This window comes from Tenacibaculum retecalamus (assembly GCF_027941755.1).
Taxonomy (GTDB): Bacteria; Bacteroidota; Bacteroidia; order Flavobacteriales; family Flavobacteriaceae; genus Polaribacter; species Polaribacter haliotis_B.
Genome location: NZ_CP115916.1, coordinates 1,881,714 through 1,939,384 on the forward strand (window position 1 = coordinate 1,881,714; position 57,671 = coordinate 1,939,384).

General features: G+C 30.0%; 63 protein-coding genes and 4 pseudogenes (2 of these 67 cut by a window edge). 40 read left to right on the forward strand and 27 right to left on the reverse strand.

What is annotated here, in order from left to right; genetic code table 11:
- From PG912_RS08865 to PG912_RS08975, 24 genes and pseudogenes are all read left to right on the forward strand, one after another.
- Positions 1-275 carry the 3' portion of a TolC family protein gene (locus tag PG912_RS08865; protein ID WP_275687257.1) on the forward strand. Its footprint begins 2,062 nt before the window's first position, so the window shows 275 of its 2,337 coding nt (coding positions 2,063-2,337); its start codon lies beyond the left edge, outside the window; its stop codon occupies positions 273-275.
- Positions 276-280: 5 nt separating this feature from the next.
- Complete coding sequence (locus PG912_RS08870) at positions 281-1,372, forward strand: efflux RND transporter periplasmic adaptor subunit (protein ID WP_275687258.1); 1,092 nt, start codon at positions 281-283, stop codon at positions 1,370-1,372.
- A gap of 20 nt (positions 1,373-1,392) precedes the next feature.
- Positions 1,393-4,503: an efflux RND transporter permease subunit gene (locus PG912_RS08875; RefSeq protein ID WP_275687259.1), complete on the forward strand. Its 3,111-nt coding sequence runs from the start codon at positions 1,393-1,395 to the stop codon at positions 4,501-4,503.
- A 1-nt stretch (position 4,504) separates the two neighbouring features.
- Complete coding sequence (locus PG912_RS08880) at positions 4,505-5,173, forward strand: ion channel (RefSeq protein WP_275687260.1); 669 nt, start codon at positions 4,505-4,507, stop codon at positions 5,171-5,173.
- Positions 5,170-5,610 carry a phosphate-starvation-inducible PsiE family protein gene (locus PG912_RS08885; protein WP_275687261.1) on the forward strand — a complete coding sequence of 147 codons (441 nt, stop codon included), beginning with the start codon at positions 5,170-5,172 and terminating at the stop codon, positions 5,608-5,610. The genes PG912_RS08880 and PG912_RS08885 overlap by 4 nt, the downstream gene beginning before the upstream one ends.
- A 380-nt stretch (positions 5,611-5,990) precedes the next feature.
- Positions 5,991-6,398, forward strand: a complete 408-nt coding sequence (locus PG912_RS08890) for a Crp/Fnr family transcriptional regulator (protein WP_275687262.1) — start codon at positions 5,991-5,993, stop codon at positions 6,396-6,398.
- Positions 6,379-6,573, forward strand: a complete 195-nt coding sequence (locus PG912_RS08895) for a cyclic nucleotide-binding domain-containing protein (protein WP_275687263.1) — start codon at positions 6,379-6,381, stop codon at positions 6,571-6,573. Before PG912_RS08890 ends, PG912_RS08895 begins: the two co-directional genes overlap by 20 nt.
- Positions 6,574-6,648: 75 nt before the next feature.
- Positions 6,649-7,449, forward strand: coding sequence for a type 1 glutamine amidotransferase domain-containing protein (locus tag PG912_RS08900; RefSeq protein ID WP_275687264.1), 801 nt, complete (start codon positions 6,649-6,651; stop codon positions 7,447-7,449).
- Between the two features lie 752 nt (positions 7,450-8,201).
- Positions 8,202-8,909, forward strand: coding sequence for a hypothetical protein (locus PG912_RS08905; protein ID WP_275687265.1), 708 nt, complete (start codon positions 8,202-8,204; stop codon positions 8,907-8,909).
- Between the two features lie 167 nt (positions 8,910-9,076).
- Complete coding sequence (locus tag PG912_RS08910; protein ID WP_275687266.1) at positions 9,077-9,700, forward strand: hypothetical protein; 624 nt, start codon at positions 9,077-9,079, stop codon at positions 9,698-9,700.
- 21 nt (positions 9,701-9,721) lie between these two features.
- Positions 9,722-10,348, forward strand: coding sequence for a hypothetical protein (locus PG912_RS08915; protein ID WP_275687267.1), 627 nt, complete (start codon positions 9,722-9,724; stop codon positions 10,346-10,348).
- A 526-nt stretch (positions 10,349-10,874) separates the two neighbouring features.
- A complete protein-coding gene (locus PG912_RS08920) occupies positions 10,875-11,081 on the forward strand; it encodes a hypothetical protein (RefSeq protein ID WP_275687268.1) in 207 nt (68 codons plus the stop codon).
- The gene (locus tag PG912_RS08925; protein WP_275687269.1) at positions 11,078-11,413 is read left to right on the forward strand and encodes a hypothetical protein; all 336 of its coding nucleotides are present in this window, start codon (positions 11,078-11,080) and stop codon (positions 11,411-11,413) included. Before PG912_RS08920 ends, PG912_RS08925 begins: the two co-directional genes overlap by 4 nt.
- A gap of 185 nt (positions 11,414-11,598) precedes the next feature.
- A pseudogene (locus PG912_RS13810) lies at positions 11,599-11,694 on the forward strand (hypothetical protein); the annotation flags it as partial.
- Positions 11,687-12,073 (forward strand): helix-turn-helix domain-containing protein, encoded by a 387-nt coding sequence (locus PG912_RS08930; protein ID WP_275687270.1) that lies wholly within the window; start codon positions 11,687-11,689, stop codon positions 12,071-12,073. The pseudogene PG912_RS13810 and the gene PG912_RS08930, both read left to right, overlap by 8 nt.
- Before the next feature lie 27 nt (positions 12,074-12,100).
- On the forward strand, positions 12,101-12,880 hold the full coding sequence (locus tag PG912_RS08935) for an IS3 family transposase (RefSeq protein WP_275689034.1): 780 nt from the start codon (positions 12,101-12,103) through the stop codon (positions 12,878-12,880).
- Between the two features lie 404 nt (positions 12,881-13,284).
- Positions 13,285-14,097, forward strand: coding sequence for a helix-turn-helix domain-containing protein (locus PG912_RS08940; RefSeq protein ID WP_275687271.1), 813 nt, complete (start codon positions 13,285-13,287; stop codon positions 14,095-14,097).
- Positions 14,098-14,401: 304 nt separating this feature from the next.
- A complete protein-coding gene (locus tag PG912_RS08945) occupies positions 14,402-15,025 on the forward strand; it encodes a hypothetical protein (RefSeq protein ID WP_275687272.1) in 624 nt (207 codons plus the stop codon).
- A gap of 214 nt (positions 15,026-15,239) precedes the next feature.
- The gene (locus PG912_RS08950; RefSeq protein ID WP_275687218.1) at positions 15,240-16,244 is read left to right on the forward strand and encodes an IS30 family transposase; all 1,005 of its coding nucleotides are present in this window, start codon (positions 15,240-15,242) and stop codon (positions 16,242-16,244) included.
- A 100-nt stretch (positions 16,245-16,344) separates the two neighbouring features.
- Positions 16,345-16,737: a transposase gene (locus tag PG912_RS08955; RefSeq protein ID WP_275687221.1), complete on the forward strand. Its 393-nt coding sequence runs from the start codon at positions 16,345-16,347 to the stop codon at positions 16,735-16,737.
- A 14-nt stretch (positions 16,738-16,751) separates the two neighbouring features.
- Positions 16,752-17,600, forward strand: coding sequence for an IS3 family transposase (locus tag PG912_RS08960; protein WP_275689033.1), 849 nt, complete (start codon positions 16,752-16,754; stop codon positions 17,598-17,600).
- 95 nt (positions 17,601-17,695) lie between these two features.
- On the forward strand, positions 17,696-18,700 hold the full coding sequence (locus PG912_RS08965) for an IS30 family transposase (protein ID WP_275687218.1): 1,005 nt from the start codon (positions 17,696-17,698) through the stop codon (positions 18,698-18,700).
- A gap of 296 nt (positions 18,701-18,996) precedes the next feature.
- The gene (locus PG912_RS08970) at positions 18,997-19,242 is read left to right on the forward strand and encodes a hypothetical protein (RefSeq protein WP_275687273.1); all 246 of its coding nucleotides are present in this window, start codon (positions 18,997-18,999) and stop codon (positions 19,240-19,242) included.
- 27 nt (positions 19,243-19,269) lie between these two features.
- Positions 19,270-20,049: an IS3 family transposase gene (locus tag PG912_RS08975; protein WP_275689035.1), complete on the forward strand. Its 780-nt coding sequence runs from the start codon at positions 19,270-19,272 to the stop codon at positions 20,047-20,049.
- Positions 20,050-20,481: 432 nt separating this feature from the next.
- Here the strand turns inward: PG912_RS08975 and arsC are convergent, their stop codons facing one another.
- Together arsC and prfB are read right to left on the reverse strand one after the other, a co-directional pair.
- Entirely contained in the window at positions 20,482-20,823 is a 342-nt protein-coding gene (arsC, locus tag PG912_RS08980; RefSeq protein ID WP_275687274.1) for an arsenate reductase (glutaredoxin), read from the reverse strand.
- Positions 20,824-20,910: 87 nt separating this feature from the next.
- Positions 20,911-22,005 carry a peptide chain release factor 2 gene (gene prfB, locus PG912_RS08985; RefSeq protein WP_275687275.1) on the reverse strand — a complete coding sequence of 365 codons (1,095 nt, stop codon included), beginning with the start codon at positions 22,003-22,005 and terminating at the stop codon, positions 20,911-20,913.
- A gap of 34 nt (positions 22,006-22,039) precedes the next feature.
- Here prfB and PG912_RS08990 point away from each other — a divergent pair, with 34 nt between their 5' ends.
- On the forward strand, positions 22,040-23,059 hold the full coding sequence (locus PG912_RS08990; protein WP_275687276.1) for a threonine aldolase family protein: 1,020 nt from the start codon (positions 22,040-22,042) through the stop codon (positions 23,057-23,059).
- A 41-nt stretch (positions 23,060-23,100) separates the two neighbouring features.
- Here PG912_RS08990 and PG912_RS08995 read toward each other — a convergent pair whose 3' ends face one another.
- Both PG912_RS08995 and PG912_RS09000 read right to left on the reverse strand, forming a co-directional pair.
- Positions 23,101-23,709, reverse strand: a complete 609-nt coding sequence (locus tag PG912_RS08995; protein WP_275687277.1) for a hypothetical protein — start codon at positions 23,707-23,709, stop codon at positions 23,101-23,103.
- A 3-nt stretch (positions 23,710-23,712) separates the two neighbouring features.
- Positions 23,713-24,207, reverse strand: coding sequence for an RNA polymerase sigma factor (locus tag PG912_RS09000; protein ID WP_260586508.1), 495 nt, complete (start codon positions 24,205-24,207; stop codon positions 23,713-23,715).
- A gap of 153 nt (positions 24,208-24,360) precedes the next feature.
- Here PG912_RS09000 and PG912_RS09005 point away from each other — a divergent pair, with 153 nt between their 5' ends.
- The 7 genes from PG912_RS09005 to PG912_RS09035 are packed head-to-tail and all read left to right on the forward strand — an operon-like array spanning position 24,361 to position 28,148.
- Positions 24,361-24,777, forward strand: coding sequence for a DUF2141 domain-containing protein (locus PG912_RS09005; protein WP_275687278.1), 417 nt, complete (start codon positions 24,361-24,363; stop codon positions 24,775-24,777).
- A 13-nt stretch (positions 24,778-24,790) separates the two neighbouring features.
- Positions 24,791-26,146 carry a 2TM domain-containing protein gene (locus tag PG912_RS09010; protein ID WP_275687279.1) on the forward strand — a complete coding sequence of 452 codons (1,356 nt, stop codon included), beginning with the start codon at positions 24,791-24,793 and terminating at the stop codon, positions 26,144-26,146.
- 1 nt (position 26,147) lies between these two features.
- Positions 26,148-26,435, forward strand: a complete 288-nt coding sequence (locus PG912_RS09015; RefSeq protein ID WP_275687280.1) for a 2TM domain-containing protein — start codon at positions 26,148-26,150, stop codon at positions 26,433-26,435.
- Position 26,436: 1 nt separating this feature from the next.
- Positions 26,437-26,757 (forward strand): 2TM domain-containing protein, encoded by a 321-nt coding sequence (locus PG912_RS09020; protein ID WP_275687281.1) that lies wholly within the window; start codon positions 26,437-26,439, stop codon positions 26,755-26,757.
- A gap of 2 nt (positions 26,758-26,759) precedes the next feature.
- Complete coding sequence (locus PG912_RS09025; protein ID WP_275687282.1) at positions 26,760-27,074, forward strand: 2TM domain-containing protein; 315 nt, start codon at positions 26,760-26,762, stop codon at positions 27,072-27,074.
- A complete protein-coding gene (locus PG912_RS09030; protein WP_275687283.1) occupies positions 27,061-27,387 on the forward strand; it encodes a 2TM domain-containing protein in 327 nt (108 codons plus the stop codon). Before PG912_RS09025 ends, PG912_RS09030 begins: the two co-directional genes overlap by 14 nt.
- Positions 27,388-27,392: 5 nt before the next feature.
- Positions 27,393-28,148 (forward strand): LytR/AlgR family response regulator transcription factor, encoded by a 756-nt coding sequence (locus tag PG912_RS09035; protein ID WP_275687284.1) that lies wholly within the window; start codon positions 27,393-27,395, stop codon positions 28,146-28,148.
- Positions 28,149-28,155: 7 nt separating this feature from the next.
- Here the strand turns inward: PG912_RS09035 and PG912_RS09040 are convergent, their stop codons facing one another.
- From PG912_RS09040 to PG912_RS09135, 20 genes and pseudogenes are all read right to left on the reverse strand, one after another.
- Positions 28,156-29,148 (reverse strand): formimidoylglutamase, encoded by a 993-nt coding sequence (locus PG912_RS09040; protein ID WP_275687285.1) that lies wholly within the window; start codon positions 29,146-29,148, stop codon positions 28,156-28,158.
- A 1-nt stretch (position 29,149) separates the two neighbouring features.
- Positions 29,150-30,382 carry an imidazolonepropionase gene (hutI, locus tag PG912_RS09045; protein ID WP_275687286.1) on the reverse strand — a complete coding sequence of 411 codons (1,233 nt, stop codon included), beginning with the start codon at positions 30,380-30,382 and terminating at the stop codon, positions 29,150-29,152.
- Between the two features lie 121 nt (positions 30,383-30,503).
- Positions 30,504-31,459: pseudogene (locus PG912_RS09050) on the reverse strand (glycosyltransferase).
- A gap of 264 nt (positions 31,460-31,723) precedes the next feature.
- The gene (locus PG912_RS09055) at positions 31,724-32,530 is read right to left on the reverse strand and encodes an enoyl-ACP reductase FabI (protein WP_275687287.1); all 807 of its coding nucleotides are present in this window, start codon (positions 32,528-32,530) and stop codon (positions 31,724-31,726) included.
- Positions 32,531-32,579: 49 nt separating this feature from the next.
- Positions 32,580-34,232 carry a DNA repair protein RecN gene (gene recN, locus PG912_RS09060; RefSeq protein ID WP_275687288.1) on the reverse strand — a complete coding sequence of 551 codons (1,653 nt, stop codon included), beginning with the start codon at positions 34,230-34,232 and terminating at the stop codon, positions 32,580-32,582.
- Positions 34,233-34,473: 241 nt separating this feature from the next.
- A complete protein-coding gene (porD, locus tag PG912_RS09065; RefSeq protein ID WP_260586520.1) occupies positions 34,474-35,364 on the reverse strand; it encodes a type IX secretion system protein PorD in 891 nt (296 codons plus the stop codon).
- A 130-nt stretch (positions 35,365-35,494) separates the two neighbouring features.
- Entirely contained in the window at positions 35,495-36,703 is a 1,209-nt protein-coding gene (gene coaBC, locus PG912_RS09070) for a bifunctional phosphopantothenoylcysteine decarboxylase/phosphopantothenate--cysteine ligase CoaBC (RefSeq protein ID WP_275687289.1), read from the reverse strand.
- A gap of 1 nt (position 36,704) precedes the next feature.
- The gene (locus tag PG912_RS09075) at positions 36,705-37,025 is read right to left on the reverse strand and encodes a DNA-directed RNA polymerase subunit omega (RefSeq protein WP_260586522.1); all 321 of its coding nucleotides are present in this window, start codon (positions 37,023-37,025) and stop codon (positions 36,705-36,707) included.
- Positions 37,026-37,028: 3 nt separating this feature from the next.
- Positions 37,029-37,841 carry an outer membrane protein assembly factor BamD gene (locus PG912_RS09080; RefSeq protein WP_275687290.1) on the reverse strand — a complete coding sequence of 271 codons (813 nt, stop codon included), beginning with the start codon at positions 37,839-37,841 and terminating at the stop codon, positions 37,029-37,031.
- A 131-nt stretch (positions 37,842-37,972) separates the two neighbouring features.
- Positions 37,973-38,488, reverse strand: a complete 516-nt coding sequence (locus tag PG912_RS09085) for a ferritin (protein ID WP_260586524.1) — start codon at positions 38,486-38,488, stop codon at positions 37,973-37,975.
- Between the two features lie 131 nt (positions 38,489-38,619).
- Positions 38,620-39,495 carry a 4-hydroxy-tetrahydrodipicolinate synthase gene (gene dapA / locus PG912_RS09090; RefSeq protein ID WP_275687291.1) on the reverse strand — a complete coding sequence of 292 codons (876 nt, stop codon included), beginning with the start codon at positions 39,493-39,495 and terminating at the stop codon, positions 38,620-38,622.
- Positions 39,495-40,007 (reverse strand): DUF6913 domain-containing protein, encoded by a 513-nt coding sequence (locus tag PG912_RS09095; protein ID WP_275687292.1) that lies wholly within the window; start codon positions 40,005-40,007, stop codon positions 39,495-39,497. Before PG912_RS09095 ends, dapA begins: the two co-directional genes overlap by 1 nt.
- Positions 40,008-40,035: 28 nt before the next feature.
- A complete protein-coding gene (locus tag PG912_RS09100) occupies positions 40,036-41,112 on the reverse strand; it encodes an esterase-like activity of phytase family protein (RefSeq protein ID WP_275687293.1) in 1,077 nt (358 codons plus the stop codon).
- A 2-nt stretch (positions 41,113-41,114) separates the two neighbouring features.
- A complete protein-coding gene (locus tag PG912_RS09105) occupies positions 41,115-41,783 on the reverse strand; it encodes a lysoplasmalogenase (protein WP_275687294.1) in 669 nt (222 codons plus the stop codon).
- 180 nt (positions 41,784-41,963) lie between these two features.
- On the reverse strand, positions 41,964-42,620 hold the full coding sequence (locus PG912_RS09110; RefSeq protein WP_275687295.1) for a lysoplasmalogenase: 657 nt from the start codon (positions 42,618-42,620) through the stop codon (positions 41,964-41,966).
- 45 nt (positions 42,621-42,665) lie between these two features.
- Positions 42,666-44,662: pseudogene (ligA, locus tag PG912_RS09115) on the reverse strand (NAD-dependent DNA ligase LigA).
- A 24-nt stretch (positions 44,663-44,686) separates the two neighbouring features.
- Positions 44,687-45,250 carry a hypothetical protein gene (locus PG912_RS09120; RefSeq protein WP_275687296.1) on the reverse strand — a complete coding sequence of 188 codons (564 nt, stop codon included), beginning with the start codon at positions 45,248-45,250 and terminating at the stop codon, positions 44,687-44,689.
- A gap of 394 nt (positions 45,251-45,644) precedes the next feature.
- A complete protein-coding gene (locus PG912_RS09125; RefSeq protein ID WP_275687297.1) occupies positions 45,645-46,019 on the reverse strand; it encodes a hypothetical protein in 375 nt (124 codons plus the stop codon).
- Between the two features lie 96 nt (positions 46,020-46,115).
- Positions 46,116-47,558 (reverse strand): glyceraldehyde-3-phosphate dehydrogenase, encoded by a 1,443-nt coding sequence (locus PG912_RS09130; RefSeq protein WP_260586533.1) that lies wholly within the window; start codon positions 47,556-47,558, stop codon positions 46,116-46,118.
- A gap of 135 nt (positions 47,559-47,693) precedes the next feature.
- A complete protein-coding gene (locus PG912_RS09135) occupies positions 47,694-49,073 on the reverse strand; it encodes a trypsin-like peptidase domain-containing protein (protein ID WP_275687298.1) in 1,380 nt (459 codons plus the stop codon).
- Between the two features lie 133 nt (positions 49,074-49,206).
- Here PG912_RS09135 and dapF point away from each other — a divergent pair, with 133 nt between their 5' ends.
- The 4 genes and pseudogenes from dapF to PG912_RS09155 all read left to right on the forward strand — a co-directional run bounded on the left by dapF (position 49,207) and on the right by PG912_RS09155 (position 52,309).
- Positions 49,207-49,977: a diaminopimelate epimerase gene (gene dapF, locus PG912_RS09140; protein WP_275687299.1), complete on the forward strand. Its 771-nt coding sequence runs from the start codon at positions 49,207-49,209 to the stop codon at positions 49,975-49,977.
- Complete coding sequence (locus PG912_RS09145; RefSeq protein WP_275687300.1) at positions 49,977-50,501, forward strand: GNAT family N-acetyltransferase; 525 nt, start codon at positions 49,977-49,979, stop codon at positions 50,499-50,501. The genes dapF and PG912_RS09145 overlap by 1 nt, the downstream gene beginning before the upstream one ends.
- Positions 50,494-51,522: an endolytic transglycosylase MltG gene (gene mltG / locus PG912_RS09150; protein ID WP_275687301.1), complete on the forward strand. Its 1,029-nt coding sequence runs from the start codon at positions 50,494-50,496 to the stop codon at positions 51,520-51,522. Before PG912_RS09145 ends, mltG begins: the two co-directional genes overlap by 8 nt.
- Positions 51,523-51,719: 197 nt before the next feature.
- Positions 51,720-52,309, forward strand: a pseudogene (locus PG912_RS09155) (peptidoglycan-binding protein LysM).
- Between the two features lie 54 nt (positions 52,310-52,363).
- Here PG912_RS09155 and PG912_RS09160 read toward each other — a convergent pair.
- Genes PG912_RS09160 through dnaA form a run of 3 tightly spaced genes read right to left on the reverse strand, consistent with a single transcriptional unit; the run spans position 52,364 to position 54,954 of the window.
- Positions 52,364-53,071 (reverse strand): SAM-dependent methyltransferase, encoded by a 708-nt coding sequence (locus tag PG912_RS09160; RefSeq protein ID WP_275687302.1) that lies wholly within the window; start codon positions 53,069-53,071, stop codon positions 52,364-52,366.
- Positions 53,072-53,527: a low molecular weight protein-tyrosine-phosphatase gene (locus tag PG912_RS09165; protein WP_275687303.1), complete on the reverse strand. Its 456-nt coding sequence runs from the start codon at positions 53,525-53,527 to the stop codon at positions 53,072-53,074.
- Between the two features lie 2 nt (positions 53,528-53,529).
- Entirely contained in the window at positions 53,530-54,954 is a 1,425-nt protein-coding gene (dnaA, locus tag PG912_RS09170) for a chromosomal replication initiator protein DnaA (RefSeq protein ID WP_275687304.1), read from the reverse strand.
- Between the two features lie 174 nt (positions 54,955-55,128).
- Between dnaA and PG912_RS09175 the strand changes: the two genes are divergently transcribed.
- From PG912_RS09175 to secA, 4 genes are all read left to right on the forward strand, one after another.
- A complete protein-coding gene (locus tag PG912_RS09175) occupies positions 55,129-55,536 on the forward strand; it encodes an acyl-CoA thioesterase (RefSeq protein WP_275687305.1) in 408 nt (135 codons plus the stop codon).
- A 15-nt stretch (positions 55,537-55,551) separates the two neighbouring features.
- Positions 55,552-56,124, forward strand: coding sequence for a cob(I)yrinic acid a,c-diamide adenosyltransferase (locus PG912_RS09180; RefSeq protein ID WP_260586542.1), 573 nt, complete (start codon positions 55,552-55,554; stop codon positions 56,122-56,124).
- Between the two features lie 100 nt (positions 56,125-56,224).
- Positions 56,225-56,446: a DUF2795 domain-containing protein gene (locus tag PG912_RS09185; protein WP_028889331.1), complete on the forward strand. Its 222-nt coding sequence runs from the start codon at positions 56,225-56,227 to the stop codon at positions 56,444-56,446.
- Between the two features lie 127 nt (positions 56,447-56,573).
- Positions 56,574-57,671, forward strand: the 5' portion of a protein-coding gene (gene secA / locus PG912_RS09190) for a preprotein translocase subunit SecA (protein ID WP_275687306.1). The gene runs 2,253 nt beyond the window's last position; the window shows 1,098 of its 3,351 coding nt (coding positions 1-1,098); it begins with the start codon at positions 56,574-56,576; its stop codon lies off the right edge, out of view.

Consider the following 57,671-nt stretch of genomic DNA (forward strand, 5'->3'; position numbering starts at 1 on the left):
TTGAAATTTCTAAAGTTGCAGAAGAAACCGCAAAAGAGAGTTTAGAGTTAACTCAAAATGCTTATAAAAATGGTGCAGTTCCAGTGATACAACTTATTGATGCACAAACAAATTATTTACAATCCCAATTAGCAAGTACAACTGCAAATTATAATTATTTAATTGCATCTATGCAATTAGAACGTGCTATTGGGTACTTTTTCTTAATGCATTCTGAAATAGAAAATCAAGATTTTATACAAAGAGCCAATCAATTTATACTAAACAAAAACTAATCACAATGAAACTTACAATAAACAATATATGTATGCTAATTGTACTTATTATTTTAAGTGCTTGTAAAGATAAAGTAGAAGAAAAAGAAGTTGTTTTACGTCCAGTGAAATACGAAGTCGTAGGTACTTCAAATGGACAAAGCGTGAGAACTTTTAGTGGTACAGTAAAAGCAGGTGACGAAATTGAATTGAGTTTTAGAGCCAACGGAATTATTACAGAACTGAACGCTAAAGTAGGACAACAGGTTAAAAAAGGTGATTTAATTGCCAAGTTAGATAATGTACAAGCAAACCTTGCATACGAGCAAGCAAAATCTGCTGTAAGAGCTGCTCAATCTGCTATGAATACTTCAAAATCAAATTTAGATAGAGTAAAATCTTTATATGAAAAAGGAAGCAATTCATTAAGCGATTATGAAAATGCTAAAAACTCATATCAATCTGCTTTAGACCAATTTGAATCTGCAAAAAGAAATAGAAGTATTCAAAGTTCACAAATTGGTTATGGAATTATTAAAGCCCCAAAAAACGGTGTCATTGCTTCAAAAAGTGCCAGTTTAAATGAAAATGCCAGTGCAGGAAAAACTATTGCAATTTTAAACGCAGGAAAAGGTATCAACGTAATGGTTGGTTTACCAGAGAATGTAATTAATAAAGTAAAGTTGAATATGGAAACGACACTTAATTTTTCAGCAATTGAAGGAAAAACTTTTAAAGGAACTATTATTGAGGTTGCACCAATACTAGATGTTAATTCTGCAACCTATCCTGTTAAAATAGACATTATAAAACCTACAGATGCGATAAAACCAGGAATGGCAGCCAACATCACTTTTAATTTTGATGATGCAACAAAAACTACAGACAACACATTGGTAGTTCCTGTAAAAGCAGTTGGTGAAGATGGCAATGGAAAATTTGTGTTTCTTATAATTTCTGATGATGGCAAGATTGGTCAAGTAAAAAAACAAGTTATTGAAATAGGAGCATTGACTTCATTAGGGTTTAAAATTTTAGGTGGACTAAAATCTGGTGATAAAATAGCAACAGCTGGTTTGCAAAGTTTATTAGATGGTCAAAAAGTAAAATTACAATAACAGTATAAATTATAACTATTATGAATTTTGCTAAATTTTCAATAGAAAAAAATAGAGTTGTTTTAAGTATTCTTGGTGTTGTTCTTATAATGGGAATGCTGTTTTATGCATCACTTTCACGAGATAGTATGCCACCTTACACCATTCGTGTTGCTACGGTTGTTTCCTCTTTTCCTGGTGCAGGACCAGAACGTATAGAGGAATTGGTAACAGATAAGATTGAAAAACTCGCACAAGAACTACCAGAATTAAAAAAAGTAACCAGTACGTCTCGTACAGGGCTTTCGGTTGTGAACGTTGAATTAAAAATGGATGTTAAGCCCGAAGAGCTACAACCAGTTTGGGATAGATTACGACGTAAATTAAGTTCACTTCAAGGACTGCCAAGCAATGTACATCCACAATTAAAAGATGATGGTATTGGTGAAGTTTTTGGAATTGTTGCTGGAATAACAAGTGATGGATTTTCGTATAAAGAAGTAAAAGAATATGCAGATGATTTACGTGACGAGCTTATTAGGTTAGATGATGCAGCTAAGGTTGAAATAAATGGTGCACAAGAAGAACGTGTATTTGTAAAATTTGACAATTCAAAATTGAAAACCTACGGATTTACTTCCAACACTTTAAAAAACTTAATTCAAAGCACTAATATTTTAAATTCAGGAGGAGAAATAAATATAGAAGAAGAACGTATTATTTTAGAACCTACAGGGAATTTTAATTCTCTCGATGACATAAAAGGAATGCTTATTCCTGTTGGTCAAAATGGAGAAGTCGTCGCTTTAGAAGATATGACTATTATTGAGAAAGGCTATATTTATCCGCCAAAACAAATTGTAAGAATTAGCGGAAAAGAAGCTATTTCTTTACACGTTTCTTTAAAAAAAGGGAGAAATGTAATTAAATTAGGAGAAGAAATGGATGCAGTTTTAACTGCATTTAATGAAAAACTTCCTGTTGGACTTTCTGTATCAAGATTAGCCTCAATTGACCAATACATCAGTACCAAGATAAGTGGTTTTATGAGTAACCTTTTACAAGCAATAGCTATTGTATTGGCTGTAATGCTTATCTTTTTAGGATTTAGAACTGGTCTTGTAATTGCAAGTTTAATTCCAATTGTAACCATTACGACACTTATGGTAATGGGACTTATCGACATTGGTTTAAATCAAATTTCATTAGCAGCGTTAATTATGGCATTGGGAATGATGGTTGATAATGCTATTGTGGTTGCTGAAACCATAATGGTAAAAATGGAAAACGGTATTCCAGTAAAAAAAGCAGCCATTGAAGCAAGTTCAGAATTATTTATGCCCTTATTGATTTCAACCTTAACAACTTCGGCTGCGTTTTTGGCTTTCTTTATGGCAGAATCTGTAATGGGAGATATTATGGATTCAATTTTCGTTGTGATTACAATTGCTTTATTATCATCGTGGTTAATTTCTTTGAGTGTCATCACTTTATTCTGTGTATTTTTCTTAAAAGTTGAGAAAAAGGAAGATAAGAAATTAGGGTTTTTAGATAGAGCGATATTTGCAATGAAAGAAAAATACAAAGACCTTATTCTTTGGGCATTGTCGTGGAAAAAAACAGTATTGTTTGGCATTGTAGCCTTATTCTTTTTATCCATTTTCGGATTCAAATATTTAGATGTTTTATTCTTTCCTGATAGTGATAGAAATATGGTTACCATTGATGTCAACTTACCACAAGGAACTAAAATTGAAAGTACTACTGCAACCGTTTTGGCTATTGAGAAATTTATACACGACAGCTTAAAAATAAATGAAACTAGAACCGATGGAATTGTAGATTGGTCAGCATATATTGGTAAAGGACCTTCAACTTACGATTTAGGTTACAATGCAGATGAAGCAAATTCAAATTATGCACATATTTTGGTAAACACTACCAACTTTTTAGTGAATAATGAAATGATTAATAAGTTAGATGCGTTTTGTTTTAACACGTTTCCAAATGCAGATATTAAAGTCGGATTGTTAGGTGCTGGAGGTGGCGGAACACCTATTGAGGTAAAAGTGTCTGGAGATAATCCTGATAAATTAGCCATTATTTCAGAATCTATAAAAGCAAAGTTATTCGGTATTTCTGGAACAAAAAACATTAAAGATGATTGGGGATCAAAAGGAAAAAAGTTTGTTATTGATATTAATAAAAATAATGCACAAGCAGCAGGAATTACTAATCAAGACATAGCAACATCATTACAAACAGTTTTAGATGGTTTTCAGGCAGGTGAGTTTCGTGAAGGCGATAAATCAATTCCTATTGTAATGTTGAGTAATGCAAGCAAAGAACAATCATTAGCATCGTTAGAGTCACTAAATATTTATGGACAAAATTCTGGTAAAAGTGTGCCTTTATTACAAGTTGCTAAAATTATTCCACAGTGGCAATATGCTAAAATAAAGCGTTTAAATTTAACCAGAACTATCAATATTCAAAGTCAGTTAACAGAAAACGGAAACGCTAATGATATAAGCTTGATTTTAACGCCTTGGTTAGAAGAACAAAAAGAAAATTGGGGAGATGGTTATACCTATTCATTAGGTGGTGATGCTGAAAGTAGTGCAGAAAATATGGGAGCAGTTGCAAAGTATTTACCGCTTTCAGGCTTTATAATTGTTATGTTACTAATCATTCAGTTTAATTCCTTTAGAAAAATGACAATGATTGTTTTAACCATTCCATTAGGCGTAATTGGTATGGTATTTGGCTTACTGATTTTTGGAGTGCCATTTGGTTTTATGGCCTTTTTAGGCGTTATTTCTCTAGCAGGAATTGTCATTAACAATGCCATTGTATTGGTAGATAGAATTGAAGTAGAAGAAAATGAGTTAAAGCGAACACCACAAGATGCTATTATTTCTGCTTGTTTACAACGATTTAGACCTATTATATTGGCGACATTTACAACAGTTTTAGGGTTAATTCCTTTATATCTTGGAGGCGGAGCAATGTGGGAACCAATGGCTGTAACAATTATGATAGGTTTACTATTTGGAACTGTTATTACTTTATTATTTATTCCATCCTTTTATAGTGTTTTATATAAAATCAACTATAAGGATTATCAATTCAACAATGACCTTTTAAAATAGTATGTTACAAAAATTATATTCAAATCGTTTTGAGATTTTCCTTTTTAGTCAACTAGCCATTTTATTTGGTTCACTAATAGTGCCTTCAATTTTGTTTGAAAGTGTGTTGTCGCCAATCTTATTTTTGGTCAATTTAATAGCTGGTATTATTCTAATTTCTGAAAAGAAAAAACTAATGTGGTTTTTAGTGATATTATTACTGATTTCTACATTTATTTTTGGTTCTAACTTGTTTGAAAACAGAAATGAAAAACTTTTGAATTTCGTTAAAATGGCTTCCTATTTTTTATTTTATGTTATTGTTGCGTTCGAAATTATAAAGCAAGTATGGAAGGCTAAAGTTATTAATCGAAATGTAATTTTTGGCCTCATCAGTGGCTATATAACATTGGGGTTAATAGGCTTTTTTATTTGTATAAGTATCGAAATGGCACATCCTAATTCATTTAGTGGATTATTAAACGAAATATCTTTAACGGAAAATTTAATGTATTACAGTTATATCACATTATTAACCATAGGATATGGAGATATTCTTCCTGTAACACCGTTAGCACAAAAATCAGCTATCCTTATTGGTTTGGTTGGTCAAATTTATTTAGTGGTAATTACAGCTATTGTTGTTGGAAAGTATATTAATCAATCATCCAGTAAAACAAATAAGTTATGAATAATAAAATATTAAATTTAGTAGAAAAAATAGAACGAGTAATCATAATAACATTGCTGTTTTCTTTGTTATTAGTTGTATTGTACACAACAGTGGTGTTTTTAGGGATGTTGTTTAGTGGAATAGCTTTAGGAATTCAAAATTCATTTACTATAGATAATAATATATTAACACATTTGCATAAAGTATTTGGTGGTTTTTTATCGGTGCTTATTGGTATTGAGCTTTTACATACTATAAAAATGTATTTAAAAGAAGATATTGTACACGTTGAGATTGTTTTATTAGTAGCTCTAATAGGTGTTTCAAGACACGTTATAGATTTAGACTTTACGCATTTAGAACCATTAACAATATTTGGTATTAGCTCACTAATTATTGTGTTGTCTGGTGGATATTTCTTAATAAAAAAGGGAATGAGAATTAAAAAGAAATAAAGTACTGAATATCACAGAGAAAACAGAACGAATAATATTTATGGTTTAGTTATTATAGTATAGCCTACGCTTAAGCCATACACATTTGCAATTCGCTACAGCCAACAGCAAAAGCCAAAATTGCAAAAGAGTATGTCTTGCCAACGCTAACAGCAGAACGGAAAAATAAAGTACGAAAACACAACAACGTGTATAAAACATAGCTAATAAGTGCTTTCCGAGAGGTTTGTGTTTATTTGTGAAGACCGCCAAATTTTTAAATTTGGCTTTTAGAATAAAAAGTTAAAAACAAAATATAAATATTTGGCTTGTGCTAAACTGAAAATGTAGTACTTTTAATCACGCTACATTCCATACACAAACCGTTGTGAGTAATTTAAATGAACATCGAAAACTCAATAATATCAGAAATTTTTAAAGACATCTCTTTTTCAAAAAAAGAAGAAAATCTTATTGAAAATAAACTTAAAAAACTCAATTTAAAAAAAGGAGTTACAATATTAAAAGCAGACGATAAAGTTATCAGTCAGTATTATGTTTACAATGGATGTTTAAGAACTTACTATATTGATAAATCTGGTAAAGAACATACTTTGCAATTTGCCATTAATGATTGGTGGATAAGTGATTATACAGCTTTCTTCACAACAACCAAAGCAGTAATGTATATTGAAACTATTGAGGAAGCAACGATATATCAAATTTCAAAAAAAAGTATGGAAGATTTATTCATAGAAATTCCACAATTAGAAACTTTTTTAGAAAAAAATGGAAAAAGCTTTTGCTAGTTTTCAAAAGAGAATATTAGCAAGTTTAGCCCAATCAGCTAAAGAAAGATACGTTTCGTTTATAAGCACTTACCCAAATATTGAACAAAGTGTAAAAAACTACCATATAGCTTCTTATTTAGGAATTACTACCGAAACCTTAAGTAGAGTTAGAAAAGAAATATCACTTAATTGATTTTATTGACATACATCAATTTTCAGTACTTAATTTGATTATAATTTTGTCCCTTTCAAACTAAACCATTTTCAAATGAAAAGATTAACAACAATTGTAATCACTTTAGTTTTATTTTCATCTTGCGGTAAGAGCGTAAAAGAAAGTAATTCTATAGAACAAAAATTAAGTACTAACATAGAAAAAAGCAAAACAATGAAAAAAGTATTATTTGTATTAACAAGTCACGAAGATTTAGGTAATACTGGCGAAAAAACAGGTTTTTGGATTGAAGAATTTGCAGCACCTTATTACTTATTAAAAGACAAGGGAATTAAAATTACTTTAGCATCTCCAAAAGGAGGACAACCTCCAATTGACCCCAAAAGTGCTTCTCCAGATTTTCAAACTCCAGCAACAGTAAGATTTAATGAAGATAAAGAAACCCAAGAAGTCTTGTCTAAAACAATAAAATTAGAAACTGTAAATCAAGCAGATTATGACGCAGTATTTTATCCTGGTGGACATGAATCTTTATGGGATTTAGCTGAAGACAAAAACTCAATTGCATTAATAGAAAGTTTTTATAAAAACAATAAACCCGTTGCTGCTGTTTGTCACGCTCCAGCAATTTTTAAGCATACAAAAAATACAGACGGAACATCTTTGGTTAATGGCAAAAAAGTAACTGGATTTACAAACGGTGAAGAAGAAGCTGTTCAACTAACTTCTGTTGTTCCATTTTTAGTAGAAGATATGCTAAAAAGTAATGGTGGAATTTACTCTAAAAAAGCAGATTGGAATCCTTATGCAGTTGAAGATGGTTTATTAATAACTGGACAAAATCCTGCATCTTCCGAGTTAGTTGCTGAACTTTTATTAGAAAAGTTGAAGTAAAAACTCCTCACAACAACGTGTATAAGTAATAGCGATTGAATTATAAATTCAGTCGCTATTACTTTTTATTTTGTAAATTACTTTCTGAAAAGTAGTGCCATAAATTCGCTACTACTCATACACAAAGACGTTGGCAACAAGCTGAACCAAACTAACCGCAGAAAAATGAACAACCAAAAAAAGGAGCTGAAGGAGAATCATTAGTTTATGATTTAGCTACTAATTCCTTTTTAAGTTATTGGTGTTTTGCAAATCCAAAAGACGAATTAGGAAATAAAAAAGAGATTTGCGATTTACTAATTCATTTCAATGGAATATTAATTTTAGTTTGTGTAAAAAACTACGAGTTTAAAGGAATTTATTCAAGATACTTTAGGAAATCAATTGAAAAGGATGTTCGTCAATTATATGGTGCTGAAAAGAAAATACTAACTTCCAATTATGATATCGAAATAAAAACTAAAGATGGAAGAAAATATATAATTAGAAAAGAAGACATTAATAAAACGCATAGAGTAATTGTTCATTTAGGAGAAAAAGTTCACTTCTACCCTTTCAACAAAAATACCAAGACTGAAAAATTTGTTCACATATTTGACAAAAACTCTTTCACTAATCTTACTGATTTTTTAGATACAATTAAGGATTTTGAGGAATATTTAGATAAACGTGAGCAAGCTTTTGGAAACAAAGAAGTTCTAATTTTACCAAGTGAAGAAGATGAGTTTGATTTTAATACTCATAAACAATTTATGGAAATGCAAACTCAAAAGGAATGGGTTAAAAAAAACATTCTCATTTCCGGAACTGAAAGCGATATTCTTGCTCATTATATAGAAAATGGTAGAGGATTTTCTGAACAAATAACTTCGGACAAGTACGATGGTATGCTGTTTCAAATAGACGGAAATTGGGATGAATTTATATCAAAGCAAAAAGTTCAAAAAAAGCTACAAGATGACAAAGTAAGTTATTTCATAGACGAATTTGTAAAAAGGGAAGTTCTTCCTAATCCGAATGAACAAAGTATAAAATTCGCTAAAGAAATTTTGTCATTTAATAGATTTGACAGAAGAGTTATATCAAAAAACTTATTTAGTTTTATAGAAGATTACAATCATACTAAAGGTTCATATTTAGCAAGAAGATATGGAGAAATCGATGGAACTGCAATCATCTTCGTATTCTATACAACTGATATGACTCAAGAGCAAGTAAATTTTCTTTTGCCAATTGTGATTGATACTTATGCTGTTTACACTAACTATAAACATAAAAAAGTGATTTTAATTGGTGCAACAAACGATTGTAAACAATTCAAATTTGGATATGACGAAATTGAGCCTTTTAGTAAAGAAGATGAAGAGTTAACAAGGAAAAATATTAAAGCTTTAAAATGGTTTACTAATATTAATGAAATTAAGTTTAGTGAATTTGAATATCCAGATACGAAAGAATAAAGCCAGTTGCCAACAACGTATAAAATTAATTGCTTGGTTATTGCCTATTTACGAAAGTCCTCGCGGACTTTCTACCTGTGATTTATTTACTAACTTTAGTGCTTAAACCACGCAACTAATCTTATACAAACACGTTAGGTAATATTCAAAACAAACGAAAAAAAAATATGGCTGATCAAAAGTTTATAGGGTATTTTGATGCATATCAAAAGACTTTGATAAAATGGCGTAAATCATTACCAAATGACACATTTGAGAATAGACAAATGATTATGAGTTCTTACAATGATGATATTATTCCGAAAATACCAAATAATTTTGATTCTACATTAAAAGATTTTTTTTCTAATGTAAAAAGCTGGAAAGTAAAATGGATACTTAACCCAAAGTTGGAGTTAGATATTGAAGGAACTATAAATATCTTGCCTATAGAAGAGGTATTAATTGGAGATACAGATTTTCTTCCTGATAAATTTCCTGTAATGAAGAATTTTACTTTACTAGATTTTTTCTATAATGAAGCTGCAGTTGGCTTTTATTTAGACAAACCAGAAAACGGACTTTATTATTTTGAATTTGATGCTAATCCTCAAAAATTAAATCTTGATTTTAAAGGATATTTAGAAATGCTTAAATACACCAAAGGAGCAGCATATTGGCAAAAAAGTATCATAGAACCAATAACGGATAGAAAAACAAGTACAACAATTGAAAAACTGAACAAGTTATTCCCAGAAGTAACTATTAAAGGTTTTTATGAACTTTATGATTCAATACGAATAAATAAATAAAACATCAAGAATAAATAATTTATGAGCAAAAAAATATTTGATGAATATTTAGATAACTATGATGACGTATTAAATGATTCTATTTATTCGAAAGAAGATAAAGTTGAATTTATCGAAAATACATTAATTGAGAATATAGACTTTACAATTGATGAATCACTTAATTTTGACAAAGAATTACTTAGGTTTTATTCCGTAATTAAACGATGGAAACTATTTTGGAAGACTAACGATAATTCTGATATAGAATTAGAAGGAATTTTTAATATTTTACCCGTCAAAGAAGTTCTTATTGGTGATGTAGATTTTCATCCTGAGAAATTTCCTGTAATGAAGAATTTTACATTGTTAGATTTTTTTTACAATGAAGCTGCTGTTGGTTTTTATTTAGACAAACCAGAAAACGGACTTTATTATTTTGAATTTGATGCTAATCCTCAAAAATTAAATCTTGATTTCAAAGGGTACTTAGAAATGCTTAAATACACAAAAGGAGCAGCATATTGGCAAAAAAGCATCATAGAACTACTAACGGATAGAAAAACAAGTCCAACAATTGAAAAACTGAACAAGTTATTCCCAGAAGTAACTGTTAAGGGATTTTATGAACTCTATGACTCATTAAAAATAAATAAAAACATTACCTAACAATTTGTATAATGCATATGCACCCTTCGGGATGCAAACGCACCATACAAGAAACGTTAGCCAAAATAGCGCGAAAAAATCCTGACACTTTAAAAAAAGTCGTTTAAAACAATGATTTTTGAGCAATAAAAAGTGAAAAAATTCTCACTCAAATGTGGAAAAAAAAGGGAAATGAAAAATGCTGAACACTCACTCGCTCGTGGAAAATTCTTTGTGGGAATTTAGCAAGTTTGCGGAATTTTCTCAAACTGTAGAAAACCAAAATTGCGGAATTGAGTAAAATGCGGAATTAAAATCTTTGTGGAATTTTCACTCAAACGCTGAATATTGGTAAACTGAAAACATAAAAAATAGGAATTGTAAACTGAAAAAAAATAACTTTGGCTAACACCTTGTATAAAAAATTGCTTAATTTGGCTTAAACGAAAGTTCTTGCTTTTTTATAAACTTCTATTTTCCTGCGGAAAATAGCCGTTCATATAAAACGCAACTTTCCATACAAAAACACGTTGGCTATAATTAAAAAATGGAAAAAAACGAAGAAAATATAGTTTTGAAGTTTAAACCTAAACAAGGTTTATTATTTAGACTCTCTGATTTAATAACTATTCCTTTTACGCTTTTAATTTTAACCTTCTCTTCTATTTGGACAAAGGAAAGTTTTCAACTTAATTTAGCTTTTACATTATTTGGATTTTTTTCATTATTATATCTTTTACATATGCCTTTTTGAGATTTTTTATAGACAGCTACCACAGGAAAAATACTGAATATATCTTAACTCAAAATGGAATAATTATAAAATCGAAGTTATTATTTAAGAGAACAACTGAAGTAGATTTAAAATCTATTAACGGAATTGAATTATATGAATACTCTAAAGGTTATGGAAACATTTATTTTGGAAAGAAAAATCCTTTTGACTTTTATAATTTTAACGGATTTCATTGGACAAATGAATTATTTGGAAGAAAATTGAGTTATACAATTTTGGAATATGTGCCAAACACTAAAGAAATTTACGACTTAATAAGAAAACAAAAAACTATAGCCAACACTGTATAAAATTAATTGCTAAATTAGTGCTTTGCCAATAATAGTTGCATTTTTGTTACGTCTGATTTTCCTTTGGAAAATCCTCGCACACAAAACCGCAACTAACCTTATACAAACACGTTGCAAGTAATATGAAAAAACTCAGCTGCATTCAATAACTTAACGCAACAAATCTAAAATTATAGATTTGTAAAATGACAGTAAAAAAACACAGAAGACTTAGCCTTAAAGAAAGAGTGATTATTCAGACACTTTTAAACGAAAAAAAGACCAAAGCTTATATTGCTAAAACTTTTAGTTGTTGACCAAATCTTAAATGGTCAGCTATCCAACAACCAAGCTTCCAAAAAATATGACGTTCCAAGAACAACAATTGCTTATTGGGTCAAAAAATATAGTACTTTAGTACAACAAAATACTGGTATGAGTAAATTAGATGAAATTAAAAAACTAAAGGAACGTATTGAAGAACTGGAGTTTGTAAAGGACTTTCAGCAAGATATTATTGCTGATATGGAAATCATCACAGGAGTTGATATGTCAAAAAAGTCGTTGCCCAAAACATTAGCGAAAGAGATAGCACTAAAAAAGAAAAACCGTTTAAAAGAAAATGGTTCTATCAGTGTTTTGGGATTAGTAAACAAGCCTTTTACAAAAGAGAAAAAGTAAAACAAAGCTATAAACGACATTAAAATAATTACGATGGTCAAAGAATATCGTAAAAAAGTAAGCTCCAGAACTGGAGGCAAAAAACTATATAAAGAACTCAAAAATCAGTTAATTGAACAAGATATTATAATCGGTAGAGATAAGTTTTTTGATGTATTAAGACTACATAATTTACTTGTACCTAAACTCAAAAACTACATAACTACCACAAACTCTAATCATTTATTTAAAAAATATAAAAACCTCATTCAAAACAAAATACCTACTAGACCCGAACAACTTTGGGTAAGCGATATTACATACATTAAAACAGAAAATGGACACAACTATTTAGCTATTGTAACTGATGCATATTCAAAGAAAATTATGGGATATAAACTAGATAACCATATGAAAATATCACTCTGTAAGGACGCTTTAAAGATGGCTTTAAAAAACAGAAAATATCCATCGAAAAAATTGATTCATCATTCTGATAGAGGTATGCAATACTGTTGCCCTGAATATACTCTGTTTGCTGAAAATAATGGAATAACAATGAGTATGACAGAGCAATATGATCCGTATGAAAACGCTATTGCGGAGAGAATCAATAGAACGTTGAAATATGAACATGGACTTAGAAACTGTCTTAAAAACACTCCTATTGCTCAAAAGTTAGCTAAACAGGCCGTAGATATTTACAACAATTTAAGAACTCATTTTAGCCTTGATTTAAGAAAACCAGCAGAAGTACATTCAAATCCAAACATCAAATACAAATCCTATCGAAAAAATAATGTAAATTTGACTGAACTAACAATTTAAAAACAAACATAGTTCAAAATGTTTTTTGCCTTCTAAACGGCTAAAAAAATAGTTTGAACGGTATAAATTAACCTAAAAAAAGGTCAACTTATACCAGGACAATACAACAAACTTTGGATATCATAAATAACATCATTCCTATACTCTTTATTCTTGGGCTAATTCAAGGGTCAATTTCTGGAATTTTGTTAATTTATTTGAACCTAAAAAAAAATCGTTCGACTTTATTTTTAGGAATTTTTATCCTTGCTTTTTCAATAGACTATATTTCGCCCATTTCAGAACTTTTAAATATCTCGATACATTACCCTCAATTAAAATTCATATTTGATTTTCGGTGGCTTATGTTTCCACTTTTCTATTTATATATAAGGCAAGTTTCCATATTGCCAAAATCAAAAGCTATGTATTATTATCTTATTCCTTGGGTTGTAATATTTCTTTTTGGTTTACTTACGTATTTTAAAGCAATTACTGGAATTGAAAAAATTTGGAATTCTTCTTGGTTTAATTGGCTTTATTATAAAGGAAGCACATTATTTGACATATTTATGGCTGCCAAAATAATTGTATTTATAAATAAACATACAAGAGAAACTAAAAATCAATATTCTACAACCATTAATAAAGAGTTAAAATGGGCTAAACTTTTTGCTATTTGTGGAATTGTTTTCATACTCATAATGCATATACGTTTAATTTTTTATAGCTTTTATTTAGAATTACTTGAAGCTATAATTAACGTTGGTTTTCTTTATTGGGTTTCTATACGTGGAATTAGTCAGCAGAATGTGAAGCCATTAATTCAAGTTATAGAAAAAGAAATTGAAAAAACACAAACTGAAGATGACAATGTTTCAAGAAAACAAAAAACGAATGAAGATTTAGAGGTAGTGGAAAAAATAGAACAGTATTTTTTAAATCAAAAAGAATATTTAAAACCCGATTTAACTATTGCAGATGTTTCAAAATGCATTAATGAACATCCTAAACGTGTTTCGCTTGCAATAAATATAGTTACTAAAAAGAATTTTAAATCTTATATAAATAGTTATAGAATTGAAGAAGCAAAGCGACTGCTTAAAGACAATTCAACTTCAAACTATAGCATTGAAGGCATTGGTTTAGAAGTTGGTTTTAAGAGTAAAAGTGTGTTTTATAATGCTTTTAAAAAAGAAACTGGCCTTACGCCTATTAATTTTAAAAATCAAAGTTAGTCACCTAAAACCAAGATTCTTTTCCTTTTTAAATGCTAAATTATTCATAAAAGAGTACGGAAATCGGATTTCAGAACTTTAACCTATACAACTTCTTGCTCATTACCCTTATAAGCATACTACTTTTGTGAAAAATTACTACCATAAATTATAAAATAACAAAAAAATGAAAAATCTATCAAAATTAATATTTTGCTTTCTTATTGTCACTTTAACTTTTAGCTGTTCAAGTGATGATTCATCAGATCCTGTAATAGACAATAGAAGCTTTACATTAAATCCTAACACAGATTATGTTATTAACATGGATGGCACTGTAAATATAATTGTCACAGGGAATTTTTCGCATGAGGTTGAAAATTTAAATATTGGTCAACTTATAAATCAAGGAATTGTATTAGGCACTTCGTCTCAAACCGAAGTAGGTACAAATTATACAGTCCCAGCATCTGCTAATGAGTTTGAATCTTTAATAAGAGATTTAACTAGTGGAACAACGTATTATGCAAGAGGTTATTTTCAGTATGATAATGGAGATTATTATTATGGAGATGAAATACAAATCTCTACAGATATAGATGCAAGTGGAGTTAGAGAAATTACTTTAGAGATTGAATCAAACCCTTTTAGTATAGGAGCAGATTTCGTTACAGTTGACATAACCGTTAGTGATCTTACAAAAGAAATACCTACAGAATTAGGTCTTGAATACAGTGTAAATAGCGATTTTACTAATAGCAGCACTAAGAATTCACCAAATTATGAAGGACTTTATAACTCAAACGGTGAGTTTCTAATTATAAATACTCAAGTAGTTGCAGAGCCTTTATTATCTTCTACTCAATACTATTTTAGACCTTATGTAAAATACGCTGATGGTATAGTAACCAATGGAGGAACAAGTACCGCTACTTTCACTACAAACTAAATAGAATAAAACGTTTGCTAACAACGTATATAAAAAATAGCTAAAAAAGCGCAAATCATAATGGTTTGCGCTTTTTTAATATCTTTATACTAAGAGAAAAGTATAGAATAGCAAGACGCTAATTTTCATATACAAACACGTTAACCACAATATGACAAAGTGTAGCTGCATTCAATAACTTAACGCAACAAATCTAAAATTATAGATTTGTAAAATGACAGTAAAAAAACACAGAAGACTTAGCCTTAAAGAAAGAGTGATTATTCAGACACTTTTAAACGAAAAAAAGACCAAAGCTTATATTGCTAAAACTCTTAGTAGAACACCTTCTACAATTTCTAGAGAAATCAACAAATGGGTACAAAATAAAGAAGATAATTACGATGCAGAATTAGCACATTGGAACGCTAAAGATGATTACGCTAACAAAAGAAATCGTGATAAAATAAGCACATATTCTCTATTAAGATTTTTTGTCTATAAAGGACTTTTATCTAATTGGACTCCTGAACAAATTTCTGGTAGACTTAAAGAATTGCATCCCAATGATCCTATTATGTCCATTTCTCACGAAGCAATATATAGATACATTTACACTAGACCACAGGCCAGTTTAAACAAAAAACTAATCAAGCTGCTTGTTCGCAAAAAAACAAGACGAATACCTTCTAAAAAAAGACGTGGAAAAGGAAGTGTAATAGTTAATCAAGTCAGTATTGACAATAGACCAAAGCATATTGAACTTAGACATGAAGTTGGACATTGGGAAGGCGATTTAGTAATTGGAAAAGACAATAAAAGTGCTATAGGAACCATCGTAGAACGGAAAACAAGGTTCACTTTAATATTAAAATTAAACTCCAAAAAAGCAGATGAAGTTGCTGATGTATTTTCTAAAATGTTAAATCAATTAAACGCTAAATTTAAAAAATCTATGACTTACGACAACGGAATTGAAATGGCTAGACACCAAAAAATTACTGAAAAAACAGGTATGAAAATTTACTTTGCTCACCCATATTCTTCTTGGGAAAGAGGCACTAACGAAAATACGAATGGACTCATTAGAAGATACCTTCCTAAAGGAACAAACTTTAATGAAATAAGCGAAAATCAGCTGCAAATTATTCAGCAAAAACTAAACAATAGACCTCGAAAAATTATTGGTTATAAAACACCCCAAGAAATGATCAATATTGAGCTAAAAAACGTAGCTTAGTAACATCAAAAATTAATAACGATCTGTTGCGTTACAACGTTGAATCCAAGGTAAAATCCTGAAATAGGTTGACTAAAAATTAAACACTTTTAGTTAAACTATGGACACACAACAAAAACAACCCTGCCGAAAAAAGAACTACAATAAAGTAGGTTTCGAACTCAAACTTTTCATCATTGATCAAATTCATAATGGTAGAATATCCGTCAATTATGCTGCTAAGAAATACGATATTTCTAGACCAACTATTCAGTACTGGATTAAAAAATATAGTACTTTAGAACAAAAGAAATTAGGCATGAGTAAACAAGATGAAATCAAAAGACTTAAAGAAAAAATTGAGGAACTAGAATTTGTTAAAGACTTCCAACAAGATGTGATTGCAGACATGGAACTTATTACAGGAGTCGATATGTCAAAAAATGTATTGCCCAAAACATTAGCAGACGAGATTCAGAAAAAGAAGACAGACCGTTTAAAAGAAAATGGTTAATACAATGTTTTGGGATTAGTAAACAAGCTTTCTATAAACGCTTGAAATCTCATCAAATAAAACAAAATAACGAGCTTATTTTAATTCAAATGGTAAAGCAATGTCGTAACCAGATTGGACAGCGGTTAGGCGCTAAAAAACTATATCATCAACTTAAAAAAGATATCAAAAAACAAGGCATTAAAATGGGAAGAGATAAATTCTATGCATTCCTTAAAGTCAATAGATTACTTATCCCCAGAACAAAAAGGTTCCATATAACAACCAATTCTAATCATCATTTTTATAAATACAAAAACCTGGTAACCAATAAAGTTCCAACAAGAGCTGAACAACTTTGGGTAACAGATATTACTTATATAAAAACTCAAAAAGGACATAGTTATTTAGCTTTAGTTACAGATGCATATTCTAAACAAATAATGGGCTACAAATTGGATTCACATATGAGAACATCACTTTGTATAGATGCCTTAGACGTGGCGCTAAAAAACCGTAAATACCCGAATCAAAAACTGATTCATCATTCAGATAGAGGCATACAATATTGCAATCCAACCTATACCCTATTTGCCGAATCAAACGGTTTAACAATAAGTATGACCGAGAAATATGACCCTTATGAAAATGCAATTGCTGAGAGAATTAATAGAACTTTAAAATATGAATACGGTTTAAAACTTACAATTAAAAACACTAAATTAGCACAGAAGATTACAAAAAGAGCTATTAATATCTATAACAATATCAGACCACATTTGAGTCTCGATTTACATACTCCTAAACAGGTGCATCTAAATCAAAATATAGAATACAAATCGTATCGAAAAAATAAAAACAAACTGGAATTATTAACCTTATAAAAATCAAAAAAAAGGTCAACCTATTTCAGGACAATACAAAGGAATGCTGCATTCAATAACTTAACGCAACAAATCTAAAATTATAGATTTGTAAAATGACAGTAAAAAAACACAGAAGACTTAGCCTTAAAGAAAGAGTGATTATTCAGACACTTTTAAACGAAAAAAAGACCAAAGCTTATATTGCTAAAACTCTTAGTAGAACACCTTCTACAATTTCTAGAGAAATCAACAAATGGGTACAAAATAAAGAAGATAATTACGATGCAGAATTAGCACATTGGAACGCTAAAGATGATTACGCTAACAAAAGAAATCGTGATAAAATAAGCACATATTCTCTATTAAGATTTTTTGTCTATAAAGGACTTTTATCTAATTGGACTCCTGAACAAATTTCTGGTAGACTTAAAGAATTGCATCCCAATGATCCTATTATGTCCATTTCTCACGAAGCAATATATAGATACATTTACACTAGACCACAGGCCAGTTTAAACAAAAAACTAATCAAGCTGCTTGTTCGCAAAAAAACAAGACGAATACCTTCTAAAAAAAGACGTGGAAAAGGAAGTGTAATAGTTAATCAAGTCAGTATTGACAATAGACCAAAGCATATTGAACTTAGACATGAAGTTGGACATTGGGAAGGCGATTTAGTAATTGGAAAAGACAATAAAAGTGCTATAGGAACCATCGTAGAACGGAAAACAAGGTTCACTTTAATATTAAAATTAAACTCCAAAAAAGCAGATGAAGTTGCTGATGTATTTTCTAAAATGTTAAATCAATTAAACGCTAAATTTAAAAAATCTATGACTTACGACAACGGAATTGAAATGGCTAGACACCAAAAAATTACTGAAAAAACAGGTATGAAAATTTACTTTGCTCACCCATATTCTTCTTGGGAAAGAGGCACTAACGAAAATACGAATGGACTCATTAGAAGATACCTTCCTAAAGGAACAAACTTTAATGAAATAAGCGAAAATCAGCTGCAAATTATTCAGCAAAAACTAAACAATAGACCTCGAAAAATTATTGGTTATAAAACACCCCAAGAAATGATCAATATTGAGCTAAAAAACGTAGCTTAGTAACATCAAAAATTAATAACGATCTGTTGCGTTACAACGTTGAATCCAAGATCGTCCTGAAATAGGTTGACTAAAAATTAAACATTTAATTATAGTCACTTATGAAAACACAAAATGATCACTGGCGAAAAAAAAGCTATCAAAAAGTAAATTTAGAGACCAAACTTTTAGTTGTTGACCAAATCTTAAATGGTCATCTATCCAACAACCAAGCTTCCAAAAAATATGACGTTCCAAGAACTACAATTGCCTATTGAGTCAAAAAATATAGTACTTTAGTACAACAAAATACTGGTATGAGTAAATTAGATGAAATTAAAAAACTAAAGGAACGTATTGAAGAACTGGAGTTTGTAAAGGACTTTCAGCAAGATATTATTGCTGATATGGAAATCATCACAGGAGTTGATATGTCAAAAAAGTCATTACCCAAAACATTAGCGAAAGAGATAGCACTAAAAAAGAAAAACCGTTTAAAAGAAAATGGTTCTATCAGTGTTTTGGGATTAGTAAACAAGCCTTTTACAAAAGAGAAAAAGTAAAGCAAAGCTATAAACGACATTAAAATAATTACGATGGTCAAAGAATATCGTAAAAAAGTAAGCTCCAGAACTGGAGGCAAAAAACTATATAAAGAACTCAAAAATCAGTTAATTGAACAAGATATTATAATCGGTAGAGATAAGTTTTTTGATGTATTAAGACTACATAATTTACTTGTACCTAAACTCAAAAACTACATAACTACCACAAACTCTAATCATTTATTTAAAAAATATAAAAACCTCATTCAAAACAAAATACCTACTAGACCCGAACAACTTTGGGTAAGCGATATTACATACATTAAAACAGAAAATGGACACAACTATTTAGCTATTGTAACTGATGCATATTCAAAGAAAATTATGGGGTATAAACTAGATAACCATATGAAAGTATCACTCTGTAAGGACGCTTTAAAGATGGCTTTAAAAAATAGAAAATATCCATCGAAAAAATTGATTCATCATTCTGATAGAGGTATGCAATACTGTTGCCCTGAATATACTCTGTTTGCTGAAAATAATGGAATAACAATGAGTATGACAGAGCAATATGATCCGTATGAAAACGCTATTGCGGAGAGAATCAATAGAACGTTGAAATATGAACATGGACTTAGAAACTGTCTTAAAAACACTCCTATTGCTCAAAAGTTAGCTAAACAGGCCGTAGATATTTACAACAATTTAAGAACTCATTTTAGCCTTGATTTAAGAAAACCAGCAGAAGTACATTCAAATCCAAACATCAAATACAAATCCTATCGAAAAAATAATGTAAATTTGACTGAACTAACAATTTAAAAACAAACATAGTTCAAAATGTTTTTTGCCTTCTAAACGGCTAAAAAAATAGTTTGAACGGTATAAATTAACCTAAAAAAAGGTCAACTTATACCAGGACAATACACTTTTATTCTTTCTGATTTATAACTCTTAAATTTAACCTTTTTATTAAGTTGCTAACTTAAGATGTATATAAAAAAATAGAAGTTAAGAGCCAGATTAAAAGTTTGGTTCTTTTCTGCTATCTTTGTTTTTAAACCGAAAATTGGCACACATTAATCTACTACTTTTCATATACAAACCGTATCGAAAAATAATGTAGATTTGACTGAACTAACAATTTAAAAACAAACATAGTTCAAAATATTTCTGCCTTCTAAACGGCTAAAAAATAGTTTGAACGGTATAAATTATACCTAAAAAAGGGTCTATCTATATCAGGACAATACATTAAATAATATCTAAAATACTTTCTGTCGGACGCCCAATAACTGCTTTATTACCATTAATAACAATTGGCCTTTCAATTAGCTTGGGGTTGTTTACCATTGCTTGTATAATTTCAGTATCAGATAATTCTTTTCCTTTAAACTCTTCTTTCCAAACTTTTTCATTCTTACGGACTAATTGAATAGGAGTAATATTTAATAAGTTAATTATGGCTTTTAATTCAGTTTCTGTAGGAACATTATCTAAGTATTTTACAACCTCAAATTCTTTACCAGAGTTTTCTAAAATTTCTAATCCGCAACGCGATTTACTGCATCTGTTATTGTGAAATATTTTTATCATTATTATTTAAGTTTCAACGTTTTTAATATATTATCTCGATACAAATTTGCTCATTCTTCACAAATTCACTCGATGTGACAGTACAATTTACTTTTCTTTTTGCCCGTTTAACATTAAGTACGATTTTAAAAAGGGATTGATGTTTCCGTCCATAACAGCATCTACATTTCCCGTTTCATAGGCTGTACGTACATCTTTCACTAATTTATAAGGGTGCATTACATAATTACGAATTTGACTTCCCCATTCGGTTTTTAGCTTTCCTGCTTCAATATTTTCTCTTGTAGCTAAACGTTTTTGTAATTCAATTTCATACAATTGCGATTTTAACATTTTTAAAGCAGTTGCTCTGTTATCGTGTTGAGAACGTGAGTTAGAACATTGAATTTGAATTCCGCTTGGTTTATGAGTCAACTGAACCTTGGTCTCCACTTTGTTTACATTTTGTCCGCCAGCACCACTAGAACGTGCGGTAACAATTTCGATATCAGCAGGGTTAATTTCTATTTCAATAGTATCATCAGCAACCGGGAACACATATACAGAGCCGAATGTGGTGTGTCGTTTCCCGTTACTATCAAAAGGCGAAATACGCACCAAACGATGTACACCGTTTTCACCTTTTAACCATCCGAAGGCATAATCGCCATCAATCTCAATAGTAACTGTTTTTACCCCAGCAACATCACCAGCTTGGTAATTGAGAGTTTTTAATTTAAAACCTTGCTTTTCTGCCCACATGGTATACATTCGCATTAACATTTCTACCCAATCACAACTTTCGGTACCGCCAGCACCTGCAGTAATTTGAATGGTGGCGCTTAAATTGTCTCCTTCTTCAGAAAGCATGTTTTTAAACTCAATATTTTCTAGATAAATAGCAGTTTTTTCGAACTGTTCTATAACTTCAGTTTCATCAACAGCATCTTCTTTATAAAAATCATATAAAACACTAAGATCTTCGTTCATTGTAATTACCGTATTGTAATCACTCACCCATTTCTTTTTAAACCGAAGGGATTTCATTAAAATTTCAGCTTCTTTTGGATTACTCCAAAAGTTAGGGTCAGCAGTTTTTTCTTCCTCATTATTTATTTCAATCAACTTCTTGTCAATTTCTAAATAACCTTTTAACTTGCCAATTCGTTCAGTAATATCTTTTAACTGTTCGTGTGTAATCATACAACAAAAATACATTTTAAAACCGTAGATAAAAATGGAAATAAACTTAATAAGTGATACTGTTACGAAGCCAACAAAAGGAATGTTAGAAGCGATGATGAATGCAAAGGTTGGTGATGATGTTTTTGGTGCTGATCCGACGGTAAACGCATTGCAAGAGAAAGTTGCTAAAATGTTTAATATGGAAGCAGCATTGTTTTTTCCTTCAGGTACGATGGCAAATCAAACTGCTATAAAAATTCATACGCAGCCAGGAGATAGAATGTTTTGTGATAAATGGGCACATGTATATAATTTTGAAGGTGGTGGAGCAGCTTTTAATTCGGGAGTTACTTCTCATTTGATTGATGGAGATAGAGGTATGTTTACAGCCAATCAATTAAAGGAAGCAGTTTCTGGTAGAGCAGATATTCATGCTCCTTATAGTCGTTTAGTTTGTATAGAAAATACCACAAATAAAGGCGGTGGAGCTTGTTGGGATTTTGAAGAGTTGGTTAAGATTCAGAAAATATCAAAAGAAAATAATTTAGCTTTTCATTTAGATGGAGCTCGTTTGTTTAATGCTTTGGTGGCAAAAAATGAAACTCCGCAACAATATGGAGAGTTGTTTGATACGATTTCTATTTGTTTGTCTAAAGGATTAGGAGCACCTGTAGGTTCTATTTTAGTAGGAACTAAAAAACATATGGAAAAAGCATTACGTGTTCGTAAATTATTTGGTGGCGGAATGCGACAGGCTGGTTTTTTAGCAGCAGCGGCAATTTATGCGTTAGATAATAATGTTGAGCGTTTAGCTGAAGATCATCAAAAAGCAAAAGAAATAGGAGCGGTTTTAAACAGCTGTTCTTATGTAAAAAAAGTTGAACCTATTGAAACTAATATTATTATCTTTTATGTAGATGATAATATTGATCCGATGGATTTTATCAATAAAATGGCATCAAAAGGTATTTTGTTAATCTCAATGGGGGAAGGGAAAATACGAATTGTTACCCATTTAAATTTCACGAATGAAATGTTGACTATTTTACGAAAAGAACTTAAAAGTTTTTAGAAAAAAAGAGATTGTTTTACTACAATCTCTTTTTTAAGGACTTAATTCAAATTATCAAATTTAGATAATTCTTTATAGTTTTTATTTAGTTTACGTAACAGAATACCATAAATTAACTGGTAAAACAACCATAACAATACTAACATTATTGAAGAAATAACAGCTGTAACTATAATAAAAACAAATGTTTTTGCATTGGTGAATTCAGGATGAGATTTTACTGTCGCAACCACAACAGCAACTGTAATTATAAATAAATAAGATAAGTTAAATAAAACGTAATACTTAACCGTTTTTCTAGTGTTTACAATTTTAGTCATCAATTCTTTTGTAGAATCAGTAACTGAAATACGCTTATAGTTTAAATAAAATTTAATTAAAAAATAAAATAATATCACATAAGCTATTATCTGAGAATAAAATACAAAATCACCTAAACCTATTTTTTCATATTCTTTATTAGCTTGATCCATATCAACGAAAAAATACATGGAGTTTAAGAGTATAAACTCTAATATTCCAATAATAAAAATCCATTTTACAATTGATGATGACCTTGAATGCGCCATTTTATAGATATCAACTTTAGAAACTGTATCTGTTTCTTCTGGTTGATTATCCCATGCTTTTTTATATTTATCTAAATCCATTTATTATGGGTTTAATACTTTTTTTAATTTATCCTTTGCTCTGTTCATTTTTACACGAGCGTTTACTTCACTAATACCTAAGGTTACAGATATCTCTTTGTAAGGCTTATCTTCTAGATATAAAAATATTAGTGCTTTGTCAATGTCATTTAGTTTTCTAATGGCATTGTAAAGTGCTTTTAATTGTAATTCCTCTGTCTCGTCATAATCAACAGCTTTAATTTTAAAAGCATAGTCAGTAATATCTTGTGTCTTTACAGTTCTAGTAGATTTTCTGTATAAAGAAATAGCGGTGTTTAAAGCCACTCGATACATCCATGTACTAAATTTAGCTTCTCCTCTAAACTTACTGTAGTTTTTCCAGAGTTGAATTGTTACCTCCTGAAACAAATCGTTATGAGCATCTTGGTTTGTAGTATAAAGCCTACAAATTTTATGCACAATGTTTTGATTGGCTTCAAAATCAGATAAAAATTTATTTTCTAACTCTTTGTTCACTAAGTTTAGTATCGTTGATTGGTTATAAGTAGCTCAAAAATACGAATTGTTACAGTTCATCCTAAAAAAAATACAGTTCAGTTGTTTTTAGTTTTAAAAACGATAGAACAGCAGCATATTTGTAGTGTAATTAATCAGTAAAAAAGAAGTATCATGAAATTTTTAACAGCAATTTTAATATTAATTCAACTCTTTATAGTAGCAGAGTTAACAGCTCAGAACAAAGAAATACAAGTAACAGTTGTAAATGCTACATCAGACTTAGGTAAAATAAGTTATGCTTTATATACGAAAGACAATTTCAGAAAAAAACCAATAAAAGTAGCATCAACTATAATAAAAGAAGGTAAAAGTACAGTTGTTTTTAAAGATGTGCCATTAGGAGAATATGCTGTTATTTGTTTTCACGATAAAAATAATAATGGTAAAATGGATTTTAAACCAAACGGAATGCCATTAGAGGATTACGGTTCTTCAAACAATGTAATTAATCCTTACGAACCACCGCAATATGAACAGTCAAAATTTACGGTTGCTGATAAAAATGTATCTTTAAAAATTAAATTTTAGTAATAAGATAGCAATGGAAAAATATACATCTAATACATTTATAAGTTTGAAAAAAGATTTTTTGGTATGTTTAAAACTTACGGTAATCTTTGGTGTAATTTTCACAATTATAAACCAGCAATTTACCTTTAGAGGAGCAGCGGTTGTGTTTTTGTTTTCAGCAATGTATTCGTTTATATTAGGTTTAGGTAACGGAGTAATTAATGATTATTTAAACGCGCGATGGGATTGGGCTACGCAAACGAACGAAAGAGTTTGGGCAGGAGTAGTAGCAACTATTTGTTATACAATTATAGCCGTACTATTAATTCATTATATACAATATGTACTAATTTTTAACCATGATTTTTCTGTTTTTTTTGATGGGAAATTATTGTGGTCTCATTTATTTGCTATTATAATTTCTTTAGGAATTGCAAGTTTTTTTCATGCTCGTAGTTTTATGATTAATTGGAAAGCCTCGTTAAAGCAAGAAACAACACAGCACGAAATTGTAGCAAAAACAGAAAGCGCAAAGTTTGAAACTTTAAAAAGTCAGTTAGATCCACATTTTTTATTCAATAGTTTAAACGTTCTAACCTCTTTAATAGGCGAAAATCCGAAGCAAGCGGAAAGGTTTACCACAAAATTATCAAAAGTATATAGGTATGTTTTAGAGCAGCGAAATAAAGAGTTAATTCCGTTAGAAGAAGAATTAAGGTTCGCAAAAACATATATGGAGCTATTACAAATGCGATTTGAAGATGCTGTGCAATTTAATATTCCAACCACGGTAAGTAACTCAGATTTAAAAATAGTACCATTGTCTTTACAATTATTACTCGAAAATGCAGTAAAGCACAATGTCGTTTCATCAGCTAAACCTTTACAAATTCACATTTTTGAAGAAGATGGTTTTTTACAAATTCAAAATACGGTTAATCCTAAAGAAGCAATAGGCAAAAGTACAAAGGTAGGATTAAGAAATATTGCAGATCGTTATGGTTTAATAACTGATGAGCGGGTAGAAATTAAAAATAATAATAAAACATTTACAGTGAGTTTACCGCTGTTAACAAAAACAAATAATATGTCATACAATTCGAAAAATATAGAAAATAGCAAGTATGTAAGAGCTGTAGAAAAGGTAGAGAAATTAAAAGAATTTTATCAAAATTTAGCATCTTATTGTATCGTGATTCCTTTTTTAATATTCATCAATTTAAAATTTTCACCACGATTTCATTGGTTTTGGTTTCCGATTTTTGGGTGGGGAGTAGGCTTAACGTTTCACTTCTTAGAAGTAAATAACTACAATATTTTCTTAGGGAAAAACTGGGAAGAGCGTAAGATTAAAGAAATGATGAAGGATGATAAAAATTATAAATAAGATGGAAAGAGAACAACAGCAATACATTCTAGCAAAGAAAAGAGTTAAAAGAATTAAAGGTTTTTATACACACTTAACAATTTATTGTATTGTTATACCAGTAATAATTTTTGTAAACCTAAAATTCGAACCTCATTTTCATTGGTTTTGGTTTTCGTTAATAGGTTGGGGAACAGGACTTTTTTTTCATTTTTTAAATATTTTCGTATTCAATAATAAAAGTTTAACTAAAAACTGGGAAGAGCGTAAGATTAAAGAAATAATTAAAGCAGATAAAAACTATAAATAAAATGGAAAGAGATTATTCAGAAGAACAAAAATATATACTTGCGAAAAAGAGAGTAGAAAAAATTAAAGGATTTTATATTCATTTAGTTGTTTATGTATTGGTAAATATTTTTATATCAGGAATTATTATATTTGGATTAACGAGTGAAGATCAATATAGTTTTGTAGAAGCACTTACTCATTTCGGAACTTATTCAACTTGGTTATTTTGGGGGATAGGATTATTTTTTCATTGGTTAGGGGTTTTTGGTTCTAATTTATTCTTCGGAAAAGATTGGGAGAAAAAAAAGATAGAACAATATATGAACGATAATAAATTTTAATTATGGAAACAGATAAACTTTATGATCAAGCAGAGAAAAGAGTAAAAAAAATCAAGAATTTTTATAATCATTTGCAAATTTTTGTAATTATGATGCTTGTGTTGGTTGTTTTTTCAAATACAATATTTACTTTTTTTGAAAACCATATTCAAAACCCAGGAACCTTAAAATGGGCGAGAGCAAATGTTTGGGTAAATTCTTTATTGTGGGGAGGCGGAGTTTTAATTCATGCTTTATATGCTTTTAAGAATAAAATTACTTTTTTTGATGCCTGGGAAAACAAAAAAGTAAACGAGTTTATGAATGAAAAAAAATAAGAAGATGGAAACGAATAACTACTCAGAAAAATACATAGTAGCTCAAAAAAAAGTTGAGGAACTTAAACAATTTTATAAGCACTTATCTGTATATATACTCGTAAATTTATTTTTTATAGCACGCCGAATCTATAAAGACATTAAATTGGGTGATTCACTTGAAGAAGTTTTTTTTGATATAGATAATTATCGTTTTTTCTTTTGGTGGGGAATTATTTTGGTAATACACGGTGTAAAAGTGTATAGTAAACAAAACCTGTTTAGTAAAAATTGGGAAGAGCGAAAGATAAAAGAATATATGAATGAAAAATAAGAACTATGAATGTTATTATTATTGAGGATGAAAAACCTGCAGCAAGGCGATTAAACAGAATGTTATCTGTATTAGATATTGAGGTTAAAACGATGTTGCATTCTGTAGAAGAATCTATTAATTGGTTTCAAAACAATAAACATCCAGATTTAATTTTTCTTGATATTCAGTTGTCAGACGGATTATCGTTTGAAATATTTGAAGAAATAGAGGTGAAATCGGCCATTATTTTTACAACTGCTTATGATGAATATGCGTTAAAAGCATTCAAATTAAACTCAATAGATTATTTATTAAAACCACTTGATGAAGATGAATTAGCTGTTGCAGTAAACAAGTTTAAAGAAAATCAAACCCAAAAATCTGAAGTAAAAGTTAATATTGATGATATTCGTAAATTACTGATAAATCCGGTTGATAGAAAGTTTAAAAAGCGATTTACAATAAAAGTAGGTCAACATATAAAAATTATACATGTTGATGAAATTGAATGCTTTTATTCAGAAAATAAAGCCACTTATATTCACACAAACTCTAACCGTAATTATTTAATTGATGATTCTTTAGAGCATTGGCAAGAGCAATTAAATCCTGAACATTTTTTTAGAGTAAACAGAACTTTTATTGTGCATATAAATGCCATAAAAGATATTGTTTCTTACACAAACTCACGATTAAAACTAGTATTACATTCTTTTTGCGATTCCGAAATAATAGTAAGCAGAGAGCGTGTAAAAGACTTTAAAAACTGGATTGATTAAACGATAACTATTCTTTCGCTTTTATAAAATCAGAAATTAAATAACTTATAAATTTCCCTACTTGATTTATAGCAGAAGCATCTTGCATTATAGCAGGAGCACCTTCACAAATATGAATATAACTAGCGTTTTCATTTTTAGCGAAATAATGAACAAATTCTCTAGTTTGTTGTGTTGTAAACCCACTCGGAGTCATTGCACTACTCGGAAAATTTTGAATACAATCTAAATCTATCTCAATACCAAAAGGTTTATCTTGAATGAAGTTCTTAGCGCGTAATAATTCGTTTTCAAACGGAATAGATTTGTAAACTTCTAACTCTTCATATGTATTGTAATCGATATTTATGTTGCTATGAATAATATCAAAAACATACTGTGGAGTATAATTTTCATGTAAACCGAACATAAAATATTTATCTAAATACTGATGCTCAATAGCATAAGAAAATCCGTTACCACTATGGCGTTCTTCTAAACGACGCAAATCGGTGTGGGCATCTAAATTAATTACATTTATTGATTGATTTTTTCCTTCGGATAAACCTTTTAAATTACCATAAGAATTGTTGTGCCCTCCACCGATTATAATCGGAGTTTTATTAGCTTCAATAATTCTTTTAATAATAGATGATAATTCTTTATCAATAGCCTTAACAAGAAAATCACCTTTTTCCCTATCAGAACCATCAAAGGTTGAAACTTCATCAAGATAATCTAAATAGCCTAAAACAAGAATATCTTCTCCTTTTATAAATTGATTCTCCTGCGTGTTTAAAAACGATTTTAAAGCAGGAATAAAGGCAGTATGTGCACCACCATTTCCATAATTCATTTTTACACCAATATCTTCTGGCACTCCAATAATTACAAATTTAGCAGTTGAATTTTTAAGTTCTTCAATTGCCAAAATAGTTTGTATATATTGCCCTAGTTTTGCTTCTCCCTCTCGGAGATTAACAAAATTAGTAATGTTTTTTTGACTAAATAATTGTAACATATTAAATTGATTTTCCGTTAATAAAAACTGTATCAATTAAAACAGAACCAAAGTTATAAGGAATCGCACCGTAACTTAAAATTTCTTTTGTAACGATAAAATTAGCTTTCTTACCTTTTGTAATACTTCCAACTTTATCAGATAAATTCATGGCATAGGCACCGTTTATAGTTGCTGCATTTATAGCTTCTTCAGGAGTCATTTTCATTTTAATACAGGCAGTAGCAACTACAAAGTTCATGTTACCAGAAGGTGTTGAGCCAGGATTAAAATCAGTAGCCAAAGCCAAAGGTAATCCTGCATTTATAATATTTCTAGCAGGTGTATAGGGAATACTTAAAAAATAGGAACACGATGGTAAAGCAACAGGCATGGTATCGGTTCCTTTTAAGGTATTAATATCATCAGAATTCATAATTTCTAAATGATCTACAGATAAAGCATTATGTTTTACACTTACTTGAACACCTCCAATAGTTGTAAATTGATTTACATGTACTTTTGGTATTAATCCATATTTTTTACCAGCTTCTAAAATTCGATCGGTATCTTCAACTGAAAAATAACCAGTTTCACAAAAAGCATCTATAAACTCTGCCAATTTTTCTTCAGCTATTTTTGGTAGCATTTCATTAATAATCAAATCGATATAGACATTTTTATCATCTTTGTATTCTTTCGGAAAAGCGTGCGCTCCTAAAAAAGTAGCTTTAATAGGCAGATTATAATTTTCGCCTAGTTTTTTAATAACACGTAACATTTTTAATTCAGCATTAAGAGTTAAACCGTATCCTGATTTTATTTCAACAGCACCAGTACCAAGTTTCATAACTTCTTCTAAACGAACTGCTGATTGTTTATACAAATCTTGCTCAGAAGTTTCTTGCAGTTTTTTTGCTGAATTTAAAATTCCACCACCATTATTTGCTATTTCTTCATAAGTTAATCCGTTAATTCTATCAACAAATTCTTGTTCTCTATTACCAGCATACACAATATGAGTATGAGAGTCGCACCAAGTAGGGAGAATCATTTTACCGGTACAATCGATAGTTTTATCTACTTTAGTAGATAGATTATTCATCGTACCAAAATCCAGGATTTTATCATCTTTAATTAATAGAAAAGCATTTTTTATAGTGGGTAAAATACTCATTTCTTTTCCAGAAACTTTCTTAATACTAGCCTCTCTAATCTGAATTAATTCCTTGATATTTATAAATAAAGTTGTCATTATCGATTTATGAAATTTGTTACACAAACTTACGGTAAAAACTAAAAAGAATGATTTATTTTTTAGTCAACCTATTTCAGAAGAATACAGGTTTCCGAAATAACTTCGGAATGACGTAAATTTATTTTTCAGCAAAAAACTTCGATTTAAAAAAACCCAAACCATAACCTATAAACTGCGTAAATGAGGTAATAATGCTTAAAAAAGCAACTTTTATATTTTTATTCTGAATTAATGTATCTATAAATAATAACGTAAAGTAAAATCCGTAGAAAGCAACTAACTGCCAATAACCAAAAATTGCAAAAAGAACACTGATATCAAATCCAATAATGAATAAACTCGGAAACCAATAGGTAATTTTAGCTGTTTCTGGATACTTTTTATTTAAAATTGGCCTTGCTGTTCCGAATGAATATGTTTGTTTAAAAAATTGACGAATCGTACTTCTTCGCTTATGATACACAAAAGCTTTTTCAATTAATTGTGTTTCAAAACCGTTTTCCCATAAACGAAATGTTAAGTCGATATCTTCTCCCGTTTTCATTTTAGAAAATCCGTTTGTTTTACTAAAAGCTACTTCCGACAATCCTAAATTAAAACTACGTGGTTGAAACTTACCAACACCTTTTTTCTTACCTCTAATTCCGCCTGTGGTTAAAACGGACGTCATCGAATAATTAATCGCTTTCTGTAAATCGGTAAAACTTTTATGCGCAGCATCTGGCCACCAAAGGCATCTGTAAAATTATTTTTTAAGGCTTTTTTTACTTCGGATACATATTGAGGAGGAACAATAACATCACTATCTAAAATGATAAAATAATTACCTGTAGCTTGTTGCATTCCGTAATTTCTACTTGCTCCTGCTCCGCTATTTTCTATATAAAAATATTTTAAATCAAGTTGATTCTCATACTTTTCTACAATTTCTTCGGATGATTTTTCTGAACCATCTTCAATAATTACAACTTCAAAAGTTTCCTGAAAATCTTGTTTTGTAAGACTTTCTAACAGTTCGTCTATTTCTTGCGGACGATTGTAAACGGGAATTATTATAGAGAAGTTTAGTTTCAGAATAGTATGATTTCAGTGTTTTCAAAAATAAGAAAATAAAAAAGTTGAAAGTTCTTATTTTAAAAAACTTTCAACTTTTAATATGGTAATATTCTTTTTAGGATACTCTTTAAAACGGCAAACAGGTTTAGCCCTGATTGAGCGGTTTGTTTGAGCTCTTTTTTGCTGTCAGTTCGAGTGAATTTGTGAAGCATGAACAAATTTGTATCGAGAACAGCAGCAAAAAAAGCGAGTAGCGAAAGCAGGAAATAGCTTCGTATAAAATTATTCGAACTTTTCCATTACGGCTTCACTCACTCCCATATTAGAGAATCCACCATCGTGAAATAAATTCTGTAATGTTACTTTTTTTGTTAAATCAGAAAACATTGAAATAGTATAATCTGCACACTCTAAAGCTGTTGCATTTCCTAGTGGAGACATTTTTTCGGCATATGAAATAAATCCGTCAAACCCTTTAACACCTTGACCTGCGGTGGTTGGCGTTGGTGATTGAGAAATGGTATTAACACGAACTTTTTGATCACGACCAAAGAAGTATCCAAAACTACGCGCAATGCTTTCTAAATACGCTTTATTGTCTGCCATATCGTTGTAATCAGGAAAAACGCGTTGTGCTGCCATATAGGTTAATGCAACGATACTTCCCCACTCGTTCATGGCCTCTTTATTGTATAAAACGTTCATTACTTTATGAAAAGATACCGCAGAAACATCCCAACCCTTGGTAGTAAAATCGTATTTAGAATCGGTATAATGACGGCCTTTACGCACGTTTACAGACATACCGATTGAGTGTAACACAAAATCGATTTTTCCTCCTAAAATTTCCATCGATTTTTCAACCAAATTGGTTAAATCTTCCATTGAAGTTGCATCAGCAGGTATAATTTCTGATCCTGTTTTGGCAGCTAATTCTTTAATATTACCCATACGCATTGCAATTGGTGCGTTGGTTAATACAAACGTTGCTCCTTCTTCATGTGCACGTTCAGCAACTTTCCAAGCAATAGAATTTTCATCTAAAGCTCCAAAAATAATTCCTTTTTTTCCTTTTAATAAATTGTACATATTTACGTGTTTTAATCTATAGTTGTTGGTTTGTTAAACAAATATAGTTTTAATTTAGTAATTCTTTTGCGTGTGTTAATGCGCTTTCAGAAATATCTTTTCCGCTTAACATTTCAGCAATTTCAACAATACGTTCTTCTTTAGATAACAATTTTAAATTAGAAGTTGTAACTCCGTTTTCTTCACCTTTGTACACTTTGTAATGTTGTAAGCCTTTTGCTGCAATTTGTGGTAAATGCGTAATAGTAATTACTTGCATACTTGTACCCATATCTTGCATTATTTTTGCTATTTTATTAGAAACTTCACCTGAAACTCCGGTATCAATCTCATCAAAAATAATGGTTGGTAATTGTATATTTTCTGATAATATTTTTTTTATTGAAAGCATAATTCTTGATAATTCACCTCCAGAAGCTACTTTTTTAAGTTCTCCGAAATTACCTCCTTTATTTGCAGAAAATAAAAAAGTTAATACATCTTTTCCGTTTGTAAAATACTCTTTCGATGCTGATAATTTTATAGAAAAACGTGCATTTGGCATCCCTAATTCTGTTAACAAAAACTCTAAGGATTTTTGTAATTTAGGAATTGCCTTGTTTCTCGATTTTGTTATCATTACTGCAACTTCATCTAACTTTTTAGCAACTTCATTTATCTCTACATTTTTTGCTTCAATTAACGTTCCTGCATTGGCTACTTGCGATACTTTTTCTGATAATGTTTCGTGGATAACCTGTAATTCTTTAATAGAATCTACCGAGTGTTTTTTCTGGAGGTTGTATATTAATTGCAACCTATCATTTAATTCTTCTATTTCATTCGGATTAAAATCTACCGCTTCATTCTCATTTTCTAGTTCAGAAACAACATCATCTAACTCTAATTTAATGCTCGTAATTCTGTTAGAAATTTCCTCGTATTTTTTAGAATATCCGCTTATTTTTTGCAAACTATTTTCTAGCGAGTACAATAAGTTTTGTAGGCCTATTTCTTCATTTACTGATATCTCTAAAGATTCTGATAAACTCAGTTTTATTTCTTCTATGTTATTTAATCGCCCAAGTTTTTCCTCTAAAGCCTCTTGCTCATCACTTTTTAAATTTGCTTCTTCTAACTCGTTAAATAAATGCAAATTATACTCATGCTGTTCATTTGATTTTTCAGTTTCTTGTTGAAGAATTTTAAGCTCTTTATTTAATGTTGAATACTTTTTTAATCCTCTTTTATAAGATGCTATTTTTGGTTGGTTTTTAGCCAAAGCATCTAGTACTGAAAATTGAAAGCTAACATCAGAAAGTTGTGATGTTTGATGTTGCGAATGAATATCAATCAGTTTTGTTTTTAAAGCCGTTAAAACTGATAAATTTACAGGTGTATCATTTACAAAAGCTCTCGACTTACCTGAAGGAAGAATTTCTCTTCGAATAATCGTTTCGGTTTCATAGTCTACATCTAATTTTTCAAATAAACGTTGTAAATCATAACCTTCAACAGCAAATTTAGCTTCAATAACACACTTTTTTTCCGTGTTTTTTAAAGATGATAAATCGGCACGGTTTCCCATTACCAAGCCTAAGGCTCCTAATAAGATGGATTTTCCTGCTCCGGTTTCACCTGTTATGATTGATAAACCTCTTGTAAAATCAATCGATAATTGATTGATTAACGCATAATTATGTATGGATAATTGTATAAGCAAATTCTATTCTTTAAAAGAATAAAAATACAAATTTTGATTGAATTATAGCACTTTAAAAAGTAGGGAAGTTTATTGTTTTTTTCTACTTGACAATAAGTTGTCAATCACCATTGATAAGAGCACAAAAGCGAGTAAAAAACTTTCTAGTTTACTTAAGCTATCATTTATAATTCCCATTGAAATTACATACAACATAATAATTGAAAGAAAAACTATAAAAACTATTCTAGCCTTTTTCATTTTAGTTAATCTTCTTCCATTTATCTTTATAAGTAGGAGCAATTTTATTTAAAACACTCAACATTTTTTGAGTGTTTTTTGTTGGTTTGCCATCAGAAAAAACATTTGAAATCTCATCTCCTTTAGCATCTAAAAAAACACGAATCATATAATTACCAATAGCTACATTGTATAATTTATCTAACGCAATTATGTTTTTCGCTATTGTTTGCTTAGCTAATTCCTTATTCTCTGAAAAATTATCAAATCCTTTTCTATGATACTCGTAATAAATAGTTCGGAGGGGACTAAATTTTGAAGACAATAAATTATCTATGAAAACAAAACGATTTTGTTTACCTACTTGATTTTGCCATCCTAACTCTCCGTTAGATTGTGCTTGAAGCATTACATTTTCTGCTGACTTTAAATAATCAGTACCGCCTTTTAAAGCAAAGGTATCTGCATCTAATCCTATAATAGCATATGCATAAAATGCGATTAATGAAACCAAATTAGAATCGTATGTATTCGGATTAAAAATTAACGGATCAAACTCATTATAACGAAAGTTAAAATTCGTGTCATTAATATTTAAAACAGGTGTTGCATAACTTGAATTATAAACAGGTCGAGTAGCTTGTACTTGTATACTTGCTCTAAAATTATTCCCACTTTGTTCATTTACAACAATGGTAAAAGCACAATTAATTCGTTCTTGTTGTTTAAAGTTTTTGTTTGTCCATTGTTTATCATTAATAAACTCAGTTAATGATTTTTGAAGCGTTTCAAAAACTTGCTTATTACTACTCTGAACTTTATCTGCATTTATAGTTACCAAAGCGTTTAACTCTTGCGACTGGATTGTAAAAACGAATGATAAAACAAAAATTAAAAAGAAAATTTTACGCATCTATTACACTTTATTTTTGTCAGGTTGAGCGCAGTCGAAACCTATTAAAACTTCTCGAAAAAACTGCGTTTGTATCTTCAAAGTAAAAATATTTTACTTTTCAATAATACTCGAGAAGACAATATAATTATTATTTAATTTTATTGATAATTTCTTCAATTATATCTACTGATACTGCTTTTTTGGATTTTAATTCAAATGATTTCTCATTAAAATCAGCATCAATAATAGTAATCTTATTTGTATCAGTAGCAAAACCTGCCCCTTTATCTTGAAGCGAATTTAAGATAATTAAATCTAAATTCTTTTTAGTTATTTTACTCTTTGCATTTTCAACTTCATTATTTGTTTCTAACGCAAACCCTACTAATAATTGATTCTTTTTAACTGTTCCTAAAGATCTTAAAATGTCTTTTGTTGGCGCCAATTCAATTACTAACGCTGAATCTTTCTTTTTTATTTTCTGAGTAGCCACATTTTTTGGTCGATAATCTGCTACTGCTGCCGATAAAATAGCAATATCTACTTCACTATAATACTTATGACAAGCATCGTACATTTCTTCAGCAGATTTTACATCAACTCTGTGAATAAACGAATGCTCAACTTTTTGATGTGATGGCTCTGATACTAAAAAAACTTCCGCACCTAAATTAGCGGCTGTTTTTGCAATTTCAAATCCCATTTTACCTGAAGAATGATTTCCTATAAAACGTACAGGATCTATTGCTTCATACGTGGGATCTGCTGTAATTAAAATTTTCTTCCCACGAAGTGGTAATTTAGACACAACATCTTTTTCAATAAAAGAAACAATGTCTTCTGGTTCGGCCATACGACCTTCCCCTACTAATCCACTTGCTAATTCACCAGAAGTAGCGGGAATTAATATATTACCAAAACTTTGTAATGTATCTAAACTCTTTTTTGTTGATGGATGTTGATACATATCTAAATCCATTGCTGGAGCAAAGTACACAGGGCATTTTGCTGATAAATATGTTGCTAATAATAAGTTATCGCAAGTACCGTTTGTCATTTTAGACAAGGTATTTGCGGTGGCAGGAGCTATAATTATAATATCTGCCCAAAGTCCTAAATCAACATGATTGTTCCATAGTTCGTTTTCATCTTCTTTTTCATAAAAAGTAGAATGAACAGGATTTTTTGATAAGGTGGAAAGAGTAAGTGGAGTTATGAAATCTTTAGACGCAGGAGTCATAACTACTTTGACTTCTGCGCCCGATTTTATAAATAGACGAACTAAGTTCGCTGTTTTGTATGCGGCAATACCAGCTGTAACACCAAGTAATACTTTTTTACCGCTTAATACAGACATATTATTCTGCGTCTGGAGTTCTATGATATACTTTTCCGTTTAACCACTCATCTACAGCAATAGCGTGTGGTTTTGGTAAACGTTCGTAAAATTTAGAAACTTCAATTTGTTCTTTATTTTCAAAAACTTCTTCTAAACTGTCATTGTAAGTAGCAAATTCATCTAACTTATCAACTAATTCTTTCTTTAAATCAGAATTAATTTGATTTGCTCTTTTAGCGATAACTGAAATAGCTTCGTAAATATTTTCTGTTGGAGCTTCGATAGCTTCTTTGTTATAAGTAATAGTACTTAACGGCGCTTTCGTTTCTTTATAATCCATTTTTTAACTTTTAACTAATTGTTCTTGTTCTTTGTTTAATGTTGCTAACATTTCATTAGATTCTTTCATGAATTTAGATTCAGGAAAGCTTCTCTTTAGCTTATCATACGCTTTTACTGCCGTTTCAATTCTTTCAGCTTTTCTACGTTGTGTACTTTTCAATACAAAATCGTGTGCTGCTTTTAAACGAAAATATAACGCTTCTTCTTTATATTTAGTACCTAAATAATCTTCTAATAAATTATCGAAAGCAACTATTGCTGCGCTATAATTTCTAGAGTCATACCCTGCTGTATTGTAATATGTTTTAGCTATTTCAAAAGCCTTTTTCTCTAGCTTATTACGTAATTCAGTATAATATTTATTAGCTTCTTCTTGTTTATCTGAATTTGGATATTTATCAATAAAAGATTGAAAAGATGCTAATGCTTTATTTGTATCTGTTGGATCTAAGCTAAATTTTGGCGCTGCCTTGTAATAACTTAATGCTGATAAAAATGCCGCCTCTTCTCTTTTAGAACTTTTAGGGTAGTTTTTTGTAAACCTATTAAAGTAATACCCTGCTAAACTATAATTTTTTTCATTAAAGTTAGATTGAGAAACCATATATTGAATACGTTCCATTTGTGGTTTCCCTCGGTATGAAGGGGTTATTTTCTCAAACAATCGTAAGGCTTTACTGTACTTTTGTGTTTCGTACATTTTTGTAGCCATTTTGTATTGTTCTTGTATAGTTCCTTTATTTAATACTTTGTTATATTCTCCGCATGAAGATAATATCAAAAGCATTACAACTAAATACGCTAAATTTTTCATTTTTTGCATTTGGCAAAATTAGTGATTAAATATGGATTATTAAAACGATTTTTGTACTCTGAATAGAGTATTGCAATAAACCATTAAATTTGTTATAAAAACTATATACAGTTCCTAAATGTTTGTTAATCTTACACAGCAGTGTTAGCAGCGTCTTGAGCTACTATTTGCTTTACATCATTATCAAATAAATACAAACCTCCTTTGTCATCGCCAATTAAATTAATTTTATCTAAAATGTTTCTAGCTAATGCTTCTTCTTCTATTTGTTCAGAAACATACCATTGTAAAAAGTTATGTGTTGCGTAATCTCTTTCTTCTAAAGTAATATGTACTAAATCGTTTATTGATTTTGATACCATTACTTCATGATCAAATAAGGTTTGAAACATGTCTTTAAAAGAACCAAATTCTGCCGGTGGTGCTGCTAAATCAGAAACTCTTGCATGTCCTCCTCTTTCATTTACAAACTTTACTAGTTTTAACATGTGCATACGTTCTTCATCAGAATGTGCGTACATAAATTGTGCAACTCCTTCAAAACCTTGAGTTTCTGCCCAACATGCCATTGACAAGTATACTTGTGATGATTCTGCTTCTATTTTTATTTGCTGATTTAAAGCTTCTTCTATTACTTTTGATAACATATTTTTATTTTTTGAAAATTATATTTATTCTTCTTTTAACTGGAAGGATAAATTATTAAACAAAGATGCTAAAAAAAGACTACAATTAAAAAACTGTAGCCTTTTATAACGTGTATTTTTGTTTAGACAAATTATAGATTGTCTATAAAATCTGATATTTTTGTTTGTAACTCTTCTGTTGCTTTTACCAAAGGCAAACGAACTTCATCCAAACAAATTCCTTTTTTTAGCAAAACAGATTTAATTCCCGCTGGATTGTTTTCTTTAAAAATATAGGCTACAATATCCATTAATTTGTAATGAATCTCGTACGCTTCCTTATTTTTTCCTTCCAAGCCTAATTGAATCATTTTCGAAAATTCTTTAGGTAAACCTTGCCCTATTACAGATATTACTCCCGATGCTCCTGCCAAAACAACACCTAAAGCTAAATCATCATCTCCTGAAATAATTAAAAAATCTTTTGGTTTATTTTTCAACAACTCTAAATATTGTTGTTGAATATTACCAGCTTCTTTAACACCTACAATATTCTTAAAATCATTTGCTAAACGTAAAATTGTTGCTGGCTCCATATTTTTAGCCGTTCTCCCTGGTACATTATATAAAATAATTGGCTTTGGACTAGCTAATGAAATTGCTTTAAAATGCTGATAAAAACCTTCTTGCGTTGGCTTGCTATAATAAGGAGCTACTGATAAAACACCATCAATACTTGATAAATCTAACGAATTTAACTCCTCAATTACTGTTTGTGTATTATTACCACCAACACCTAAAACTAACGGTAATCGCCCATTATTTTCTTGTGCTATTACCTTTATTATTTCTTCTTTTTCTTTTGCTGTTATCGTTCCACTTTCGGCTGTGGTTCCGTTAATAACTAAGTAATTTGTTCCGTTATCAATATTATAATTCACTAGTTTTTTAAGTGCATTAAAATCTACACTTAAATCTTCGTTAAAAGGAGTTACTAATGCGACTCCGGTACCAACAAATTTTTGCATTATATTTTATTTAATATCGTTAAGTATTTTTTTAATTCTTGATTTAAAACTGCCTCATTAAATCCTTCATCAGAAATAACAAGATCATACAATCTATCATCAACTCCAGCAAAACCAGTTTTTAAACTTGCTTGCGACAACAAAGTTACCATATTCGTATATAAGTTTGGCGTTTTCACATAGTTTATAAACAAATCGTAATCGTTTTTAACGAAGTTTTTTAAATTGTCTGATTTTAAACTCGCTTTCATACCAATATCTTTATCTGTAAAAAACTTAGGCAAAACTTCTTCTTTTTTAGAAAATTCTCTATAAATTAAAACAGTAATATTTTCTTTTTCGAAAGGTAGTTTATTTGTTAAATTGGCTAATACAATGTTCTCCAGCGATTCATTATCTAATAAAATAGCGACTTTTTTAACTTTTCTTTCTTTATGATTTTTAGCTTCGTTTTTTACAATAGTTTTATTGTAAATTTTTTGAATTGATTTTTGCTTTAGTCTATTTATCATTCTTACTAATTACTAACCTTAATACGTTTTACTTCTCTTCAATTTCTAACAATAAAAATTGATTTAATTGCTTACCATATACCTGAAAATTATCATCAGATACTAATATTAAAGAACGATTACCGTTAGATAACCTGGGATCGAAAGTAATTCCTTCAATATTATCTATAATCGAGTCTGTTAATTGCTCTTGAATTGATTCAAAATCAAATAATAATTCTTTCTTTAATGGAATATACGCCTCTTCCTTTAGGGATTGAACCTCTAATGTATTTGTTGATTCCTCTTTAATTGTTGCTTTAAAAATCCTGATGGTATTTCCTAAAGTTCCATATCCACTTTGATAAATTCTTTCAACAATAAAAAAATGATTCTTTTGATATTCTAAGATAGCGGTTACACCATTTAAGTTCACTTTCCCTTTTGCTGGCTTGTCAATTTTTTCTAATTGATATGCAAACTGCTTCGTCGCTTTTTTTGTCTGATTATCAAAATATGTAATTCTTATTGGCGACTGTGTTTTATGAAATGTAGGTTCTTCTCCATCAGCTTTTAATGGCGCCTCCATTGCCGCCCAAAAACCTTTTTTATCTATACTTTTTGAAGAACTTTCGAAAGCAGCATTGTGTTTTGGTTTTGCCTTCGAATTTGCATTAAAATAAGCTGGAGTATTTATTTTTTCTTTAAAAAAACCCACACTATCTACTGTAAAAATTGTTGGGTTTTTACCGTAATGGATAGCTCCTTCACTTACTAAGTTAATTTTATTATCGGAAGTAATAAAAATCGATTCTAAATCTAACGCATTATCTTTATAAAACTTACTTGTAGTATCTATTTCTATTACTCTTTTAAAATTTATCGCTTTTATTGAGTCTTTTTCAATTTGAATATTACCTAGTAAAATTCTAGGATTTTTAGCATCATCAACAACCATATAATATTGGTTGTTACTAAAATCGATTCCAGAAATACCGCCTATGATAGTGTTATCTATCAATAAAGAATCTTTAACTATATATTCGTTTAAAAAATGCAGTTGTAATTTTTCTTTTTTACAAGACACAAAACACAAAGCAATAATTAGTAATCTTATTATTTTCATTTTTAAAATTTATTAGCTTTTTCTCTTACAATTAATCCTTTTATGGTTAAATATTGTGCTATGATATATAATAAAATCACAAAAAAGTCAAGTATTTTATTATACTCATAGTATATATTTAAAATAATAAAGCCATCAGCAATAACAAAAAACATTGCACTAAAAAACAATAACAAATTTCCTTTTGATTTTTCTTGCTGATAATTTAAAAATGTAACCGCTCCATATATCGACACCACAAGTCCATATTCAGCAACAGGAATTAACATGTCTTTTAAGTTATCAAAAACGACATACATGATTGTTAAAAAATATGACATGTATGGAATTGTAGAAAGGACTATTCTTGTAAATGATTTCTTTTCAAGAAAACCTACTATTATTTTTATATATAATACGTGAGTTACTAAAAAAGAAGCTACTCCAAAAACAAAATAACTTTGGTCAGCTAACAAAAGAACATCTCCTAAAAAAGCAAAAAATAGTCCTAAGACCAACCACCAATTAACTTTTTTCGTCGAAATAAAATACACTACTAATAACGTAATCATTAGTAATGGTTTAAAAACAATTTCCATTGTTTTATTCTGAAAAACTACAGCAAAAATATCAGCTATCGAAACAATAAAAAATAATATAGTTGCTATTACTATTTTAGTTTTTTTTGTCATACTTATCTTATATGATTTTATTTAAAATAATTTTAATAGTTTCTTTTTTTTAGCTTTTTAATTTTTCTTTCAGATTGTAGCAATATAGTTTTTTATATAAATTACTACTACTATTTTTATCTTTTTTTTAACAAAATAATTCAACTGTCAACTAGTACGACATTAAAAAAATCACGCATACTACTTGTTATGTTTAAGCATTGAATTTACTATTAAATACTGAGACACAACATATAAAACAATTATTAAAACATTAAACAAATGTGTTGGTTGATAAAAATTATTCAACGCTATTAAACTATCAGATGCTATAAATAGAATAGCACCTAATAATAACCATAAATTTGCTATTGTTTTGTCTTGTTGATAATTTAATAAAGCACAAGTACCAAATGCAGAAATTGCAATTCCGTAAACAATTACAGGCACTAACATTTCTCCTAAATTATCTTTTATTAAAAACAGCACACCTGTAAATAAGGTAATAAAAATAATTGCGGCTCTTATTACTTTCGTAAAAAATTGTTTTTTTAAAAACTGAGAAGTCATTTTTATATACATAATATGCGCTATTAAAAATGATGCTAATCCAAATACAAAATAGTTTATTTTATCTAATAAAAATACATCACCCCAAAACGAAAAAAACAAGGCTGAAACAAACCAGAAATTAGCTTTTTTAACCGATAACAAATAAACAATTACCAATGTTGTCATTAATAACGGTTTAAAAATTATTTCTAAATTTTTATTTTGAACTACTACCGCATACACATCTATAATTGCAACTAATAAAAATACGAGTGATGCTATGATTATTTTTAGTTTTTTATTCATATTTCGTTATTAGTTTGTATAAATTTATGTTTTTTTTAAAAAAATCTAGTTAATCATATCAATAAAATCTTGTTCCGAAATAATTGGTATTTCTAAACTTTCTGCTTTCACCAACTTACTTGGCCCATATTATCACCAGCCACAATAAAACTTGTTTTTTTAGATATTGACGAACTTACTTTTCCGCCGTTATCTTCAATTGCTTTTTTAAGTTCATTTCTACTCATTTGATAAAAAACGCCAGAAACTACAAACACTTTCTCTGCTAGTTTGTTTGTTTGTCCTTTTAAACTTTCTACAGAAACTTCTAATTGAATTCCATGTACTTTTAATCGATCAATCAACTGAATATTTCCTAAATCATCCGAGAAATCAATAATACTCTGGGCAATTCTACTACCTATTTCATCTACAGAAACTAGCGTTTCTAAATCGGCCGCTAATAAATTATCTATTGATTTAAAATGCTTTGCTAGTTTTTTTGCCACGGTTTCACCAACAAATCGAATTCCTAAAGCAAACAACACTTTTTCGAACGGAATCTTTTTTGACTTCTCTATTCCTGCTACCATATTCTGAGCAGATTTTTCAGCCATTCTTTCTAACGGAATTACTTGCTCGACTGTTAAATCATATAAATCTGCATAATTTTGAATTAATCCTTCTTTACGTAACAAATCTACCGTTTCGCCTCCTAAACCATCAATATCCATGGCTTTTCTACTGATAAAATGCTGGATTCTTCCTGTTATTTGTGGCGCACAACCAAACTCATTCGGGCAATAATGTTTGGCATCTCCTTCACTTCTTACAAGCTCGGTATTGCATACAGGACAATTGGTTGCGTATTCTGTAGGTTCAGAATTACAGGATCTTTTTGATATATCTACCGCAATAATTTTCGGAATAATCTCACCTCCTTTTTCAACAAAAACAGTATCATTAATTCGAATATCTAACTTTTCAATCTGATCTGCATTATGTAGCGAAGCTCTTTTTACTGTAGTGCCTGCCAATTGAACAGGTTTTAAATTTGCAACCGGAGTTATGGCTCCTGTTCGCCCAACTTGATATGTTATTTCTTCTAAAACTGTTGAAACCTGCTCCGCTTTAAATTTATATGCAATTGCCCAACGTGGTGCTTTTGCCGTATAACCAAGCTCATCTTGCTGCTGTAAATTGTTTACTTTAATTACAACTCCATCTGTTTCATAAGGCAAATCATGACGTTTAAGATCCCAATCTTCTACGAAATCAAAAACAGCATCAATAGTTTTTGCTAAAGCGATTGTTTTTGGTACTTTAAAACCTACTTTTCGTGCATTCTCTAAATTCTCATAATGGGTTTTATATTTTCGCTCTTCTGTAACTACCTGATACAACAAACAATCTAACGGGCGTTTAGCAACCTCAGCACTGTCTTGTAACTTTAAACTTCCGCTAGCGGTATTTCTTGGATTTTTATACTCCTCTTCCTCGTTCTCGATTCTTTCTTCATTCATTTTACGGAACCCATCAAGAGGTAGAATGATTTCTCCTCGCATCTCAAAATCTGAAACGAAATCTCCATTAGTTATTAATGGAATTGATTTTATGGTACGAATATTAGTAGTTACATCATCTCCCTGAAAACCATCTCCTCGTGTTACAGCTTTTACAAACTGACCATTTTCAAATGTTAAATTTATCGAAGCTCCATCATATTTAAGTTCACAAGTATATTCAATATCGTCAGAACCTAACATTTTTTGAATACGTTTCTCCCAATCTAATAAATCGTCTTTAGAATATGAATTATCTAAAGAATACATACGGTTTTTGTGAGTAACTGTTTCGAAATTTTTAGTAATTTCTCCTCCCACTCTTTGTGTTGGTGAATTTGAGTTGAAAAACTGAGGATTTTCTATTTCTAATTTTTCTAACTCTTTCAGTTTTATATCAAAGTTATAATCTGAAATAGTTGCATTATCTAACACATAATAATTATAATTGTGTTGATTTAGCTCCTCGCGAAGCAATTGTATTTTTTGTTGAATTGTCATTAAAATAATAGCGCTAACAATTTATTACTTTTTTACTGTTCCTGTTAAAAACTGAATTCCTTTTGATATTGGGTTCCCCGAAGAACGACGAAAAGAAACAATTTGACCAACATGCCAAGTTGCATCAGCAATTGGATCGTTAATAGCATTCCAAAACGGGAATTTTTTCTCGCCAAATATAATTTTATACTGAGATACATCTTTACTTACTCTTAAAATTTCGCTTGCTTGTTGTAAATTTTCTAATGTTTTTTTACGTTTTTCAGTAAATGTCATTTCTGGCTGCTTTTCTCCATTCGGTTTATTTAAAACTGCATTTAGAGTTACCTGAGACAATCCTAAAATATGATCGATTGTTTCTAATGTTGTTCTTGATTCTTTATTCGGTTTAAAGCCTAAATCTTTCTCTATTAATCCTTCTGTAGCCCAATAATACCTAAAACCTAATCCGTCTACCATTCTACTTGCAACAGCACCAGCTGTAAATTCTGTTGCTGCTTCTGGAATTTCATAATAAGGTAATTTTGATTGTGAATTAACTATTGTTGTCATCAATGTAATTATAAGAAAAGAAAAAAGTGTTTTCATTTTTAAAAAGTTTAAAGCTAATTTAAGAAAAACTTTCAGGTATTAAGCGGCCAATATCAAAAGTTGCAGTGTAATTTTAAAATCACGTCTCTTTTGATACCCCTAACACTTCATATACTATTTAAAACAAAAAAAGTTTCATTATTGATTAATTCACCAATATGATTTCCCTTGTGTATTATAGTACAAATATGCGATATAAATTCGTTATACAAAACTACTAATGTATAAATGACTTTAATTAATCTCCTAAAAATATTTTTCACCCCTAAAAAGAAAGAAATCGTCCTAAAAAAACATAAATTAAAAGACTAACCAAATAACACCTATTTTTTAAAACATAAAAACCGAAGCCAAAGCTTCGGTTTTCACATACTATTTTATTTTTTATATACTATCTTCTTAATTTCATCGTATATACTACATCTCCTTCTGTTGCAGAGAATAATAATTCTTTTTTAGTTAATAGTTCAATTTTTAAACCATTTGCTAAATTCTCATCTTCTTCTAACTTAATTACTTTAGTTGCTTCTTCAAACTTCCAGTTACCATTTTTTTCATTATTACTCATTACAACCTCATACTTTCCATCAGCATGAAAAACCATCCAGCTGTTGTTTTCTGAAAACTCTTGAATTTCTTCACCAATTTGTACTGACTCTACTTGCCATTTACCTGATGTTAAAAATTCTACTTCATTAATTTCTTGTGAAAAAGACGATACTGTTACACTCAGTAACAATAAAAGTACAGGGAATACTTTTCTCATAATTAAGGGGTTAGGGGTTTAATAAATTCAAATTTAATTAAAAAAGCCAAAACAAAAAAATGTTTTGGCTTTTTTTTTACAAAATATTATACTATGTTAATAATATGTATAACGACGTACTTTTGCTATATGCTTTGCTAAACGCATTACTTGATGTGAATATCCATACTCATTATCATACCACACATAAATTACAATCGTATCACCATCTGCAATAGTTGCTTTACTATCGAAAATTGAAGGAGCTGTTGTACCTACGATATCTGAAGATACTAATTCATTGTTTAATGAATACTGTATTTGCTCTACCAAATCACCTTCTAAAGCATATTGTTTCATTATTGCATTTACAGCCTCTACTGTAGTATTAGAATTTAACTGTAAGTTTAAAATAGCTAAAGATCCATTTGGTACCGGTACACGAATGGCACTTGATGTTAATTTACCTTCTAAAGCTGGCAATGCTTTTGCAACTGCTTTACCTGCACCTGTTTCAGTAATTACCATATTTAAAGCTGCTGCTCTACCTCTACGGTACTTACTATGCATGTTATCTACTAAGTTTTGATCGTTAGTATAGGCATGAATCGTTTCTAAATGTCCTTTTTTAATTCCGAAGTTATCTTCTAACACTTTTAATACTGGTGTAATAGCATTGGTTGTACATGAAGCTGCAGAGAAAATATCTACATTATCAGGATTGTTTTCTGAATGATTTACTCCGTGTACAATATTCGGAATTCCTTTTCCTGGCGCAGTTAATAAAACTTTACTTGCTCCGTTTGGCACTAAATGGCGACTTAATGCTTCTTTATCTTTAAAAGCACCTGTGTTATCTATAATTAATGCATCGTTGATTCCGTATTTAGTATAATCGATATCTTCTGGTTTACCTGCAGAAATCATATACACTGTAGTTCCGTTAATAATTAACGCATTGTTATCTACATCAACCTGAACAGTTCCTAAGAAATCTCCATGTACTGAATCGATACTTAATAATGACGCTCTTTTTTCTAATACAGCTTCGTTAATTTCGCCACGAGTAACAACTGCTCTTAATCTTAATTGAGAACCTTTACCCATTTTACTCATTAACTCACGTGCTAATAAACGACCGATACGACCAAAACCATATAAGACAACATCTTTAGGCTGAATAGCTTCTGCCTCAGTTGCGTCTTTTAATTGATTTTGAACAAAAGCTAATTTATCTGCATTGTTATCATCTTGCAAATGATATTCATAGGCTAATTTACCGATATCTAATTTTGATGCTGGTAAATCGATCGATTGTATTGCTTTTGCTATTTCTAAAGCGTCGTTAATTGAAATTGGTTTTGCTACGAATTCTTTAGCATAGTCTATTAAATTTAAAACCTCACTAGCTCTTTTATCTACTAATGGATTTCTAAATAAAACTAATTCTATCGATTTATCGTACCATAAATCATTAACGATATTAATAAACTCAACCGTAGCTCGTCTTACTTGCGCTTGACTTACTACTTCATTTTCGTAATTTGTTATTGTTGACATAGTTGTGTGTTAACTAAATTTTAAAAAATTTGCTACAAAAATAGGAATTTCAAACGATTTCGTATCGGTTTTATCATATAAAAATGTCGCTGAAAAAATAATTTTCAACGACATTTATACCCTTTATCATCAATTTTAAAATCTAAAATATTCTTTTTTACCACTAGGACTTATCAACTCTAATATCATTTGTTGATTTCCTGTATAGGCATCTAAAGCCGCAACAGCTTCTGATGCATTAAGAACCTTTTTACCATTTATTTTAGTTAAAACATACCCTGCACCTACTTTATAATACTGAAATCCTTTGTTATTTGCTGCTGTAATTTTTGCACCTCCTGTTAAGTTGTATCTTTCTCTATCTGCTGCTGTTAAATCTTTTAATTGTACTCCGAAAGAAAACGAAGTAAACGTACTTTTTTTACTTAATTTAACCGTTTTTATTAAATCTTCACCATCTCTATTCACTGTCACAGCTACATATTCTCCTGGTCTTTTTGCTGTTAACTGTCCTTTTAAATCAGAAAATTTAGTGATTTTAACATCATTTACTTTTTTAATAATATCTCCTTCATGCAAGCCTGCTTTTAAAGCCTCACTATCCGATTCTATTTCATCAATCTTTACACCTTCAATCACTCCTTCTTTATCATCATAAGGAACAAAACCTATTAAAGCTTGTTGTACCGAACCAAATTCTAATAAATCATCAACTACTTTTTTAGCAATGTTAGATGGCACTGCAAATGAATACCCAATAAAAGAACCAGTTTTAGATGAAATAGCTGTATTAATACCAATTAACTCTCCACGAGTGTTTACCAGAGCTCCACCACTATTACCTGGGTTTACTGCTGCATCTGTTTGAATAAAAGCTTCAATATTTCTATTTCCATCTAAATCTCTTCCTTTTGCGCTTACAATACCTGCTGTTACTGTTGATGTTAAGTTATAAGGATTTCCTACTGCCAAAACCCATTCTCCTATTTTTGCATTATCAGAATTTCCGAAAGGTAAATACGGTAAATCCTCATCAGTAGTTACTTTTAACAAAGCGATATCATTATTTTTATCGGTTCCTATTAAAACCGCTTTTAACTTTTTACGATTATTTAATGTAATTTCAATTTCACTTGCTCCTGCTATTACATGATTATTTGTAACGATATAACCATCCGCAGAAATTATTACACCACTCCCCGTACCTATTTGTTCATATTTTCGCCCCTCTTTTCTTCCAAAAAGTTGTGCATACGGATTTTGTTGCGTTCTTACCGCTGTGTTTTTAACATGCACTACTGCATGCACTGTTTTATCTGCCGCTTCCGTAAAATCTGTCGGTGTAGCAGACGAATTTAAAACTGTGGGTGTATAATTTGCTTTTATAGTTTGTAAAGTAGCGTCTATATTTTCACCAACAATTACTTCTGGTTTTTCTAGTGCTACTTTGTATCCTGCAAGTGTTATAACACCTCCAATTATTGCAATTACTAAGGTTTTAAGTATTTTCTTCATATTCTTACAAAATTTATCTATTCAAATATAATATTTTAACATTTTTAAAAAAGTTGTTTAACGTTGTTTTAACTGATTTTAACCGCTATTTAACACTTCTAGCTAGCTAATAAAATATGTATCTTTGCTTTCTATGATTTTGAATTTTTATAAATACCAAGGAACAGGAAACGACTTTATTATTATAGATAATCGTACAATAACATTCCCTAAAAATGATATTGAATTAATCACTAAACTATGTGACAGGCATTTTGGTATTGGTGCTGATGGATTAATTCTTTTAGAAAATGATGCCAAAACCGACTTTAAAATGATTTATTTTAATGCAGATGGAACCGAAACTATGTGTGGAAATGGAGGAAGATGTGCTGTTGCCTTTGCTAAAAAATTAAACCTTATTGATTGTAAAACAACTTTTACTGCTTTTGATGGTACACATTATGCCGAAATTGACAACGACATTATTTCTTTACATATGGTAGACGTAAACGAAATCAACATAAACAAAGATGCTGTTTATGCTTTTACTGGCACACAACATCATGTAGAATTGGTTGAATCCTTAGATAATTACCCTGTTTTTGAAAACGGAAAAAAAATAAGATATAGTTACGATTCTCCTGGGGCTAACGTTAATTTTACGCAACAAATAAACACCAATACTTTTAGGGTAAGAACCTATGAAAAAGGTGTTGAAAATGAAACCTTAGCATGCGGTACCGGAGTAACTGCGGTTGCAATTGCAATGTATGCTACAAAAAAAACTACCGAACAACTAATTAAATTACCTGTTGAAGGTGGTTTACTTGAAGTTAGTTTTGATGAAAAAAACGGAAAATTCAGCAATATCTTTTTAAAAGGATCAGCCGTTTGTGTGTTTAAAGGCGAAATTGAATTGTAATGAATACATTAAAAGGTACACATATAAATTTAAGAGCGCTTGAACCCGATGATTTGGAGTTTCTATTTCAAATAGAAAACAATGAATCTTTTTGGGAAGTTAGCCATACACAAGCTCCGTTTTCTAAATTTATTTTAAAGCAATATTTAGAAAATGCTCATTTAGATATTTATGAAGCTAAACAATTACGCTTAGTTATCGAAGATAACACATCGTTAAATACTATTGGCATGATTGATCTTTTTGATTTTAATCCGCAACATAAAAGAGCCGGTATCGGAATATTAATTCATCCTGATTATCAACAAAACGGATTTGCATCTGAAGCTTTACAACTATTAATTAACTATTGTTTTACATACTTACAAATACACCAATTATACGCTAATATTACAAGCGATAATAAAAACAGTATTCACCTTTTTACAAAACACGATTTTAAAGAAATCGGTATTAAAAAAGATTGGATTCTAAACAACAATATATATAAAGACGAAATTTTATTTCAATTGATAAATGAATAAGAAAATAATATACACAGCTATTGCCATTATATTTTTAATTGGCGGAATTATTGGTTTTAATTTTTATCAAAAAATATTTAGCCAAGCGGTTACTAAAAGCGGCGCTATTTATATAAAATCCGATGATACTTTTGATGGATTAAAAAAACAGTTATCTAATTACATTGATAAACCTGAAAACTTTATTTGGGTTGCCGAAAAGAAAAAATTTACAAAACCGAAAGGCGGAAAATACATTCTTAAAAAAGGAATGAGTTTAAACGATGTGGTAAACTTACTTCGAAGTGGAAACCAAACACCAATAAAACTTTCTTTCAACAACCAAGATTCATTAGAAAAGCTGGCAGGAAGGATTGCTCAGCAAATTGAAACTGATTCTATTTCTTTAGTAAAAGTAATGAGAGAGAATGACTTTTTAGTTAAAAACAGTTTCAATCAAAAAAATGCTTTAGGTATGTACATTCCTAATAGTTATGAATTTTATTGGAATACCTCTGCTGAAAAATTCCGTAGTAAAATGCTTATTGAATACAATCGTTTTTGGAGTTCATTACGTTTAGAAAAAGCTAAAAAATTAAATTTAACGAAAAAAGAAGTTACTACACTAGCTTCTATCGTTCAAAAAGAAACTGCGCAAAAAAGCGAACGACCAATTGTAGCTGGCTTGTATTTAAATAGATTAAGAGACGGTTGGCCTTTACAAGCAGATCCAACAGTTATATATGCAATTAAACAACTTAAAGGACAAGATTTTGTTGTAAAACGTGTTTTAAATAAAGATCTTAAAATAAAATCTCCGTATAATACGTACCAAAATACAGGGTTACCTCCATCACTTATTGCAATGCCAGATGTATCATCTATAGATGCAGTTTTAAACTTCAAAAAACACAACTACTTTTATATGTGTGCTAGTGTTGATAAAATAGGTTTTCATGATTTTGCCAACTCTTTAGCACAACACAACAGAAACGCTGCTAAATATCAAAGATGGATTACACAACGTGGAATAAATCGGTAATTTTAACAAAATTTTATTTTTAATAAAACCTCTATAATATTACAAAACAGATAATTTAATTCAGTTTTTATTATCTTTTAAATAACAAAACTAATAATTATTAATGATATTCATATTTACAAACAAACTTAACGCACTGACTACCATTACTTTAAGTTAATTAATGTACCTTTGCACCGCTAAACAGAAAGTAACTAATTATCAAGTATTTAGTATTTTTATTAATAGGTTTTGTAGCGCTAGTAAGTTTTACAACTCCAGAGGTTAAGAAAGATAAAATAACATCTACACCAATTATAACAGCATACTATGCTGAAAACGTTAACATTCCATTTTTATTAAAAGACTTTGTTGGCTTTAAAGAAGCCTTAGCTTTTAAAGAATCTCAAGGTAAATACCGAGTTGTAAACAAACTAGGGTATTTAGGTAAATATCAGTTTGGAAGAGAAACCTTAAAAGATTTAGAATTTACAACACTCAAAATTTCCTTAAAACTCCTGAATTACAAGAAAAAGCATTCGTAGCTTATTGTAAAGTAAATAAATGGATTTTAAGAAAAGATATTAGAAGAAGTGTAGGTAAAACTATTAATGGTACTAAAATTACCGAATCTGGTATTTTGGCTGCAGCACATTTAAGTGGCGCTGGTAACGTTAAAAAATACTTGCGTTCAAACGGATCGATTAGATTTAACGATGCTTTTGGAACATCTATAAAATCATACATGAAAAAATTCGCCGGTTATGATGTTTCTAACATCAAACCTAATAAAAAAGCGCGCGTTTAAAACGCTAAAATTATAAAACATAAAAAAATCGCATCTTAGTAAGATGCGATTTTTTTATGTTTTATGAAGTATAAAAATGGTAGGTCGTTTATGTAAATCTGTTTTTATATTTTTCCATTCCTTAACCGTATGTGTTTTTATATATTCTGATGGTAATGTTATGTCACACGCTACACACACACGTGTTTCAGGAGATAAAATTGTACGTAAATCATCTAACATCTTTTCATTTCGATACGGAGTTTCAATAAAAATTTGAGATTGATTTTTATCTCTAGAAATTTTTTCTAGTTCTTTTATTGCTCTTTTTCTATCCGATTTATCGATAGGTAAATAACCGTTAAAAGCAAAATTCTGTCCATTCATACCAGAACCCATCATTGCCATTAATATTGATGATGGCTCCACTAAAGGCACTACTTGAACACCTCTTTCATGTGCCAATTTCACAATGCTTGCGCCAGGATCTGCAACTGCAGGAACACCTGCATCTGATAATAAACCAATTGATATTCCTTTATCGCATACATCTAAATAATTTCGAATTTCAATATCATTCGAATATTTGTCCAATAACAATAACTCTAACGATGGCTGTGCTTTATTTGGAGTAATTCTTTTTATGAATCTTCTTGCTGATTTTTCATTTTCTACAATAAAATGATCAAGATGCTCTATTACTTTTTTAACTGATATAGGCATTACCTCTAATGGTTCGGTTTCGCCTAAAGTTGTTGGTATTAAGTATAATTTACCTTTCATTTAGTTTATTAATTTTGAAGCTATAATTTCACAAGCTTCATCTAACATTTTATATACATTTTCAAAACCTTGATTACCTCCGTAATATGGATCTGGAACATTTCTGTTTTCTGTTGGATATTGCTCGTTTAAAATCATTTTTACTTTTCGAGCATCTTCGTTATCATCAATTATAGAAAGAATATTGTGATAATTACTTTTATCCATTGCAAAAATTAAATCAAATTCTTTAAAATCTGATTTCACAAATTTCCTTGAGCGTTGGTTTGTTATATCTATTCCGTATTTTTTAGCTACTTTAATAGATCTTTCATCTGGTAATTCACCAACATGATAACCAGCAGTGCCTGCTGAATCAACTTTAAAAAATTCGCTTGTTAATTTTGATTGCAAAATACCTTCGGCTAATGGTGAACGACAAATGTTTCCCAAACAAACCATCAGTATTTTTTTCATAATTACAAGGTTAACTTTTTAGTTAAATCTTCAACGTATTTTTTAAACTGCTTATCAGTTTCTGTTAAATTATCAACAGTTTTACAAGCATGTAATACCGTAGCATGATCTCTTTTACCTATCTGACTTCCAATACTTGCTAATGAAGATTTGGTCATACGCTTGGCAAAAAACATCGCTAACTGACGTGCTTGAACAATGTGTCTTTTACGTGTTTTAGATTGTAAAGTAGCAACGTCCATATCGAAATATTTAGAAACGACTTTTTGAATATAATCGATAGAAACTTCTTTCTTAGTATTCTTAACGAATTTATCAACAATCTCTTTCGCTAACTCAACCGTAAATTCTTTTCTATTAAAAGAAGCTTGTGCGATCATCGAAATAATAACACCTTCTAATTCACGAACATTCGATTTTATATTTTTTGCTATGTACTCAACTATATCTTCTGGCATTTCAACACCATCTCTGTATAACTTATTTTGAAGAATAGAAACACGTGTTTCAAAATCTGGCGCTTGTAATTCTGCTGATAATCCCCATTTAAAACGAGATAATAAACGCTGTTCTATGTCTTGCATATCTACAGGCGCTTTATCAGAAGTTAAAATTACTTGCTTTCCATTTTGATGTAAATGATTAAAAATATGAAAGAACACATCTTGTGTACCTGTTTTTCCTGATAAGAACTGAACATCATCAATAATTAAAACATCAACCATTTGATAAAAATGAATAAAATCATTTCTAGTATTTGATTTTACAGAATCGATAAATTGTTGTGTAAATTTTTCTGAAGAAATATATAAAACTGTTTTATCAGCATATTTATCTTTTATCTCTACCCCTATGGCGTGTGCTAAATGAGTTTTCCCTAAACCAACTCCTCCATAAATTAATAATGGATTAAATGAAGTTCCTCCTGGTTTATTTGCTACTGCCATACCAGCAGATCTTGCTAATCGGTTAGCATCACCTTCAACAAAATTATTAAAATTATAATTCGGGTTTAATTGAGATTCTATTTTAACCTTTTGTAACCCAGGAATAATAAAAGGATTTTTTAACTCTCTTTTAGATTCTAAAGGAACTGTTACTTTTTGAGGTTTTAATGGATTACGATTTGAACTCGGAATTTTTACTGTTTGCGGACTATTACTACTATACGTATTTTCCATACGCACATCATAAATTAGCTTTGCATCACTTCCTAATTCTCTAACTAAAGCGACCCTTAATAATTTAATGTAATGTTCCTCTAACCATTCGTAAAAAAATTTACTTGGTACCTGAACAGTAAGAGCTCCCCCTGCCAATTTAATTGGCTTAATTGGCTCAAACCAAGTTTTATACGCTTGGGGTTTAATATTATCATTTATAAAAGATAAACATTCATTCCAAACTGAATCGGCAGTTTTAGTCATTTTAGTTAAAAACTATTTTAGTTGTTAATTTTTATTCGTTTTTAAGGGGGGTACAGTGCTACCTGTATGAGCGAACAAAAGTGTGAATAAAATTCAGTATAAAAAAATCAATCTCCTATTGATTCTTAATTATTTTTTACGTATCGTTAGTGCAACTTAAATTTAAAATTCATTTTGCAAAAAAATACAATTACAATTCGTATTCGATATGCTGAAACTGATCAAATGGGTGTTGTATATCACGGTAATTACGCGCAATACTTTGAGATAGGTCGTACAGAGTTGTTACGTTCTACAGGCATTACATACAAATATATGGAAAATAATGGCGTAATGCTACCTGTAATTTCATTATCCGCTAATTTTAAAAAACCGGCTTTATATGATGATGAAATAACAATTATAACTACCTTAAAAAAAACACCTAATGTTAAGATTGAATTTGACTACGAAATCATCAATCAAAACAATAAACTAATTTGCACAGGCAACACTATTCTAGCTTTTGTTAACATGAAAACAAAAAAACCGATACGTTGCCCCCAATATGTTTTAGAAAAACTAACTTTACATAAACAATAAAAAAAATAATCATTAATGAAAATATATACCAAAACTGGTGACAAAGGTACGACTGCTCTTTTTGGCGGAACTAGAGTTCCGAAACACCATTTACGAATTGAAAGCTATGGTACTGTTGATGAATTAAATTCATATATAGGCTTGATAAGAGATAAAAACACCGATGAATTATTAAGAAAATCGCTTACTAAAATTCAAAGTGAATTATTTACACTTGGCGCAATGCTTGCAACTCCACCAGAAAAAGAAACCTTAAAAAATGGCAAAGAGCGTTTAAATATAAACAAAATAACAGACGCTTCTATTAAGTTTTTAGAAGATCAGATGGATTTCATGAACACAAGCTTACCGCAAATGACTCATTTCATTTTACCTGGCGGACACGAAACCGTGTCATTTTGTCACATAGCGCGTTGCGTATGTCGTAGAGCAGAGCGCTTAGCTGTCGCTTTAAATGAAGAAGAAGAGATTAACAATGCCGTTTTAATGTATTTAAACCGACTTTCTGACTATCTTTTTGTGCTGGCACGAAAGTTGACCCAAGATTTAAACGCAGAGGAAGTTAAATGGATTCCTGAAAAACTGTAACTAAGTTCTTTTTTTATTGATTTCACATTTTTTTAAAAAAAACTTGACTTTCTCCAAAAAAAAATTATTTTTGCGAGAATCTTATTAAACAGATAAATAAATGTATTGGACACTTGAACTAGCATCATATTTAGCAGATGCACCTTGGCCTGCTACCAAAGACGAACTAATTGATTACGCTATTCGTACAGGAGCGCCTTTGGAAGTGGTTGAAAATTTACAAGATATTGAAGATGAAGGAGATTCATATGATTCGATAATCGAAATATGGCCAGACTATCCGACCGAAGAAGATTATCTTTGGAACGAAGACGAATACTAAAAATACAATCATAAAAAGTCTCTAATTTAAGAGGCTTTTTTTTTGCTTACTTTTAAGCAAATAAACATAATTATATAACAAACGCTACTAACAAAACGTTAACTAGCTATAAAACAATATTTTACAAATGAGCGTTTTAAATTCGATTCTAAAAATTTTTGTTGGTGATAAACAACAAAAAGACCTAAAATCTCTACAACCGATTGTTGAAAAAGTACGATCTTTCGAAGATTCATTAAATAGTTTATCTAATGACGGTCTACGAGCAAAGACAATCGAATTTAAATCGAAGATAAAAGAAGCTACAAAAACTTTTACTGAAACAATTGTAAAGTTAGAAGAAGAGGCTTTAACTGCAGATATTGATCGTCAGGAAGAAATATACACTGAAGTTGATCGTTTAAAAGACGAATCGTACAAAACATCAGAAGCTGTTTTATTAGATATCATGGCAGAAGCTTTTGCCTTAGTTAAAGAAACTGCAAAACGTTTTACGAATAACGATAATATAGAAGTAACTGCTACTTCTTTTGATAGAGAATTATCTGCTACAAGAGAACATATTACCTTAGAAAATGACAAAGCTTATTGGGCAAGTTCATGGGATGCTGCTGGTAAAGAAGTAACCTGGGATATGATTCATTATGATGTACAGTTAATTGGTGGTTCGGTTTTACACAATGGTAAAATTGCTGAAATGATGACTGGTGAAGGTAAAACACTAGTATCTACCCTACCTGTTTTCTTAAATGCCTTAACTGGTAATGGTGTGCATGTAGTAACCGTAAATGATTACTTAGCAAAGCGTGACCGCGCTTGGATGGCGCCAATTTTCGAATTTCATGGTTTAAGTACCGATTGTATCGACTTTCACCAACCTAATTCAGAAGAACGTAGAAAAGCCTATAATGCCGATATTACTTACGGAACAAATAACGAATTTGGTTTCGATTATTTACGTGATAACATGGCAAGCTCTAAAAACGACTTAGTTCAAAGAGCACCTAATTATGCAATTATTGATGAAGTAGATTCTGTTTTAGTTGATGATGCTCGTACGCCTTTAATTATTTCTGATCCAGTACCACAAGGAGATCGTCATGAGTTTAATGAATTAAAACCTTTAGTTGCCGATTTAGTTTCACTTCAAAACAAATACTTAGTAGGTGTTTTAGCAGAAACAAAAGCATTATTAAAAGAAGGAAACACTAAAGATGGTGGTTTC

Coding starts and splice junctions, on each gene's coding strand:
- PG912_RS09165 (WP_275687303.1), bottom strand. CDS start 53,527: ATGAAAAAAATACTGATGGTTTGTTTGGGAAACATTTGTCGTTCACCA.
- PG912_RS09075 (WP_260586522.1), bottom strand. CDS start 37,025: ATGGATTATAAAGAAACGAAAGCGCCGTTAAGTACTATTACTTATAAC.
- PG912_RS09110 (WP_275687295.1), bottom strand. CDS start 42,620: ATGAATAAAAAACTAAAAATAATCATAGCATCACTCGTATTTTTATTA.
- PG912_RS09160 (WP_275687302.1), bottom strand. CDS start 53,071: ATGAAAGGTAAATTATACTTAATACCAACAACTTTAGGCGAAACCGAA.
- mltG (WP_275687301.1), top strand. CDS start 50,494: ATGAATAAGAAAATAATATACACAGCTATTGCCATTATATTTTTAATT.
- dapF (WP_275687299.1), top strand. CDS start 49,207: ATGATTTTGAATTTTTATAAATACCAAGGAACAGGAAACGACTTTATT.
- dapA (WP_275687291.1), bottom strand. CDS start 39,495: ATGCAAAAATTTGTTGGTACCGGAGTCGCATTAGTAACTCCTTTTAAC.
- PG912_RS08920 (WP_275687268.1), top strand. CDS start 10,875: ATGGAAAAAAACGAAGAAAATATAGTTTTGAAGTTTAAACCTAAACAA.
- PG912_RS08965 (WP_275687218.1), top strand. CDS start 17,696: ATGACAGTAAAAAAACACAGAAGACTTAGCCTTAAAGAAAGAGTGATT.
- PG912_RS09080 (WP_275687290.1), bottom strand. CDS start 37,841: ATGAAAAATTTAGCGTATTTAGTTGTAATGCTTTTGATATTATCTTCA.
- PG912_RS09185 (WP_028889331.1), top strand. CDS start 56,225: ATGTATTGGACACTTGAACTAGCATCATATTTAGCAGATGCACCTTGG.
- PG912_RS09180 (WP_260586542.1), top strand. CDS start 55,552: ATGAAAATATATACCAAAACTGGTGACAAAGGTACGACTGCTCTTTTT.
- PG912_RS08895 (WP_275687263.1), top strand. CDS start 6,379: ATGGAAAAAGCTTTTGCTAGTTTTCAAAAGAGAATATTAGCAAGTTTA.
- PG912_RS09015 (WP_275687280.1), top strand. CDS start 26,148: ATGGAAAGAGAACAACAGCAATACATTCTAGCAAAGAAAAGAGTTAAA.
- PG912_RS08940 (WP_275687271.1), top strand. CDS start 13,285: ATGTATTATTATCTTATTCCTTGGGTTGTAATATTTCTTTTTGGTTTA.
- PG912_RS09085 (WP_260586524.1), bottom strand. CDS start 38,488: ATGTTATCAAAAGTAATAGAAGAAGCTTTAAATCAGCAAATAAAAATA.
- PG912_RS08950 (WP_275687218.1), top strand. CDS start 15,240: ATGACAGTAAAAAAACACAGAAGACTTAGCCTTAAAGAAAGAGTGATT.
- PG912_RS09040 (WP_275687285.1), bottom strand. CDS start 29,148: ATGTTACAATTATTTAGTCAAAAAAACATTACTAATTTTGTTAATCTC.
- PG912_RS08995 (WP_275687277.1), bottom strand. CDS start 23,709: ATGGATTTAGATAAATATAAAAAAGCATGGGATAATCAACCAGAAGAA.
- PG912_RS08990 (WP_275687276.1), top strand. CDS start 22,040: ATGGAAATAAACTTAATAAGTGATACTGTTACGAAGCCAACAAAAGGA.
- PG912_RS08905 (WP_275687265.1), top strand. CDS start 8,202: ATGGAAATGCAAACTCAAAAGGAATGGGTTAAAAAAAACATTCTCATT.
- PG912_RS09145 (WP_275687300.1), top strand. CDS start 49,977: ATGAATACATTAAAAGGTACACATATAAATTTAAGAGCGCTTGAACCC.
- PG912_RS09135 (WP_275687298.1), bottom strand. CDS start 49,073: ATGAAGAAAATACTTAAAACCTTAGTAATTGCAATAATTGGAGGTGTT.
- PG912_RS09100 (WP_275687293.1), bottom strand. CDS start 41,112: ATGAAAATAATAAGATTACTAATTATTGCTTTGTGTTTTGTGTCTTGT.
- hutI (WP_275687286.1), bottom strand. CDS start 30,382: ATGACAACTTTATTTATAAATATCAAGGAATTAATTCAGATTAGAGAG.
- PG912_RS09105 (WP_275687294.1), bottom strand. CDS start 41,783: ATGACAAAAAAAACTAAAATAGTAATAGCAACTATATTATTTTTTATT.
- PG912_RS09020 (WP_275687281.1), top strand. CDS start 26,437: ATGGAAAGAGATTATTCAGAAGAACAAAAATATATACTTGCGAAAAAG.
- PG912_RS08900 (WP_275687264.1), top strand. CDS start 6,649: ATGAAAAGATTAACAACAATTGTAATCACTTTAGTTTTATTTTCATCT.
- PG912_RS09010 (WP_275687279.1), top strand. CDS start 24,791: ATGGAAAAATATACATCTAATACATTTATAAGTTTGAAAAAAGATTTT.
- PG912_RS08915 (WP_275687267.1), top strand. CDS start 9,722: ATGAGCAAAAAAATATTTGATGAATATTTAGATAACTATGATGACGTA.
- PG912_RS08945 (WP_275687272.1), top strand. CDS start 14,402: ATGGATGGCACTGTAAATATAATTGTCACAGGGAATTTTTCGCATGAG.
- PG912_RS08910 (WP_275687266.1), top strand. CDS start 9,077: ATGGCTGATCAAAAGTTTATAGGGTATTTTGATGCATATCAAAAGACT.
- PG912_RS08970 (WP_275687273.1), top strand. CDS start 18,997: ATGAGTAAATTAGATGAAATTAAAAAACTAAAGGAACGTATTGAAGAA.
- PG912_RS09095 (WP_275687292.1), bottom strand. CDS start 40,007: ATGATAAATAGACTAAAGCAAAAATCAATTCAAAAAATTTACAATAAA.
- PG912_RS08885 (WP_275687261.1), top strand. CDS start 5,170: ATGAATAATAAAATATTAAATTTAGTAGAAAAAATAGAACGAGTAATC.
- PG912_RS09025 (WP_275687282.1), top strand. CDS start 26,760: ATGGAAACAGATAAACTTTATGATCAAGCAGAGAAAAGAGTAAAAAAA.
- PG912_RS09030 (WP_275687283.1), top strand. CDS start 27,061: ATGAAAAAAAATAAGAAGATGGAAACGAATAACTACTCAGAAAAATAC.
- porD (WP_260586520.1), bottom strand. CDS start 35,364: ATGCGTAAAATTTTCTTTTTAATTTTTGTTTTATCATTCGTTTTTACA.
- PG912_RS09120 (WP_275687296.1), bottom strand. CDS start 45,250: ATGAAAACACTTTTTTCTTTTCTTATAATTACATTGATGACAACAATA.
- PG912_RS09035 (WP_275687284.1), top strand. CDS start 27,393: ATGAATGTTATTATTATTGAGGATGAAAAACCTGCAGCAAGGCGATTA.
- PG912_RS09055 (WP_275687287.1), bottom strand. CDS start 32,530: ATGTACAATTTATTAAAAGGAAAAAAAGGAATTATTTTTGGAGCTTTA.
- coaBC (WP_275687289.1), bottom strand. CDS start 36,703: ATGTCTGTATTAAGCGGTAAAAAAGTATTACTTGGTGTTACAGCTGGT.
- PG912_RS09005 (WP_275687278.1), top strand. CDS start 24,361: ATGAAATTTTTAACAGCAATTTTAATATTAATTCAACTCTTTATAGTA.
- PG912_RS09130 (WP_260586533.1), bottom strand. CDS start 47,558: ATGTCAACAATAACAAATTACGAAAATGAAGTAGTAAGTCAAGCGCAA.
- PG912_RS08870 (WP_275687258.1), top strand. CDS start 281: ATGAAACTTACAATAAACAATATATGTATGCTAATTGTACTTATTATT.
- PG912_RS08875 (WP_275687259.1), top strand. CDS start 1,393: ATGAATTTTGCTAAATTTTCAATAGAAAAAAATAGAGTTGTTTTAAGT.
- dnaA (WP_275687304.1), bottom strand. CDS start 54,954: ATGACTAAAACTGCCGATTCAGTTTGGAATGAATGTTTATCTTTTATA.
- PG912_RS08955 (WP_275687221.1), top strand. CDS start 16,345: ATGGACACACAACAAAAACAACCCTGCCGAAAAAAGAACTACAATAAA.
- PG912_RS08880 (WP_275687260.1), top strand. CDS start 4,505: ATGTTACAAAAATTATATTCAAATCGTTTTGAGATTTTCCTTTTTAGT.
- prfB (WP_275687275.1), bottom strand. CDS start 22,005: ATGATTACACACGAACAGTTAAAAGATATTACTGAACGAATTGGCAAG.
- PG912_RS08890 (WP_275687262.1), top strand. CDS start 5,991: ATGAACATCGAAAACTCAATAATATCAGAAATTTTTAAAGACATCTCT.
- PG912_RS09125 (WP_275687297.1), bottom strand. CDS start 46,019: ATGAGAAAAGTATTCCCTGTACTTTTATTGTTACTGAGTGTAACAGTA.
- arsC (WP_275687274.1), bottom strand. CDS start 20,823: ATGATAAAAATATTTCACAATAACAGATGCAGTAAATCGCGTTGCGGA.